This is a genomic window from Streptomyces sp. NPDC059787 (assembly GCF_042732315.1).
In the GTDB taxonomy this organism is placed as follows: Bacteria; Actinomycetota; Actinomycetes; order Streptomycetales; family Streptomycetaceae; genus Streptomyces; species Streptomyces atrovirens.
Genome location: NZ_JBHWHX010000019.1, coordinates 1 through 47169 on the forward strand (window position 1 = coordinate 1; position 47169 = coordinate 47169).

The 47169-nt window shown below is 72.9% G+C and carries 42 protein-coding genes and 1 pseudogene; 18 read left to right on the plus strand and 25 right to left on the minus strand.

Annotated elements, in window-relative coordinates:
- Window positions 1-79: 79 nt before the first annotated feature.
- A complete protein-coding gene (locus ACFV5H_RS19420; protein WP_385045315.1) occupies window positions 80-1081 on the minus strand; it encodes an ABC transporter permease in 1002 nt (333 codons plus the stop codon).
- A 107-nt stretch (window positions 1082-1188) separates the two neighbouring features.
- Here ACFV5H_RS19420 and ACFV5H_RS19425 point away from each other — a divergent pair, with 107 nt between their 5' ends.
- Window positions 1189-1818 carry a TetR/AcrR family transcriptional regulator gene (locus ACFV5H_RS19425; protein ID WP_385196201.1) on the plus strand — a complete coding sequence of 210 codons (630 nt, stop codon included), beginning with the start codon at window positions 1189-1191 and terminating at the stop codon, window positions 1816-1818.
- A 257-nt stretch (window positions 1819-2075) separates the two neighbouring features.
- Window positions 2076-3677 (plus strand): alpha/beta hydrolase, encoded by a 1602-nt coding sequence (locus tag ACFV5H_RS19430; protein ID WP_385196204.1) that lies wholly within the window; start codon window positions 2076-2078, stop codon window positions 3675-3677.
- Window positions 3678-3747: 70 nt separating this feature from the next.
- Here ACFV5H_RS19430 and ACFV5H_RS19435 read toward each other — a convergent pair whose 3' ends face one another.
- Window positions 3748-4473, minus strand: coding sequence for a lysophospholipid acyltransferase family protein (locus ACFV5H_RS19435; RefSeq protein WP_385045307.1), 726 nt, complete (start codon window positions 4471-4473; stop codon window positions 3748-3750).
- A gap of 165 nt (window positions 4474-4638) precedes the next feature.
- On the opposite strand from ACFV5H_RS19435, the gene ACFV5H_RS19440 reads away from it, so the two are divergent.
- Window positions 4639-5094, plus strand: a complete 456-nt coding sequence (locus ACFV5H_RS19440; protein WP_385196206.1) for an RpiB/LacA/LacB family sugar-phosphate isomerase — start codon at window positions 4639-4641, stop codon at window positions 5092-5094.
- A gap of 17 nt (window positions 5095-5111) precedes the next feature.
- Here the strand turns inward: ACFV5H_RS19440 and ACFV5H_RS19445 are convergent.
- From ACFV5H_RS19445 to ACFV5H_RS19465, 5 genes and pseudogenes are all read right to left on the minus strand, one after another.
- Window positions 5112-5892, minus strand: a pseudogene (locus tag ACFV5H_RS19445) (PP2C family protein-serine/threonine phosphatase); the annotation flags it as partial.
- 11 nt (window positions 5893-5903) lie between these two features.
- Window positions 5904-8369, minus strand: coding sequence for a SpoIIE family protein phosphatase (locus tag ACFV5H_RS19450; protein WP_385045301.1), 2466 nt, complete (start codon window positions 8367-8369; stop codon window positions 5904-5906).
- 125 nt (window positions 8370-8494) lie between these two features.
- On the minus strand, window positions 8495-9721 hold the full coding sequence (gene rocD, locus ACFV5H_RS19455) for an ornithine--oxo-acid transaminase (RefSeq protein ID WP_385045298.1): 1227 nt from the start codon (window positions 9719-9721) through the stop codon (window positions 8495-8497).
- Window positions 9718-10530 carry a dimethylargininase gene (gene ddaH, locus ACFV5H_RS19460; RefSeq protein ID WP_385045295.1) on the minus strand — a complete coding sequence of 271 codons (813 nt, stop codon included), beginning with the start codon at window positions 10528-10530 and terminating at the stop codon, window positions 9718-9720. Before ddaH ends, rocD begins: the two co-directional genes overlap by 4 nt.
- 124 nt (window positions 10531-10654) lie before the next feature.
- Window positions 10655-11158: an Lrp/AsnC family transcriptional regulator gene (locus ACFV5H_RS19465; RefSeq protein WP_344561877.1), complete on the minus strand. Its 504-nt coding sequence runs from the start codon at window positions 11156-11158 to the stop codon at window positions 10655-10657.
- A gap of 77 nt (window positions 11159-11235) precedes the next feature.
- Between ACFV5H_RS19465 and ACFV5H_RS19470 the strand changes: the two genes are divergently transcribed.
- Genes ACFV5H_RS19470 through ACFV5H_RS19485 form a run of 4 tightly spaced genes read left to right on the plus strand, consistent with a single transcriptional unit; the run spans window position 11236 to window position 15314 of the window.
- Window positions 11236-12009 (plus strand): LytR/AlgR family response regulator transcription factor, encoded by a 774-nt coding sequence (locus tag ACFV5H_RS19470; RefSeq protein WP_385045292.1) that lies wholly within the window; start codon window positions 11236-11238, stop codon window positions 12007-12009.
- Between the two features lie 11 nt (window positions 12010-12020).
- Window positions 12021-12380, plus strand: a complete 360-nt coding sequence (locus ACFV5H_RS19475) for a hypothetical protein (RefSeq protein ID WP_055592721.1) — start codon at window positions 12021-12023, stop codon at window positions 12378-12380.
- 19 nt (window positions 12381-12399) lie between these two features.
- Window positions 12400-14112, plus strand: coding sequence for a cation acetate symporter (locus tag ACFV5H_RS19480; RefSeq protein ID WP_385196210.1), 1713 nt, complete (start codon window positions 12400-12402; stop codon window positions 14110-14112).
- The gene (locus ACFV5H_RS19485; protein ID WP_385045286.1) at window positions 14109-15314 is read left to right on the plus strand and encodes a sensor histidine kinase; all 1206 of its coding nucleotides are present in this window, start codon (window positions 14109-14111) and stop codon (window positions 15312-15314) included. The genes ACFV5H_RS19480 and ACFV5H_RS19485 overlap by 4 nt, the downstream gene beginning before the upstream one ends.
- A gap of 21 nt (window positions 15315-15335) precedes the next feature.
- Here the strand turns inward: ACFV5H_RS19485 and ACFV5H_RS19490 are convergent, their stop codons facing one another.
- The 7 genes from ACFV5H_RS19490 to ACFV5H_RS19520 form a co-directional block, all read right to left on the minus strand.
- A complete protein-coding gene (locus ACFV5H_RS19490) occupies window positions 15336-15512 on the minus strand; it encodes a membrane protein (RefSeq protein WP_030865508.1) in 177 nt (58 codons plus the stop codon).
- Between the two features lie 13 nt (window positions 15513-15525).
- The gene (locus ACFV5H_RS19495; protein ID WP_385045283.1) at window positions 15526-17331 is read right to left on the minus strand and encodes a protein kinase; all 1806 of its coding nucleotides are present in this window, start codon (window positions 17329-17331) and stop codon (window positions 15526-15528) included.
- 4 nt (window positions 17332-17335) lie between these two features.
- Entirely contained in the window at window positions 17336-18658 is a 1323-nt protein-coding gene (locus ACFV5H_RS19500; RefSeq protein ID WP_385196213.1) for a DUF6777 domain-containing protein, read from the minus strand.
- Window positions 18659-18859: 201 nt separating this feature from the next.
- Window positions 18860-19810 carry a cytochrome c oxidase assembly protein gene (locus ACFV5H_RS19505; protein WP_385045277.1) on the minus strand — a complete coding sequence of 317 codons (951 nt, stop codon included), beginning with the start codon at window positions 19808-19810 and terminating at the stop codon, window positions 18860-18862.
- Between the two features lie 215 nt (window positions 19811-20025).
- Complete coding sequence (locus tag ACFV5H_RS19510; RefSeq protein WP_385045274.1) at window positions 20026-21051, minus strand: 6-phosphofructokinase; 1026 nt, start codon at window positions 21049-21051, stop codon at window positions 20026-20028.
- A gap of 199 nt (window positions 21052-21250) precedes the next feature.
- Entirely contained in the window at window positions 21251-21979 is a 729-nt protein-coding gene (locus tag ACFV5H_RS19515) for a type 1 glutamine amidotransferase (RefSeq protein WP_385045271.1), read from the minus strand.
- A 25-nt stretch (window positions 21980-22004) separates the two neighbouring features.
- Window positions 22005-23243: a MurT ligase domain-containing protein gene (locus ACFV5H_RS19520; RefSeq protein WP_073934697.1), complete on the minus strand. Its 1239-nt coding sequence runs from the start codon at window positions 23241-23243 to the stop codon at window positions 22005-22007.
- A 146-nt stretch (window positions 23244-23389) separates the two neighbouring features.
- On the opposite strand from ACFV5H_RS19520, the gene def reads away from it, so the two are divergent.
- Window positions 23390-23935 carry a peptide deformylase gene (gene def, locus ACFV5H_RS19525; protein WP_383341184.1) on the plus strand — a complete coding sequence of 182 codons (546 nt, stop codon included), beginning with the start codon at window positions 23390-23392 and terminating at the stop codon, window positions 23933-23935.
- 89 nt (window positions 23936-24024) lie between these two features.
- Here the strand turns inward: def and ACFV5H_RS19530 are convergent, their stop codons facing one another.
- Window positions 24025-24666, minus strand: a complete 642-nt coding sequence (locus ACFV5H_RS19530; protein ID WP_073934699.1) for a TetR family transcriptional regulator — start codon at window positions 24664-24666, stop codon at window positions 24025-24027.
- A 170-nt stretch (window positions 24667-24836) separates the two neighbouring features.
- On the opposite strand from ACFV5H_RS19530, the gene ACFV5H_RS19535 reads away from it, so the two are divergent.
- Window positions 24837-26063: an acyl-CoA dehydrogenase family protein gene (locus ACFV5H_RS19535; protein ID WP_385045266.1), complete on the plus strand. Its 1227-nt coding sequence runs from the start codon at window positions 24837-24839 to the stop codon at window positions 26061-26063.
- Between the two features lie 103 nt (window positions 26064-26166).
- Entirely contained in the window at window positions 26167-26814 is a 648-nt protein-coding gene (locus ACFV5H_RS19540) for a transcriptional regulator (RefSeq protein WP_385045263.1), read from the plus strand.
- A 96-nt stretch (window positions 26815-26910) separates the two neighbouring features.
- Here ACFV5H_RS19540 and ACFV5H_RS19545 read toward each other — a convergent pair whose 3' ends face one another.
- The 5 genes from ACFV5H_RS19545 to ACFV5H_RS19565 form a co-directional block, all read right to left on the minus strand.
- Window positions 26911-27144, minus strand: a complete 234-nt coding sequence (locus ACFV5H_RS19545; RefSeq protein WP_385045261.1) for a DUF6213 family protein — start codon at window positions 27142-27144, stop codon at window positions 26911-26913.
- 25 nt (window positions 27145-27169) lie between these two features.
- Window positions 27170-28555 carry an NADP-dependent succinic semialdehyde dehydrogenase gene (locus tag ACFV5H_RS19550; RefSeq protein WP_385045258.1) on the minus strand — a complete coding sequence of 462 codons (1386 nt, stop codon included), beginning with the start codon at window positions 28553-28555 and terminating at the stop codon, window positions 27170-27172.
- A 76-nt stretch (window positions 28556-28631) separates the two neighbouring features.
- Window positions 28632-29096, minus strand: coding sequence for an NUDIX domain-containing protein (locus tag ACFV5H_RS19555; RefSeq protein WP_385045256.1), 465 nt, complete (start codon window positions 29094-29096; stop codon window positions 28632-28634).
- Window positions 29093-30631, minus strand: a complete 1539-nt coding sequence (locus ACFV5H_RS19560) for an ATP-dependent DNA ligase (RefSeq protein ID WP_385045253.1) — start codon at window positions 30629-30631, stop codon at window positions 29093-29095. Before ACFV5H_RS19560 ends, ACFV5H_RS19555 begins: the two co-directional genes overlap by 4 nt.
- Before the next feature lie 51 nt (window positions 30632-30682).
- A complete protein-coding gene (locus ACFV5H_RS19565) occupies window positions 30683-31630 on the minus strand; it encodes an NAD(P)/FAD-dependent oxidoreductase (protein ID WP_385045250.1) in 948 nt (315 codons plus the stop codon).
- Between the two features lie 77 nt (window positions 31631-31707).
- Here ACFV5H_RS19565 and ACFV5H_RS19570 point away from each other — a divergent pair, with 77 nt between their 5' ends.
- The 6 genes from ACFV5H_RS19570 to ACFV5H_RS19595 all read left to right on the plus strand — a co-directional run bounded on the left by ACFV5H_RS19570 (window position 31708) and on the right by ACFV5H_RS19595 (window position 36977).
- Entirely contained in the window at window positions 31708-32283 is a 576-nt protein-coding gene (locus ACFV5H_RS19570) for a helix-turn-helix domain-containing protein (protein ID WP_385045247.1), read from the plus strand.
- A 125-nt stretch (window positions 32284-32408) separates the two neighbouring features.
- A complete protein-coding gene (locus ACFV5H_RS19575; protein WP_385045245.1) occupies window positions 32409-33386 on the plus strand; it encodes an NADPH:quinone oxidoreductase family protein in 978 nt (325 codons plus the stop codon).
- Window positions 33383-34564, plus strand: coding sequence for an acyl-CoA dehydrogenase family protein (locus tag ACFV5H_RS19580; protein ID WP_385045242.1), 1182 nt, complete (start codon window positions 33383-33385; stop codon window positions 34562-34564). Before ACFV5H_RS19575 ends, ACFV5H_RS19580 begins: the two co-directional genes overlap by 4 nt.
- Window positions 34561-35637 carry an acyl-CoA dehydrogenase family protein gene (locus ACFV5H_RS19585; protein ID WP_385045239.1) on the plus strand — a complete coding sequence of 359 codons (1077 nt, stop codon included), beginning with the start codon at window positions 34561-34563 and terminating at the stop codon, window positions 35635-35637. Before ACFV5H_RS19580 ends, ACFV5H_RS19585 begins: the two co-directional genes overlap by 4 nt.
- A gap of 179 nt (window positions 35638-35816) precedes the next feature.
- Entirely contained in the window at window positions 35817-36680 is an 864-nt protein-coding gene (locus ACFV5H_RS19590; protein ID WP_385196215.1) for a phosphatidylinositol-specific phospholipase C/glycerophosphodiester phosphodiesterase family protein, read from the plus strand.
- A gap of 102 nt (window positions 36681-36782) precedes the next feature.
- Window positions 36783-36977 (plus strand): hypothetical protein, encoded by a 195-nt coding sequence (locus tag ACFV5H_RS19595; protein ID WP_073934709.1) that lies wholly within the window; start codon window positions 36783-36785, stop codon window positions 36975-36977.
- A 21-nt stretch (window positions 36978-36998) separates the two neighbouring features.
- On the opposite strand, the gene ACFV5H_RS19600 is transcribed toward ACFV5H_RS19595, so the two are convergent.
- The 3 genes from ACFV5H_RS19600 to xylB form a co-directional block, all read right to left on the minus strand.
- A complete protein-coding gene (locus tag ACFV5H_RS19600) occupies window positions 36999-37394 on the minus strand; it encodes a luciferase family protein (RefSeq protein WP_385045234.1) in 396 nt (131 codons plus the stop codon).
- A 285-nt stretch (window positions 37395-37679) separates the two neighbouring features.
- On the minus strand, window positions 37680-38888 hold the full coding sequence (locus ACFV5H_RS19605) for an ROK family protein (RefSeq protein WP_385045231.1): 1209 nt from the start codon (window positions 38886-38888) through the stop codon (window positions 37680-37682).
- A 236-nt stretch (window positions 38889-39124) separates the two neighbouring features.
- The gene (gene xylB, locus ACFV5H_RS19610) at window positions 39125-40570 is read right to left on the minus strand and encodes a xylulokinase (RefSeq protein WP_385196219.1); all 1446 of its coding nucleotides are present in this window, start codon (window positions 40568-40570) and stop codon (window positions 39125-39127) included.
- A 127-nt stretch (window positions 40571-40697) separates the two neighbouring features.
- Here xylB and xylA point away from each other — a divergent pair, with 127 nt between their 5' ends.
- Window positions 40698-41864 (plus strand): xylose isomerase, encoded by a 1167-nt coding sequence (xylA, locus tag ACFV5H_RS19615; protein WP_073934713.1) that lies wholly within the window; start codon window positions 40698-40700, stop codon window positions 41862-41864.
- Window positions 41865-42283: 419 nt separating this feature from the next.
- Window positions 42284-42661, plus strand: coding sequence for a hypothetical protein (locus tag ACFV5H_RS19620; protein ID WP_385196222.1), 378 nt, complete (start codon window positions 42284-42286; stop codon window positions 42659-42661).
- Window positions 42662-42807: 146 nt separating this feature from the next.
- Here ACFV5H_RS19620 and ACFV5H_RS19625 read toward each other — a convergent pair whose 3' ends face one another.
- On the minus strand, window positions 42808-44079 hold the full coding sequence (locus tag ACFV5H_RS19625) for an SWF or SNF family helicase (RefSeq protein ID WP_385196225.1): 1272 nt from the start codon (window positions 44077-44079) through the stop codon (window positions 42808-42810).
- Window positions 44076-46763, minus strand: coding sequence for a DEAD/DEAH box helicase (locus ACFV5H_RS19630; RefSeq protein WP_385196312.1), 2688 nt, complete (start codon window positions 46761-46763; stop codon window positions 44076-44078). The genes ACFV5H_RS19625 and ACFV5H_RS19630 overlap by 4 nt, the downstream gene beginning before the upstream one ends.
- Between the last annotated feature and the right edge of the window lie 406 nt (window positions 46764-47169).

Sequence of the window (47169 nt, forward strand, 5' to 3'; positions counted from 1 at the left end):
CGTGGTCCCCCCCCGGGGTTGGGGGGGGGGTGCACGGTCCTGCCGCGAGGGCCGAGACCGGCCGTCGAGCGGCCCGCGGTCAGCCGACGGGGACCGGTTCGCGCTCGGACGCTGACCGCGCGCTCCTCGTACGCTCCTTCAGCGCGCCGCCGACCAGTACGGCGCCCAGGCCCAGCGCGGCCCACCAGGTCAGCGTCAGGGCGGGCCCGGCCGCCCCCGCGCCGTCGAAGAAGGACACCGAGCGCAGCAGCGACACGCCCGCCCCCGGCGGCAGCCACCGGCCGATCGCCCCGGCCGGCTCGGGCAGCATCTCCGGCGCCGAGGCCGCCCCCGAGAAGGGGTTGCCGAGCAGCATGATCACCAAGCCGCCGAGCGCGATGCCCGCCTGTCCGAGCAGCGCCGCGAGTCCGGCGACCGTCGCCCCCATGGCCAGCGCGGCCAGCGCGAACGTGCCGGCCACCGTCCACCAGTTCCCCGGAACGGCGTCCAGCCAGCTGTGCGCCAGCGCCGCGGCCACCACGCCGACCAGGGTGGCGGATCCGGCCAGCGCGACCACCGCGCGGGCACCGCGCAGCCCCAGCAGCGTCACCGCGGCCCCGGCGCCGATCCCGGCCAGGGCCAGCGGCAGCACGCTCGTGTTCAGGACCGCGCCGCGCGGATCCCCCTCGGCGGCGGGCACCACGTCCACGGTGGTGACCCGGCTGCCGGAGGCGGCGGCCTGCTGGGTCACCGCCTGCTGCAGCAGCTGGGCCACGACCGGGCTCGCGGCGGACGCGGTGAGCAGTTTCGGTCCCTGCCCGGTGACGACGACGGCGCCGTACACCTCGCGGTCCTCGACCGCTTCCCGGGCGGCGGCCTCGTCGGCGTAGTGGTGGAGGTCGAAGGCGCCCTCCTGGCGCTCCAGCCGCTGTTCCACCGGTGCGGTCGCGGCGGTGGGGCCGGCCACGCCGAGCGGCAGGTCGCGGGGTGCCGTACGGGCCGCGGGCCAGGCGAAGGCCCAGAGCGCCAGCGCCACCAGGATGGGGACCAGCAGCGTCACGGCGACGACGCGACGGTGCGGCGACAGTGTCGAGAGGGACATGAGGGCTCCGGAGATCAAAAAGAAGGATCGTTCGTTTTAGGTTCACCGCCACCGTCCCGCTCCGTCCGTTCCTTGTCAAGAAGGAATGTTCGTTTTAGATTGCGGACATGGCCCGCGTATCCCAGGAACACCTCGACGCCCGCCGCCGCCAGATCCTCGACGGCGCCGCGTCCTGCTTCGCCCGCAACGGCTTCCACGCCACCTCGATGCAGGACGTGCTCAAGGAGGCGGACCTCTCCGCGGGCGCCGTCTACCGGTACTTCCGGGGGAAGGACGAGCTGATCGCCGCGATCGTGACCGATGTGCTCGACACGGTGCGCGGCATCCTCGAACAGGCCGCCCGGGAGAGCCCGCCGCCCACCCCGGACGTGCTCGTCCCGCGGTCCCTGGCCCGGATGAGGGAGCGGCGGCCGGCCACCCTGGACGACGGTGAGTGGATGTTCCCGCGGCTGATGATCCAGGTGTGGACGGAGACCACGCGCAGTCCTGAGCTGGCGGCTGTGCTGGGTGAGGGGTACGACAACGTCCGCAGGGCCTGGGGGAGGGTCGTCGAGAGCTACCAGGACGCCGGTCTGATGTCCGCCGACGCGGACACGGATGCCGTGGCGCGGGCGATGATCGCGCTCGTGCAGGGGTTTGCCACTCAGATGGCGCTTTTCGGTGGGATCTCCGAGCGGATGCTGGGGGAGGGGTTGCGGGCGCTGATGGCCATGGGGTCCGCCCGCGCGGACACCTGACGGGCGGTGGTCGCCCCCACCGCCCGTTTCCGTTCCCCCGAGGCTGCGCCCCCGGACCCCCTTCGGCCCGAACGGCCCCGTCCTCGAACGCCGGACAGGCCGGAAACGCCTGGTCTGCCGAAAGGTGTGTCCGATTGACGGGGTGTCGGCATCCGGTTATCGGATTGGCAAAGAACCGCCTCGAACCCTGTTCTCAGCCACCTCACAGCGGAGAGGATCCCCCCTGCCCATCGCAACGACGTACGGGGAGGCTCCACTTGAGGGACAGAGGACCGAAGAGGCGGGCGGCGGCGCTCGGTTCGGCCGGAGTGTTCGTCACGGCGACGCTCATAGCCGGCGCCGTCGCGGCGCCCACGGCGAGCGCGACGGCGGACACCCACCACGGCAAGGACCGCGAGGCCAGGGGCGTGGCGATCGCCGCCGCCCGGGCCGCGGAGACCGGCATCGACTGGCAGGACTGCCCCGCCGACTGGAACCTGGCCAAGCCGATCCAGTGCGGCTGGGTCTCGGTGCCGGTGGACTACGCCAAGCCGTACGGCAAGCAGATCAAGCTCGCCGTCGACCGCATCGGCAACACCGGCACCAAGGGAGAACGCCAGGGCGCGCTCCTGTACAACCCGGGCGGTCCCGGCGGTTCCGGTCTGCGCTTCCCGGCCCGGGTCACCGCCAAGAACCCGGTCTGGGCCAACACGGCCAAGGCGTACGACTTCGTGGGCTTCGACCCGCGCGGCGTCGGCAAGTCCGCGCCCATCTCCTGCGTCGACCCGCAGGAGTTCGTCAAGGCGCCCAAGGCGGACCCGGTGCCCCGTTCCGAGGCCGACAAGCGGGCCCAGCGCAAGCTCGCCCGCGAGTACGCCGAGGGCTGTCAGGAGCGCAGCGGCGAGATGCTGCCGCACATGACCACGCCGAACACCGCGCGCGACCTCGACGTCATCCGCGCCGCCCTCGGCGAGCGGAAGCTCAACTTCCTCGGCGTCTCCTACGGCACCTACCTCGGCGCCGTCTACGCCACCCTCTTCCCGGGCCACGTCCGCCGCATGGTCGTCGACAGCGTCGTCAACCCCTCCCGCGAGAAGATCTGGTACCAGGCCAACCTGGACCAGGACGTCGCCTTCGAGGGCCGCTGGAAGGACTGGCAGGACTGGGTCGCGAAGAACGACGCGACCTACCACCTCGGAGACACCCGCGCCGAGGTCCAGGAGCAGTGGCTCGAACTGCGCGCCACCGCCGAGAAGAACCCCCTCGGCGGCGTCGTCGGCCCGGCCGAGCTGATCTCCTTCTTCCAGAGCGCCCCGTACTACGACTCCGCGTGGGCGCCCACGGCGGCCGTCTTCAGCCAGTACGTCGCCGGCGACACCCAGGCGCTCGTCGACGCGGCCTCCCCCGACCTCTCCGACACGGCGGGCAACGCGGCCTCGGAGAACGGCAACGCCGTCTACACGGCCGTGGAGTGCACCGACGCCAAGTGGCCCACCAGTTGGCACAAGTGGGACCGCGACAACACCCGGCTGCACCGGGACCACCCCTTCATGACCTGGGCCAACGCCTGGATGAACCTGCCCTGCGCCACCTGGCCGGTCAAGCAGCGGACGCCCGTGGACGTCAAGTCCGGCAAGGGGCTGCCGCCGGTGCTGATCGTCCAGTCCGAGCGCGACGCGGCCACCCCGTACGAGGGCGCCGTCGAACTGCACCAGCGGCTCAAGGGCTCCCGCCTCATCACCGAGCGGGACGCCGGATCCCACGGCGTCACCGGCCTGGTCAACTCCTGCGTCAACGACCGGGTGGACACCTACCTGCTCACCGGCGAGCTGGACCGCTCCGACGTGACCTGCGCACCGCACGTCACACCGAAGCCGTAACACCCACGCCGTACGGCACGAGGGGCGGCCGGAACTCTCCGGCCGCCCCTCACCCGTATGTACGGAAGGCTCAGCTCAGCGGCATGCGCGGGAAGCGGCGCCTGTCCTCCGCCCCGCGCTCGGCGTCCTCCGCCTTGGCGACGGCCGCGTACTGGTCGACGTACTCCTGCTCGGACAGGGTGAGGATGGCGTACATGAGTTCGTCGGTGGCGGCGCGCAGGACCGCCTTCTCGTTCTCCATCCCCGCGTAGCGCGAGAAGTCCAGCGGCTTGCCGAAACGGATCACCACCGGGTGGATTCGGGGGATCTTCCTGCCGGGCGGCTGGGCCTCGAACGTGCCGATCATCGCGCAGGGGATCACCGGGACGCCCGCCTTGAGGGCCATCACCGCGACGCCGACCTTGCCCTTGTAGAGGCGGCCGTCGTGCGAGCGCGTGCCCTCCGGGTAGATGCCGAGCAGTTCCCCCTTCCTCAGCACCCCGAGGCCCTCCCGGATGGCGGCCTGCCCGGCCTCCTTGCCGGAGCGGTCGACGGGGATCTGCCCCGCGCTGTGGAAGAAGAACGCCGTCAGCCGGCCCTTGAGGCCGGGGCCGGTGAAGTACTCGGCCTTGGCGAGGAAGGTGATGCGCCGCTTGAGCACGGCCGGCATCAGGAAGTGGTCCGAGAACGACAGGTGGTTCCCCGCGACGATGGCGGCACCGGACGACGGCACATGCTCCAGGCCCTCTATTCGCGGCCGGAAGACCAGACGCAGCAGCGGACCCAACAGCACGTACTTGAGCAGGTAGTAGAACAAGGACACGCTCCTCGACTCCGGCGGACGGGCGGTGCCGCCGCATCCCGGCAGGCCATCCGGCACGTCGTGGAGTGCCAGTCTAGGCGTGGGCGGTACGGCCCGGCACCAGGTTCGACGCGACCGGAAGACACCCTGCCGGACGGCCTGCCGAGTAGGCTCGGAGGCATGCGGATCTCCGTCTCCTCCGACATGGACGAACCCGTGGCCCGCGCCCTCCTCGCCGAACTCCGCGAGCGCGGCCACGAGGTACGCGCGCACGGCGCCCTGAACCCCGGGGACGACCCGCAGTGGGCCGTCTGCTCCGAGGCGGCGGCCCGTGAGGTCGCCGTCGGCACCGCCGACCAGGCGGTGGTGTGCTGCTGGACCGGCACCGGCGCCTCGATCGCAGCGAACAAGGTGCCCGGTGTCAGGGCCGCCCTGTGCACGGACGCCTACACGGCGGACGGCGCGCGCCGCTGGAACGACGCCAACGTGCTGGCGATCGGCCTGCGGCTGACGTCCGGGCCGCTGCTGACGGAGATCCTCGACGCCTGGTTCGCCGGCGCGCCCAGCGACGACCCGGAGGACCGGCGCAACGTGGAACACACCGCACGCCTCGACCGGGAGCGCACCGGCGCCTGACCCGCCCACAGCCGTACTACGACGACCAGCGCCGTGTCGTCGGTGGCGCCGCCCGGCGGCAGCAGCTCCAGCAGCACGATGTCCGCGAGCGTCTCGGGATCCTGCGTCCGGTGCCGGCGCAGGGCCTCGGCGAGCCGCGGCAGCCCCATGCCGATGTCCTCCCGGCGTCGTTCGATCAGCCCGTCGGTGTCGAGCACCAGGGCCGCCCCCGGTGCGAACCCGGTCGCCGCCTCCGGCCGGGGCGTCGGGTCCGGCCGGGCGTCGAGCGGCGGGTCGGCGGCCCGGTCGAGGAGCTCCACGCGTCCGTCACGATGGAGCAGCACGGACGGCGGATGGCCGGCGCTGCCGCAGGTGATGGTGTGCCGGTCGAAGTCGATGAAGGCCGTCACCGCGGTCGCGGGCTCCGCGCCGTCCACCACATGGGCGGAGCGGCCCACCACGTCCAGCGCCTGCGCGGGCCCGTCCGCCACCCGGGAGACGGCGGTCGGCGCGCTGCGCAGCCGGCCCGTCACCCCGGCCGCCGTCACCCGTGTCGTCCCGGACCCGGATCAGCCCGGTGACGTCCTCACCCCGCCGCAGCGAGGCGCTCGGTTGCCGCGCGCCCATGGCCTCCGGGTCGTTCGGGTTCTCCGGGAACACGTCGAACAGGAAGCGGCCCACCACGGCCTCGCGGGGACGCCCGGTCCCGCCGGCGAACGCCTCGTCGACGTCCGCGTACACCAGGTCCGGGGGCAGCAGCGCCACCATGCCGGGCAGGGCCCGGCAGACCGCCGCGTGGTCGGTCGACGCCTCCGCCACGGGCCCTCGCCTCATTCCAGCGGCGCGGTCAGTGACTGCTCCGCCCAGATGATCTTCCCGTCGGGAACGAACCGGGTGCCCCACCGCTGGGCGAGCTGCGAGACCAGCAGCAGCCCGCGCCCGCCCTCGTCCATCGCGCGGGGATGCCGCAGATGGGGTGCGGTGGCGCCGCCGTCGAACACCTCGCACACCAGCGCCCGCTCGTGGATCAGCCGCAGCCGCACGGGACCGCCGGCGTGCCGTATGGCGTTGGTGACCAGTTCGCTGACGACCAGCTCCGTGGTGAAGACCAGGTCGTCCAGGCCCCAGCGGGCCAGCTGCCGGGTGCTGGTCCTGCGGGCCTCGGCCACGACCGCCGGGTCCGCCGGCAGGTCCCAGACCGCGATCCGTCCGGGGTCGAGACGTTTGGTACGGGCCATCAGCAGGGCCACGTCGTCGTACGGCCGGGCCGGGACCAGCATGTCGACCACCGCGCGGCAGCTCGGCTCGAGCGCGGTCGCGGCGCCCCGCAGCGCCTGCCGCAGCCGTTCGCGGTCCGTCCCGTCGGGCGAGGGCCTCCCGTCGGGCGAGGGCTTCCCACCGGCCAGCAGACCGTCCGTGTGCAGGGCGAGCGTGCTGCCCTCGGCCAGGTCCAGCTCCACCGCCTCGAACGGCGGGCCGCCCACACCGAGCGCCGGTCCCTGCGGGAGGTCGACGAAGGTGACCGTGCCGTCGGGTGCCACCACGGCGGGCGCGGGATGGCCGGCGGCCGCCATCGTGCACTGCCCGGTCACCGGGTCGTAGACGACGTACAGGCAGCCGGACCCGACGGACCGGCCGGGGAATTCCCCGGACTCCCCGTCGCCCTCGTCCTGCGCCAGCCGGGACGCCAGGTCGTCCAGATGGGCGAGCACCTCCTCGGGCGGCAGGTCGATCGCGGCCAGCGTCCGTACGGCGGTGCGCAGCCGACCCATGGCCGCGGCGGCGTCGATGCCGTGCCCCGGCACCTCGCCGACGACCAGGGCGACCCGGGCGCCGGACAGCGGGATCAGGTCGTACCAGTCGCCGCCCAGCCCGGTCAGCTCGTCCGCCGGGCGGTAGCAGGCGGACACCTCCACGGCGTCCTGCTCGGGCAGCCGGCGGGGCAGCAGACTGCGCTGCAGGACCAGCGCGGCGTCCCGCTCGCGGGTGTAGCGCCGGGCGTTGTCCACGGAGACGGCGGCGCGGGAGACGAGGTCCTCGGCCAGATGGAGGTCGTCCTCGGTGAAAGGATCGTGCCGGCGGCGGAAGAACCCGGTGATGCCCAGGGTGACGCCCCGGGCCCGGACCGGGACGAGCATCGCACTCCGCAGGCCGAGTTCCAGGAAGGTGGACTCCCGGCCGCCCGGTGGCGTGGCCCACGCCAGGGCGAGCGGGTCGAGCCGCTCCTGAAGCCAGGCCCGGCCCGTGGTCAGACAGCGCACCGGCGGAGAATCCGCCAGGTACCACAGGACCGTCCCGGTCTCCACGAACGCCCGTGGCAGGTCCTCGTACAGCGACCGCTGGCCCGCCCGGCACAGCGACACCCGGTCGGAGCCGGTGGGCGGGCCCGGCTGGACCTCGGCGCCGCGCAGCACCGGCTCCAGCAGGTCCACGGCGACGTAGTCCGCGAGTTCCGGCACGGTCACGTCCGCCAGTTCCTGCGCGGTGCGCAGGACGTCCAGGGAGCGGCCGATCTGCTTGCCGGCCCGGTCGAGCAGGGCGAGACGCCGACGGGCGCGGTGCCGCTCGGTGACGTCCACGACGGTGTAGTACACGCCCATCGGGCGGCCCCGGTCGTCGTCGAGCCGGGTGAACGACAGCACGTGCGCGGTCTCGCGCAGCGGCGCCGAGCGGGCACGGCCGACAAGCTCGTAGTCGATCACCCGTTCACCGGTGTCCAGCACGTGCCGCATCCGCTCCTCGACGGCCTCGGCGTCCATACCCGGCTGGATGTCCGCGAACCGCAGTCCCAGGCGCCGCCCGGCCGGCCCGCCGCCGAACTGTTCGAGGGCGGCGTTGGACCACACGAAGCGCAGCTCCGTGTCCACGATCGCGATGCCGACCGACGTGCCGGCGACCATCTGCTCCAGCACGTCGCGGCTCATGTCCCAGCCGGGCGAGCCGGCCAGCTCCGACAGCAGGACCAGCAGCGACGAACGGCCCCGCGGCCCCACGGTCGGCGTGACCCGCACCATCACCGCGACCGGCCGCCCGTCCCGGTGCCGGGCCGTCATCAACCCCGCCCAGCCGCCGTCCGAGCGGCACCGCTCGACCAGGTCCGGCACCCGCTCGGCGTCCTCGGGGACCAGCAGCTCGGCGAACTTGCGGCCCACGGCCTCGGAGGCGTGGTACCCCAGCAGCCGCTCGGCACCGCCGGTCCAGCTCGACACCATGCCGTGCGGATCGAGCAACAGGGGAACGGCGTCGGCCACATCGAACCCCTGCCGGGCAACGTCCTGCTCCTTGTGTCCGCCCACGGCCGACCTCTCTGTCGCTGAGAGTGGTCTACCCCCTCTTGTCCCCATCTTCACCCTTCGGGCGGGATGAGGGCTTCCTGGGATACGCCGTCCCCCGCCGGGGCCCGGCGGGGGACGGCGAGGGCTCAGACCTGCCGGGCCAGGACCTTCTCCACGGTGTGCAGGGCGCTCTGCAGCTCCTCCGCCGTGACGGTCAGCGGCGGGGCCAGGCGGATGGTGGAGCCATGGGTGTCCTTGACCAGGATGCCCTCCCGCATCAGGCGTTCGCTGACCTCGCGGCCGGTGCCGAGCGCCGGGTCGACGTCCACGCCGGCCCACAGGCCGCGGGAGCGGAACCCGACCACGCCCTTGCCGACGAGCGACTCCAGGCCCTCGCGCAGGATGCCGCCCAGTTCCGCCGCCCGGCGCTGGAACTCGCCCGTCTCCAGCAGCTCCACCACGGCCGTACCAACCGCCGCGGCCAGCGGATTGCCGCCGAAGGTCGACCCGTGCTCACCCGGATGGAGCACCTGGAGCACCTCCCGCCGGGCCACCACCGCCGACACCGGGACGATGCCGCCGCCCAGTGCCTTGCCGAGCAGCACGACGTCCGGGACGACCGACTCGTGCTCCACGGCGAGCGTGCGGCCGGTGCGGCCGAGACCCGACTGGATCTCGTCCGCGACGAACAGGCACCCCGCGCGGCGCGTCAGCTCCCGCACTCCGGCGAGATAGCCGTCGTCCGGGACGATCACACCCGCCTCGCCCTGGACCGGCTCGATCAGCACCGCCGCCGTCGTCTCGTCGACCGCCGCCTCCAGCGCCGCGAGGTCGTTGTACGGCACCACGCGGAAGCCCGGGGTGAACGGCCCGAACCCGCTCCGCGCGACCTCGTCCGTGGAGAAGCTCACGATCGTCGTCGTACGGCCGTGGAAGTTGTCCGCCGCCACCACGATCGTCGCCCGGTCCGCCGGGACGCCCTTCACGTCGTAGGCCCACTTGCGGGCCACCTTGATCCCGCTCTCCACCGCCTCCGCGCCGGTGTTCATGGGCAGCACCATGTCGAGGCCGGTCAGCGCGGCCAGCCGCTCCGCGAACTCCGCGAGCCGGTCGTTGTGGAACGCGCGCGAGGTCAGCGTGAGCCGGTCGAGCTGGCGGTGCGCCGCCTCGACCAGCGCCGGATGCCGGTGGCCGAAGTTGAGCGCCGAGTAGCCGGCCAGCATGTCGAGGTACCGCCGGCCCTCCACGTCCTCCACCCACGCGCCCTCCGCGCGGGCGACGACCACGGGCAGCGGATGGTAGTTGTGCGCGAGGACCGGCTCCTCCGCGCCGATCAGCTCGGCGGACGTACGCGCGGGGACGACAGCAGTCATGAGCGGATCTCCTGTGTGCAGCACTTGATGCCCCCGCCCGCCTTGTGGAACTCGGACAGGTCGACGGGAACGGGAACGTAGCCGCGGTCGGCGAGCCGGGCGGCGAGGGCCGTGGCCCCCGGGGAGACGAACACATGGCGCCCGTCGGAGACGGAGTTCAGCCCGAACGCCATCGCGTCCTCACGGGTCGCGAGCACCGCGTCCGGATACAGCCGGGCGAGCACCTCACGGCTGCCCGGCGAGAACGCCTCCGGGTAGTACGCGACGTTCTCCTCGTCCAGCACGAACAGCGCCGTGTCCAGGTGGTAGAAGTACGGATCCACCAGCGTCAGGCCGATCACCGGCACCCCGAAGAACTCCTGCACCTCGCGGTGAGCCCCGGGAGTGGTGCGGAAGCCGGTGCCGGCGAGGATCCAGCGCCCGGCGGGCACCAGGTCGCCCTCGCCCTCGCACACCGACCCGGGGTGCTGGACGTCGTATCCCTCGGCCTTGAACCAGGCCTCGTACGGTACGGACTCCGGGCGCCGCTCGGGCGCCAGGAACAGGGAGCCGAAGACGCGGCCCCCGACGACGACCGCCGCGTTCGCGGCGAACACCATGTCGGGCAGGGCGGGCTCGGGCTTCACGCTCTCCACGGTATGACCGTGGTCACGGTAGGTGTCGACCAGCGTCCGCCACTGGCGCCCGGCCAGGGCGACGTCGACGGGACGGTCGGGATGCATCCAGGGGTTGATCGCGTACCGGACGGCGAAGTGTCTGGGTTCGCAGACGAGGTAGCGCCGCCGGGACGCCACACGGAAGTCGGGCACAGAGGGGTTCCTCCGCTTCCACGCGGTCTCGACAGGGGGTGAGACCACGGTAGGAAGCGAACGGTACGGGCGACAAGGAACAAGAGCTGCGTGTTCACGCAGGAACACTGCGCTGTTCCACCGTTCAGCGCACGTCTGATGCGCCGTCCGGGGCCGGCTGACTCACTCCTGCCTCAGGACTGTCCGGCAGCAGATGGGACAGCACCATCACACTGATCGTCTTCCGGATGAACGGCTCCTGGCGGATCCGCTCCAGCACCTCCTCGAAGTGCTCCACGTCCCGCGCCCGCACGTGCAGCAGCGCGTCCGCGCCGCCGGTCACCGTCATCGCCGCGGCGATCTCCGGATGGTTGCGCACCACCTCCGCCAGCCGCCGGGGCGGCGCCGCCCCCTCGCAGTACACCTCGACGTACGCCTCGGTGCGCCAGCCCAGCGCCGACGGCCGCACCGTCGCCGTGAAGCCGGTGATCACCCCGGTCTCGCGCAGCCGGTCCACCCGGCGCTTGACCGCCGTCGACGACAGCCCGACGGCCGCGCCGATCTCGGCGAAGGACGTCCTGGCGTTCGCCATCAGCGCGGTGACGATCTTCCGGTCGAGTTCGTCGAAGGAAGCGGGCCTGCTGTTCATGCGGGCACTGTATCCAGCGCGAACGCCCACGTCCGGGGCATGTCCAGACGTGGAAATCACCCCTACACTCCACCTTCATGCTGCGCGCCCTCGCCGTCGACGACGAACGCCCCTCACTGGAGGAACTGCTCTACCTGCTGAACACCGACCCCCGCATCGGCAGCGCCGAGGGCGCCGGCGACGCCACCGAGGCCCTGCGCCGCATCAACCGCGCCCTGGAGTCGGGACCCGACGGGCCCGAGGCCATCGACGTCGTCTTCCTCGACATCCAGATGCCCGGCCTCGACGGCCTCGACCTGGCCCGGCTGCTCACCGGGTTCGCCCGGCCGCCGTTCATCGTGTTCGTCACCGCCCACGAGGACTTCGCCGTCCAGGCCTTCGACCTCAAGGCCGCCGACTACGTCCTCAAACCCGTGCGCAAGGAACGGCTGGCCGAGGCGGTCCGCCGCGTCGTCGAACTGCGCGCCGCCGCACAGCGCGGCACCGCCGCCCCGCGCATCCCCGTGCACGAACCCGACCCCGACCACATACCCGTCGAACTCGGCGGCGTGACCCGCTTCGTCGCCGTCGACGACATCACCCACGTCGAGGCCCAGGGCGACTACGCCCGCCTGCACACCGACCGGGGCAGCCACCTCGTACGGATCCCGCTCTCCACCCTGGAGGAGCGCTGGCGCTCCCGCGGCTTCGTCCGCATCCACCGCCGCCATCTGGTCGCCCTGCGCCACATCGGCGAGCTCCGGCTCGACACGGGCACCGTGAGCGTCCTGATCGGCTCCGAGGAGCTCCAGGTCAGCCGGCGGCACGCCCGTGAACTGCGGGACCTGCTGATGCGCCGGACCACGAGCTAGGGGGAGGACACATGCCCCAGGACCCGACCGAACGCCGCGTGGTCGTCACCGGCCCGCCCCGCCGCGCCCGCCGCTCCTTCGGCTACTACCGCCCGCGCACCGAGATCGACGAGCAGACCACCCTCGGCCACACCTACGTCCGCTCCCTGATGCGCATCCAGCTGCGCACCGGTCTCACCGTGTTCGCCGTCCTCGTCCTGCTCATCGGCCCGCTCCCGCTGGTCTTCGCCGCCGCCCCGGACGCCCGCCGCCTGGAGTGGGCGGTGCTCGGCTTCGGGCTGTACCCCCCGCTGGTCCTGCTCGCCCGCTGGTACGTGCGCCGCGCCGAACGCAACGAACGCGACTTCGTGCGGCTCGTCGAGGACCGCTGAGACCGGGACGCACACCGCCGTGAACTCCGCCTACGCCGTTCCCGCCGTCGCCCTCGTCGTCCTCGCGACCGTCCTCGTCGGCGCCTTCGGTCTGCGCGTCTCCCGCACCACCTCCGACTTCTACGTCGCCTCCCGCACCGTCGGCCCCCGCCTCAACGCCGCCGCCATCAGCGGCGAGTACCTGTCCGCCGCCTCCTTCCTCGGCATCGCGGGACTCGTCCTCGTCCAGGGCCCGGACATGCTCTGGTACCCGGTCGGCTACACCGCCGGCTATCTGGTGCTGCTGCTGTTCGTCGCCGCCCCGCTGCGCCGCTCGGGCGCCTACACCCTGCCCGACTTCGCCGAGGCCCGGCTCGCCTCCCAGACGGTACGGCGGCTCGCGGGCGCCTTCGTCGTCGGCGTCGGCTGGCTGTACCTGCTGCCGCAGCTCCAGGGCGCGGGGCTCACCCTGACCGTCCTCACCGGGGCGCCCGACTGGCTCGGCGGGGTGATCGTCGCAGCCGTGGTCACCGTCATCGTCGGCGCGGGCGGCATGCGCAGCATCACCTTCGTCCAGGCCTTCCAGTACTGGCTGAAACTCACCGCGCTGCTCGTCCCCGCCCTCTTCCTGATCGCCGCCTGGCAGAGCGACGGCGCCCCCAGCCACGCCTTCGACGAACCGGCCGCCTTCCGCGAACAGCGGGTGGTGCGCATCGACGACACGCTCGTGCTCCGGCTCACCGAGCCGCTCACCGTCACCGTGGACGGCACCGTCGACGGCCGCGAACTCGACGGCACCGAGACCGGCCTCTCCGCCGGCCCCCACCGCATCGACGGCGGCACCCGGCTCACCTTCGCCGAGGGCACCGAGGTCCCCGCCGCCGGACGCGGCGCCGACGACGCCCTGTCGCCCTCCCGCGCCGAGTCCCGCGAGGAACGCCCGCTGTACGCCACGTACGGGCTGATCCTCGCCACCTTCTTCGGCACCATGGGACTGCCCCACGTGGTGGTCCGCTTCTACACCAGCCCGCACGGCGTCGCCGCCCGCCGCACCACCGTCGCGGTCCTCGGCCTGGTAGGCGCCTTCTACCTCCTCCCGCCGGTCTACGGCGCCCTCGGCCGGCTCTACGCGCCCGAGCTCACCCTCACCGGCGACGCGGACGCCGCCGTCCTGCTCCTGCCCGGCCGCATGATCGGCGGAACGGGCGGCGACCTCCTCGGCGCGCTGGTCGCCGGGGGCGCCTTCGCCGCGTTCCTGTCGACGGCCTCCGGGCTCACCATGGCCGTCGCCGGCGTGCTCACCCAGGACGTGCTCCCCACCCGCGGCGTACGGCACTTCCGGCTCGGCACCGTGCTCGCCATGGCCGTACCGCTCGGGGCGAGCCTCCTGGTCGGCGGGCTGCCGGTGGCCGACGCCGTGGGGCTCGCCTTCGCCGTGTCGGCCTCGTCGTTCTGCCCGCTGCTCGTCCTCGGCATCTGGTGGCGCCGGCTGACCCCGCCCGGCGCGGCGGCCGGGATGCTGGTGGGCGGCGGCTCCGCGTTCCTCGCCGTCGCCGCGACCATGGCCGGCTACCCGGGCACGGGGCCCTGGCACGCCCTGCTCGCCTGGCCCGCGCTGTGGTCGGTGCCGCTGGGCTTCCTCACCATGATCCTGGTGTCCCTGGCCACCCCCGGCCGGGTGCCGCCCGGCACGGCGGCGGTCCTGGCCCGCTTCCACCTGCCGGAGGAACTCCGCACGGAGGTGTCCGCATGAGCGGTTTCCTCGCCGGTCTGCTCGTCGCCGTCCTGCCCCTGCTGGCCGCCGGGTTCTGGATCGGCCGGCGCACCGCCCGCCCCGCCGGCCTCGCCGGACTCGGCACCCCCGTCGAGCACGCCACCTTCGAGACCCTGCACACCGCCTCCCTGGCCACGCCCCCGCTGCGGGCCGGCCTGACGGAGGAGACCGCCGGCAGGTCCGCCCGCAAACTGCGCTCCCTGCTCGGCACGGACGCCCTCTGCCTCACCGACCGCGACCAGGTCCTCGTCTGGGACGGCGCCGGCGCCCACCACCGCGCCGAGATCATGGAACGCCTCACCGGCCCCCTCGACACCGGCCGCGGCGAGGCCTTCCCGCTCACCTGCGACACTCCCGACTGCTCGGTGCGCTGGGCGGTCGTCGCCCCGCTCACCGTCGACGACCGGGTGCACGGCGCGCTCGTCGCCTGCGCGCCCCGCGAGTCCGCGGTCCTGGTCCGGGCCGCCGGGGAGGTCGCCCGCTGGGTCTCCGTCCAGCTCGAACTCGCCGACCTCGACCAGTCCCGCACCCGCCTCATCGAGGCCGAGATCAGGGCCCTGCGCGCCCAGATCTCCCCGCACTTCATCTTCAACTCGCTCGCCGTGATCGCCTCGTTCGTGCGCACCGACCCCGAACGCGCCCGCGAACTGCTCCTGGAGTTCGCCGACTTCACCCGCTACTCGTTCCGCCGGCACGGCGACTTCACCACCCTCGCCGACGAACTCCACGCCATCGACCACTACTTGGCGCTGGTGCGGGCACGCTTCGGCGACCGCCTCTCCGTCACCCTGCAGATCGCCCCCGAGGTGCTGCCGGTCGCGCTGCCCTTCCTCTGCCTCCAGCCTCTGGTGGAGAACGCCGTCAAGCACGGACTGGAGGGCAAGGCCGACACGTGCCGCATCCAGATCACCGCGCAGGACACCGGCGCCGAGGCCCTCGTCGTCATCGAGGACGACGGCGCCGGGATGGACCCCGGCCTGCTCCGCCGAATCCTCGCCCGCGAGGTCAGCCCCACCGGCGGCATCGGACTGTCCAACGTCGACGACCGGCTCCGCCAGGTCTACGGCGACGCCCACGGCCTCGTCATCGAGACGGCCGTGGGCGCTGGCATGAAGATCACCGTCCGGTTGCCGAAGTACCAGCCGGGGGTGCACCTGACGGGGCGGCTCACCCCCAGGTGAGGCCGGCCGGCCCGGCGCCCCTCAGGTGCTGCGGGTGGCCACCATTCCCAAGGTGATCAGCCCCAGGACGACCCAGCCGAACCACAGCCAGCCGTTGCTGCCGAGCGCCACCGTGTACGCCGTCACGGCGACCAGACCGCCGACGGTGAGCACTCCCATGGTCTTCGTCGACGTGGAACCGTTCGTGGAACCGGGCATCGCAACACCCTCCTCATGGTTCGGCTCCCTCCATGGTGCCCCCGTTCTGCCTCCTTACGGTGCACACGACGACATGTGTGCCTGATTTCCAGGGCCCCTCACTGGTCCACGACCCCGCTTCGTGGAGCGACGGGTCGAAGCCGTAGTCACGCGGCGGCACCGCACGCGCACACGCCGTGTCCGACCCGGTGCGCGCCTCGGCCAGGGTGACGTCCTTGCCCAGCCGGGTGAACCCCAGCACCTGCTCGTCGTACGCCCCGTCGCACGACGCCAGCCGCGCCTCCCGGCGGGACCGTACGTCCAGGCAGTCCCGCCGCTGCATCGTCGCCGTGTCGGCGAACGCCGTCCCGGGGCGGCGACGGTCCCCGAGCGGCCCGTACACCGGCCCGTGCGCCCCCAGCACCAGACAGGCGGTACGCCCCCCGGCCGCCTCGAACCCGTCCGCCGTCGGTACGACGGCCAGGCCGCGTACGTCGGCCAGCCGGCCGCGCAGCTCCCGCGTCCGCTCCTCGCAGCGGGCCGGGCCCCGCTCCCGCGCCTCCCCGTCCGAGGCGGCCTCGACGAACGCCACGACCTGCCCGTCGGGCGCCTGGTCGGCGCAGGTCGGGTCGAGGGCCAGCCGGGGCGTGCCGGTGAACGGGGAGCCACCGGGCCAGTCGGCCAGCACACAGTCGCCCTCCTCCAGCGGCTCGGCCAGCCCGACCGCCTCCCCGTACGGCACCGCCGTCCCGCCGCCGCTCTCCCGGTCGGCCAGCGCGTACCAGGCACCGCCCAGGGCCAGCACCAGGCCCAGCCCGCCGGCGAGGACCGCGCGCAGCGCGTGCGGGCGGGGGCGACGGCGGGCACCGGTGGCGGCGGGGCCCCGTGCGCCCGCCTCGGGCGCCGGGTGCGCGGAGGCGGCCCAGGGCGGCTGGGAGCCGAGGTCCGTCCGCGTCCGCGCGTAGGCCTCCGTCTGGGGCGTCACGATCCGCGCCAGCTCGGCCTCCACCTCCCGCGCCGTCGCCCGCAGGTCCGGGTCCTTGGCGAGCAGCCCCCGCAGCACCGGCTCCAGCGCGCCCGCCCGTACCGGTGGACGCGGGTCCTCCATGACCACGGCGGTGACCGAGGCCAGCGGGGACTCCCGCGCGAAGGGGCCGCGCCCCTCCACCGCGTGATAGAGCGTGCAGCCCAGCGAGAACAGGTCGGCCGCGGGGGTGGGCGGACCGCCGGTGGCCCGCTCCGGTGCCAGATAGCCCGCCGTGCCGACCAGCGCGGACGCCATCGTGTACCGCGTCTCCCCGGTGTCCGGCCGCACCGAGATGCCGTAGTCGGTGAGCAGCACCCGCCCGTACGGCGATCCCGTGCGGTCCGGGGCCAGCAGGATGTTCGCCGGCTTCACGTCCCGGTGCATCACGCCCCGCTCGTGTCCGGCGGTCAGCGCGTCCAGCACGGCCAGCCCGATCCGGGCGCACTCGGCGGGGGCGGGCGGACCGCTCCGGGCGAGCAGTTCCCGCAGATCGACGGCGCCCGCCACGTACTCCATGACGATCCACGGCAGCCCCTCGTGCTCCAGCACGTCGTGCACGGTCACCACATGGGGGTGACCGCGCAGACCGGCCGCATGGCGGGCCTCGGCGCGTGCCCGGGCGACCCGGGCCTCCCGCTCCTGGCCGGGCTCGGCAGGGTCGCCGAACACGATCTCCTTCAGCGCGACCTCGCACGCGAGTCTTTGGTCGTGGGCGAGCCAGACGTGCCCCATGCCGCCGCTGCCCAGCCGGTGCAGCAGCAGATAGCGGCCGGCGATGACCCGGCCCACTCCCGACGTCGGTGATGAGGACATCCGGTCACTCCCGGGTTCGGCGGGGGCGCTCGGCGGGGGCGCTCGTGGTGGGTGCTTCGGGGGTGGCGGGCACGCTCGTGGCCGGGGCGCTGCTCGCGGGTTCGCCGGTGGGTGGTGGGGGAGTGGCGCGGGGAGGTGCGGAGGCGGTCCCGGAGGGTTCCGGAGGCGCGGAGCGCGTGGAAGGCGGTGGGCCGGACGCGGTGCTCGGCGGGGGCGGCGGTGTCGAGTCGGCCGGTGGGGACGTGGCTTCCGGTGTCCCGCTCGGCGACGCAGGCCGCTCGGACTTCGACGGACCGGAGGACGGCGAGGACGGTGTGGACGGCGTGAATGGGGAGGACGGCGAGGATGGGGAGGACGGCGAGGACGGCGTGGACGGCGAGGATGGGGAGGACGGCGAGGACGGCGTGGACGGTGATGCGGGACTCGTCGTCGGTCGCGACGACTCCGGGCCCGGGGGAGTGGTGCCGCCACCGGACGGACCCGTGTCCGCCACCACGCTCAGCGTGACGTGCGCCCCGAACCGCAGCTCGGCCCCGGCGGCCGGATCGGACGCCGTGACCCGCGCGCCGTCCGGCGGCGGTTCCTTCCCGCCGTACGAGACCGCCAGCCCCCGTCCGGCCAGTCGCCGGCTCGCCTCACCGAACGTGGTCCCGACGAGTGACGGCACCGCCTGCCGCTTCCTCGTGTCGAAGGCGGTGTCCTCCTCGCCCGTCGTCCCCACGGGCCGCTCGATGCCCCGGTCGGGATCCTCCACATCGACGAGGGCGATCCGCTCCAGTTCGTGGGAGGCGGGCCGTACGACCACGACCTCGGAACGGTCGTACCCCTTCCACTTCTCGTTCCCGTCGTCGAACGAGACGGAAATCCTGTTCCTGTCCCCCTCGAAGGGCCGCAGCGGATTTCCGCACGAGCACTTCACCGCCGGCATCCCCTGCTCGTCGACCAGAATCGCGATTCCCGCCTGAAGCAGCGCGTTGAAGGGAACAGCCTTTCCCTTCTTGTAGTCGTGGTTCCTCACCAGAGTGTCGTGACGCAGGAGAACAGGGGTGAGCCCGTCGAGATACTCCGGTATCTCATCCTTACGGAGATCCAGCGCCCGGGCCCACGCCCGCGCCTTGCGGTCGTTGCGCGGCTCGGCGAGATACCGCTTCAACTGCTCGACGTCGCAGATCGCCGCCTCGCCGGTGCCCCCGTACAGGCCAGGCGTGTCCCCCTGCTGCAGACCGCCGTGAGCGGGCCGCGACCGCACGTCGGCGTCCCGTCCGAGTCCGCTGCTCTCGTCGAAGAACGGCGCGAGGGAAGCGGCCCCCGCGGCCACCGCCTTCACATCGAACAAAGGTGTGCCGGAATCGCACCCAATGGCGACAAGAAGTAATAACGACAGGACGGCGATCTTCCGGATCGCCGCTTTTCCCGCCCTGTGCGTGAACGCGCGAAGTGCCATCACCGCTCCCCCTTGCGGTTCCCCCGACGCATTCATGCTACCGGTGGAAAATCCCCGTTCAAGGGGATCGGGGAAACGGTGAATTCAGTTTCCGCGTGCGTTCAGTGAGGCCAGGTAGGCGTTGTACGCCTCGAGTTCCTTGTCCCCGTCCCGGTCGGCGGCACGGTCCTGGCGCTTCGCCTGCCGCTGGTCCGAGGCGTACCACTGGAACAGCAGCGCGAGCAGCACCAGTACGGAGGGGACCTCGCTGAAGGCCCAGGCGATGCCGCCGGCCGCGTTCTGGTCGGACAGGGCATCGATGGCGAGCGAGCCGGGCGGGTTCTCGAAGGTGGTGACCATCGGCGTCGACGCCATCATCAGCGCGATGCCGAAGAACGCGTGGAACGGCATGCCCGCGAACAGTTCCAGCATCCGCATCAGATACCCCGGCCGGTGCGGCCCCGGGTCCACGCCCATGATCGGCCAGAAGAAGACCAGGCCGACGGCGAGGAAGTGCACCATCATCGCGATGTGCCCCACCCCGGAGCCCATCAGGAAGTCGAACAGCGGGGTGAAGTACAGCGCGTACAGGCTCGCGATGAACATCGGGATGGTGAACACCGGGTGGGTGACGACCCGCATGTAGCGGCTGTGCAGCAGCATCAGCAGCAGCTCGCGCGGCCCCTTGCGGCCCCGCCCGGCCGGCGGCAGCGCGCGCAGGGCGAGGGTGATCGGGGCGCCGAGCAGGATCAGGATCGGCGACACCATGCTGATCACCATGTGCTGCACCATGTGCACGCTGAACATGACCATGCCGTAGTCGTTCAGCTTGGTGCACATCATGAGCCCGATGCTCAGCACACCGGCGACGAACGCGACGGTCCGCCCCACCGGCCACTTGTCACCACGCCGTACGAGCCGGACCACAGCCCAGCCGTACAGGGCCAGCCCCAGCAGGCAGGCGATGAGGAAGAAGGGGTCCGCCGACCAGCCGAGCCCTCGCCCCAGCGTGAACGGCGGCAGATCCATGGTCATACCGTGCCCGCCGTGATCCATCCACCGGCTCCTGTTTCGTGGGGGTTGTACGCAGTCTGTCCGCACTCAGAGTACGGCCGACCCCGGCCACACCTGTGGCCGGGGTCAGGGAAACACCCTCCAGGGGCGCGGGGCTGTATCGATATGCGGCTCCGCCGCGTGGGCGCGATCAACCGCGAACGGCCCGCAGACCGCCGCGAACCTCGACAGACCGAGCTCTTACCGGCGCCGCAAACTCACAGCACGCACTCCGCCTCCGCGTACCGCGATTCCGGCACGGTCTTCAGCGTCTCCACCGCCTCGGCGAGAGAAACCATCACGATGTCGGTCCCGCGCAGCGCGGTCATCCGCCCGAACTCCCCCCGATGCACCGCCTCCACCGCATGCCACCCGAACCGTGTCGCCAGCACCCGGTCGTACGCCGTAGGCGTCCCCCCGCGCTGCACATGCCCGAGGATCACCGGCCGCGCCTCCTTGCCGAGCCGCGACTCCAGCTCCAGGGAGAGCTGCCGCGCGATGCCGGCGAACCGCTCGTGGCCGTAGACGTCCTTGCCGCCCTCGTCGAAGTCCATGGTCCCGGCCTTCGGCTTGGCCCCCTCCGCGGCGACGACGATCGCGAACCGCTTGCCGGCCGAGAACCGGGCGCCGACCTTCGCGGTCAGCTCGTCGATGTCGAAGGGCCGTTCGGGTACGACGACGGCGTGCGCGCCGGCCGCCATACCGGAGTGCAGCGCGATCCAGCCCGTGTGCCGGCCCATGACCTCGACGATCAGCACCCGCTGGTGCGACTCGGCGGTGGTCTTCAGCCGGTCCAGGGCCTCGGTCGCCACGCCGACGGCCGTGTCGAAGCCGAAGGTGACGTCGGTGACGGCGATGTCGTTGTCGATGGTCTTCGGCACGCCCACTATCGGCAGGCCGTTGTCCGACAGCAGCCGGGCCGCCTTCAGCGTGCCCTCACCGCCGATCGGGATGATCGCGTCGAGGCCGAGCTCCCGGACGTGCCCCTTGGCCCGCTCCACGCCGTCCCGCAGGTGCTCGGGGCGGACCCGGGAGGAGCCGAGGATGGTGCCGCCGCGGGCGAGGATGCCGCTCACGGCGTCGAGGTCGAGCTTGAGGTAGTCGCATTCCAGGAGGCCCTTCCAGCCGTCCCGGAAGCCGATGACCTCGTCGCCGTGGTCGACGACGGCACGGTGCACGACGGACCGGATGACGGCGTTCAGGCCGGGGCAGTCGCCGCCGGACGTGAGGACACCAATGCGCATAGCCCGAAACAACCTTCTCGAAGTGGGCCGGGACCGGACCGCGTTGTCCGGCTCGATCTCCGCCACCCTAGCCGTTCCGGGGGGCGGGGCCGCACCTGGCGTCCGCCTGCTGGACGACCCCGCTCACCTGTGCGGACCAGCCGTCAGACGGGCCGGTCACGCCGGAGTGTCAGGGGGTTGTCCGCAGGCGGACGGAGACTCACGCGGGCTGCTGCGCCGCCGCGATGCGCTCGTTCCGCAGCGCCTCGTACCAGCGGTCGTCGGTCGGCGGCAGCGCGTTCACGTCGAGCGCCAGCTTCAGCAGCAGGTCCGCGATCTGCGGGTTGCGGGCCAGCACCGGACCGTGCATGTACGTACCGAAGACGGTCTCGTTGAACGCGCCCTCCGTGCCGTCCCCGGTGCCGTTGCCGTTGCCGAAGCGCACCTGGGCGAGCGGGCGGGCCGAGGGGCCCAGGTGGGTGACGCCCTGGTGGTTCTCGAACCCGGTCAGCGGGGGCAGGCCCAGCTGCGGGTTGACGTCCCCCAGCACGTCGCCCACGCACCGGGCGCCCTCGCCGCGCACCGAGACCACGTCGAGCAGGCCGAGACCGGGCTCGCGCTGGCCGAGGTCGTTGATGAACTCGTGGCCGAGGATCTGGTAGCCGGCGCAGACCGAGAAGACGATCGCGCCGTTGCCCACCGCCCGCTGCAGACCGCCGTCCCGGCGCAGCCGCTCGGCGGCCAGCCGCTGCGGACGGTCCTCGCCGCCGCCGATCAGGTAGATGTCGCCGGAGGTCGGGATCGGCTGGTCGCTGCGCACGTCGAGCCGCGCCACGTCCAGGCCGCGCTGCCGCGCCCGGCGCTCCACGACGAGGACGTTGCCCTGGTCGCCGTAGGTGCTGAGCAGGTCCGGGTAGATCCACACGACCCGCAGCTGGTTGTCGCTCACTTCAAGTCCCCTGGGGTGTCGTTGGTCAGTTGCCGACGCGGCGGCGCAGATCCTGGAACGCGGTGTAGTTGGCGATGACCTCGATCCGGCCCGGCGGGCACAGCTGCACCGCCTGGTCGAGGTTCTCGCAGACCTGGAACTGCTGGTTCGCGACCTCCAGGCGCACCGCGAGGTCCAGCTTCCGGTCGCCGATGACACAGATCGGGTGGCCGGTCAGCCGGGTGTAGTCGACGTCCCACAGCCAGGAGGTGTCGGTGCCGTCGGCACCGCGCGCGTTCACCGAGAGGATCACCGGGGTCGGCGGCGGGTCGATCAGCGAGAACGTCTCCAGCCAGCCCGCGGGGTTCTTGGCGAGCAGCAACCGCAGATCACGGCCCTCGAACTGGACCACGTCGTAGCGGCCGGCCACGGCCTGCACCTGGTACATGCGCTCCAGGGCGACCTGCGGCGGCACCCCGAAGACGGCGGCGACGGCCGCGGAGCTCGCGGCGTTGGCCTTGTTGGCGCGGCCCGGAAGCTGGAGGTGGATCGGCCAGGCGGAGCCGTGCGGGTCGAGCACGTGGTCGCCGGAGAGCGCCCAGCTCGGCGTCGGCCGGCGGAAGCCGCACTCGCTGCAGAACCAGTCGTCGCCCGGACGCTGCATCACACCGCCGCAGGACGGGCAGGACCAGGCGTCGTCCTTCCACATCTGGCCGGCGGCGACCCAGATCACGTTGGGGGAGGAGGACGCGGCCCACACCACCAGCGGGTCGTCGGCGTTGGCGACGATCACGGCCTTGGAGCCGGCCAGGCCCTCGCGCCAGTTCTCCGCGAGCATCCGCGTCTCGGCGGCGCGGTCGAGCTGGTCGCGGGAGAGGTTGAGCAGTGCGATGCACTTGGGGTCGGTGTCCCGGGCGACGCCCGCGAGGTACTTCTCGTCGACCTCGATGACGCCGAACCTGGCCTCCGAGCCGCCGGCCAGCGCCGAGGTGATGCCGGCCGGCATGTTGGCGCCGAGCGCGTTGGAGACGACCGGGCCGGCGGCCTTGAGGGCCTCGGCGATGAGCCGGGTGGTGGTGGTCTTGCCGTTGGTCGCCGAGACCAGGGTCACGTCCAGGTGCTGTGCGAGCCGGGCGAGGAGATCGGGGTCGAGCTTGAGTGCCACCCGGCCGCCGATCACCGAACCGCTGCCGCGCCCGGCGGCGCGGGATGCCGCCGCGACCGCCTTGCCCGCGGTCACGGCCAGCTTGGCCCGCGGCGTGAGCGGGTCCGAGTTGCCTGCCATCAGTTCTCGATCCTCCTTGCGTACGCGCCGCGTCTGTGCCTGACGGCCACGTGGTGAGACCTCAGCCTATCGAGATCCGTTCGCACTCCAGAACAGCGGCACCATCGTGAGACGGGCGTTGCTGGGAGGACCGTACTCTGACGGTCATGCGACAAGGCTCCATCCCCGGCGTCCACGGACGTGTACGGCCCCTCACCCTGCTTGGCGACCCGGTGCTGCACGCGCCCTGCCGGGAGGTCACCGGCTTCGGTCCGGAACTCGCACGCCTGGTGGACGACTTGTTCGCCACGATGTACGCGGCGCAGGGTGTGGGCCTGGCCGCCAACCAGATCGGCGAGCCGCTGCGGGTGTTCGTCTACGACTGCCCGGACGACGAGGACGTCCGCCACCTGGGCCATGTGGTGAACCCGCGGCTGGTGGAGACGGACGGGGTGGTGGTGCGCGGCCCCGAGGGCTGTCTGTCCCTGCCCGGTCTGGAGGCGGGGACGGAGCGGTACGACCACGCGGTCGTCGAGGGCTTCACGGTGACCGGCGAACCGGTCACCGTCCACGGCACGGGTTTCTTCGCCCGGTGTCTGCAGCACGAGTGCGACCACCTGGAGGGCCGGATCTACGCCGACCGCCTGACGGGCCGGCGCCACCGGAAACTGATGCGGCAGGTGGCCCGGGCTTCCTGGCGCCGAGCGGACTGAACCCCCCGGGGAGGCGGGGCCGCGTCGAGGTGCGGCTCCGCCGTGTGGGCGCGGCCGGCCGCACACGGTCCGCACGCGACCTGTGAAGATCAGAACCCCGGACCTCCCACCTTGTCCCCCGCCGCCGCGAGACGCCCCCACAGCAGATCGGCCAGACTCCGTACCAACTCCGCCCGAGAGCAGGGCCGTTCGCCCAGCCACCAGTCGCCGGCCGCGTGCATCATGCCGACGATGCCGTGTCCCCACACCCGGGCCAGCCGCTGGCCGTCCGGCCCGAGGTCCAGCCGTTCCCCGATGACCTGGGCCAGCTCCTCGCCCATCCGGCGCAGCAGCGGCGCCGAGTGCTTGCCGACGTCGAAGCCCTGGTCGCTCTGCGACTCCTCGGCCGGGTGCATCAGGAACCGGTACACCTGGGGCCGTGCCTCGATCGCCGAGAGGTAGGTGTCCAGGGTGGCCTCGACCCGTTCGCGCCGGTCCGCCGGGGCGTCCAGGGCGGCCCGCAGCGAGTCCAGCAGCGCGTCGGTGTGCCGTTTGGCCAGGGCGGCGTAGAGTCCTCCCTTGTCACCGAAGTGCCGGTAGAGGATCGGCTTGGTGATGCCGGCCTCGGCGGCGATCGCGTTCATGGAGGCTCCCGGGCCGTCGCGCAGCACCACCCGGTCGGCGGCCTCCAGCAGCTCGCGCCGGCGTCGGTCGGCGGACCGCTGCTGATCGGTCCGCTGTGTGGTGTTCATGAGCTCTCCCCACCCGTGCTGATTCGGTGACGCCTGCGCAAACTAACACTGAAGGCGATCCGGTCATCGAACGGGATGCCGACCGGTCCGGGGGAGTTGACTTTTCCTACCCGCCGGTAACAGACTCGGGGTTACCGCAAGTAACACGCATGTGCGCCGCTGGAGGGGACATGGCCGAGTTCACCATGGAGCTCAACGACGAACAGAAGGAGGTCCGGGACTGGCTGCACGGCTTCGCCGCCGATGTGATCCGCCCCGCGGCCGCCGAATGGGACGAGCGTGAGGAGACTCCCTGGCCGGTCATCCAGGAGGCCGCCAAGGTCGGCATCTACTCCCTGGACTTCTACGCCCAGCAGTACTTCGACGCGACCGGCCTCGGCATCCCGATGGCCATGGAGGAGCTCTTCTGGGGCGACGCCGGCATCGCCCTGTCGATCGTCGGCACCGGCCTGGCCGCCGTCGGCGTCCTCGCCAACGGCACCGAGGAGCAGATCGGCACCTGGATCCCCCAGATGTACGGCGACGCCAACGACGTCAAGGTAGCCGCGTTCTGCTCCTCCGAGCCCGACGCCGGCTCCGACGTGGCCTCGATGCGCACCCGCGCGGTGTACGACGAGGCCAAGGACGAGTGGGTGATCAACGGCACCAAGACCTGGGCGACCAACGGCGGCATCGCCAACGTCCACGTCGTGGTCGCGGTCGTCGACCCGGACCTCGGCTCCAAGGGCCACGCCTCCTTCATCGTCCCGCCCGGCACCCCCGGCTGCTCCCAGGGCCAGAAGTTCAAGAAGCACGGCATCCGCGCCTCGCACACCGCCGAGGTCATCCTGGACAACGTGCGCGTCCCCGGCTCCTGCCTGCTCGGCGGCAAGGAGAAGCTGGACGAGCGCCTCGCCCGCGCCCGCGAGAAGGCGAAGCAGGGCGGCGAGCGCGTGAAGAACGCCGCGATGGCCACCTTCGAGGCGTCCCGCCCCGCCGTCGGCGCCATGGCGGTGGGCACCGCCCGCGCGGCGTACGAGGTCGCCCTCGACTACGCGACCACGCGCGAGCAGTTCGGCCGCCCGATCATCGACAACCAGGGCGTCGCCTTCCAGCTCGCCGACATGCGCACCCAGATCGACGCCGCCCGCCTGCTGGTGTGGCGCGCCTCCTGGATGGCGATCAACGGCAAGCCGTTCACGGCCGCCGAGGGCTCGATGTCCAAGCTGTTCGCGAGCGAGACGGCCAAGAAGGTCACCGCCCAGGCCATACAGATCCTCGGCGGCAACGGCTACACCCGCGAGTACCCGGTGGAGCGCATGCACCGCGACGCCGCGATCTACACCATCTTCGAGGGCACGAGCGAGATCCAGCGCCTGGTGATCGCCCGCACCCTGTCGGGCATGCCCATCCGCTGAGACCGGCCGCACGGACGACCCGGCGGTGCGGACGGCACCGCCGGGTTACCCCTGCCCCGCTCCCGGGAAAGGCTCGTGCGTGACCGACGCGACGGAGGACGCGATGACACGCACCGCCCGGGAACTGCTGGAGACGACCACCGGGGAACTCGCCCCCGACCCGGGGTCCAACCCCCTGGTCCCCCTGATCGCCCGCGGCGAGGCCGACCGGGCCGTCCTGGCCACGCTCGCCCTGGAACAACGCCGGGTGATCCCGGCGGACCGCCGCGCCTTCCTGCACCTGGCGGAACGGGCCGACCCGGAGTCGGCCGTGTACTTCACCGCCCTGGCCGAGGGCGAGACCCTGGCGGCGGAACACCTGAAGACGTTCACGGCCGCGTGCGGTGTGGACGAGGCGCAGGCGGACGCTTACGAACCCCTGCCGGGCTGCCAGTCCTACCCCGCGTACGTCGCCTGGCTGGCCCTCAACGCGAACCCGTCCGACGCCGTCCTGGCCCTGACCGCCAACTTCTCCGCCTGGGGCGGCTACTGCGCCACGATCGCGAAGGCCCTACGCACCCACTACGGCTTCACGGACGAGGCCTGCGCCTTCTTCGACTTCTTCGCAGAGCCGTCCCCCGAGCTGGACCGCATGGCCACCGAGGCGGTCCGGACAGCTCTGGAAGAGGGCCGCCTGAACGAGAACCGCGCCCGCCGGTACGCCCGCCTGCTCCAGTCGTACGAGGCGATGTTCTGGACAGCGCTGGGATAGCCGACCCAGGGGCGCGGGGCTGTTTCGACGTGCGGCTCCGCCGCGTGGGCGCGATCGACCACGGACGACCCGCACCCGGCAACGAGACACTGCGCCCTACGGCGTACCGCTGCTGTGGGCGATGCACGCGACGTCGATCCGATCGGCGAGCTTCGCAAGCTCAATGGTCAGCGCGGCCACCGTGTCCTCGTCGAGCCCGTCCTCCCCCGCCTCGACAAGCCGAACCCACCGCCCACCCACCGTACGCAGCAGCTTGCTGACATCGGCAGCGGAAACCTGCAGGGTCCCGCGGTCGTCGACGATCAGAGGCAGAGTCACTTCGCGGTTCACAGTCGGGATCGTAGCCGCGCGGACATCACGCACCCTGCCAAACCGTGGTGATGTTGCAGAACTCGCGGATTCCGTGCCCGGACAGCTCACGCCCGTACCCCGACCGCTTGAGCCCGCCGAACGGGAACGCCGGATGGGACGCCGTCATCCCGTTCACATACACACTGCCGGCCTCCAGATCCCGTACGAACCGGTCGACCTCGGCCTCGTCGCGGGTCCAGACGTTGGAACTCAGCCCGAAGTCGGTGTCGTTGGCGATCAGGACCGCCTCGTCGACGTCCGCCGCGCGGTACAGCGTGGCGACCGGGCCGAAGGCCTCCTCGCGGTGGATGCGCATCTCCCGGCCGATGCCGGCCAGGACGGTCGGCGGGTAGTACCAGCCGGGCCCGTCGGGGCGCTCGCCGCCGCACAGCACGGTGGCGCCCGCGCGTACGGCGTCGCCGACCAGTTCCTCCAGGTCGCTGCGGCCCTTCTCGCTGGAGAGCGGGCCGACGTCGGTCTCCTCGTCCATCGGGTCGCCGACCTTCAGCGCCTTCATGCCCGCGACGAAGCGTTCGACGAAGGCGTCGTAGACGTCCGTGTGCACGATGAACCGCTTGGCGGCGATGCAGGACTGCCCCGTGTTCTGCGTCCGCGCGGTGACCGCGGTCTCGGCGGCCCGGTCCAGGTCGGCGGAGGGCATGACCACGAACGGGTCGCTGCCGCCCAGCTCCAGCACCGTCTTCTTGATCATCTCCCCGGCGGTGGAGGCGACCGCGCGGCCCGCGGGCTCGCTGCCGGTGAGGGTGGCCGCCTTCACCCGCTCGTCCCGCAGGATGTCGTCGACCGCGGCGGAGCCGATGAGCAGGGTCTGGAAGCAGCCCTCGGTGAAGCCCGCACGGTGGAACAGGTCCTCCAGGTACAGGGCGGTCTGCGGCACGTTCGAGGCATGCTTGAGCAGGCCCACGTTGCCCGCCATCAGCGCGGGCGCGGCGAACCGCACCACCTGCCACAGCGGGAAGTTCCACGGCATCACGGCGAGCACCGGGCCGAGCGGCCGGTAGCGCACCAGGACCCGGGAGGCGCCGGAGTCCTTCACGTCGGAGGCGTCGGGTTCCTCGTCGGCGAGGAGTTCCGCCGCGTGGTCGGCGTACCAGTGCATCGCCTTGGCGCACTTGGCCGCCTCCGCGCGGGCCTGTTTGACCGGCTTGCCCATCTCCGTGGTGATCACCCGGCCGATGGTCTCCTGGTCCTCGTCGAGGATCTCGGCGGCCCGGTGCATCAGACGGGCACGCTCCTCGAAGCTCGTCGTCCGGTACGTCCGGAACGTGGCCTCCGCGAGCTGGATCCGGTGCCCGATCTCCTCCTCGTCCATGGGGTGGTACGTCTTGACCGTCTCGCCGTTCGCCGGGTTCACCGTGGCGATGTGCATCGCTGACCTCCCTGGGGCGGGCTGTGCTTCTCGACCTTCCCGCGCGGTGGTGGGCGGCGCAACGCGGGAGGTCTCCTCAGGGCGAGTGCTCCGCCAGGCGGTCGAGAAACGCGGTCTGCGCGCCGACGATCACCTCACGGGCCCGGTCCGGGGGGAACCACGCCACCCGGTCCAGCTCCGGGAACTCCCGGATCCGTCCCGACCTCGGCGGCCACTCCATCGCGAACGTGCCGGGGACGACCGCCGCCGGATCGAGGTCCGCCTCCACCGCCCAGGCCGTGACGGTCTTCCCCCCGGACTGCCGGACCTCCCCGAGCGGCAGCGCCTCCCCCTCCGGCGGCGGCAGCCCCAGCTCCTCCCGGAACTCGCGGCGCGCCGCCTCCCAGGCCGGCTCGCCGGGGTCGTACTCGCCCTTGGGGACCGTCCACGCCCCGCTGTCCCGCCGGGCGAAGAACGGGCCACCCATATGACCGAGCAACACCTCAAGGCCCTGACCGGTGTGTCGGAACAACAGCAGCCCGGCGCTCCGGGCGCCCCTCACGGCCGTACCCCGGGGTGCGCGGCGAGCAGGGTCTCGACCGTGTCCGCCTCCTCGGGACGCTTGTCCTCGCGGTAGCGGATCACGCGGGCGAAGCGGAGCGTGACGCCGGCCGGGTAGCGGGTGGAGCGCTGGAGGCCGTCGTAGGCGATCTCCACGACGAGTTCGGGGCGCACCGTCACGACGTATCCGCTCTCCTCGACCGCCAGCTCCCGCAGCCGTTCGGTCTGCCAGGCCAGCATCGCGTCGGTCAGGCCCTTGAAGGTCTTGCCGAGCATGGCGAAGCCGCCGTCGGCGGTGCGGGCGCCCAGGTGCAGATTGGAGAGCTTCCCGGTGCGGCGGCCGTGGCCCCACTCGGCGGCCAGCACCACCAGGTCGAGCGTGTGGACGGGCTTGACCTTCAGCCAGGACGCGCCGCGCCGGCCCGCGCTGTAGGGGCCGTCCAGGCCCTTGACCACGACACCCTCGTGGCCGCGTTCCAGCGTCTCGGCGAGGAACCCCTCCGCCGCGCTCAGGTCCCCGGGCCCCGACACGAGGGTGCGCCGCACCCGCATGGGTTCCGGGACCAGCCGGGCCAGTTCCGCGTGGCGCTCGGTGAACGGCAGGTCCAGCAGATCACGGCCGTCGACGGAGAGCGCGTCGAAGAAGACGGGGGAGACGGGAACCTCCCGGGCGGCCGTGGCCACGTCCACCCGGGAGCCGACCCGTCCGGCGGTCTCCTGGAACGAGCGGGGGCGGCCGTCCTCGTCGAAGGAGACGACCTCCCCGTCCAGGACGAACCGCTCGCCCCGCAACTCCCGGGCCGCCGCCGTCACTTCCGGCAGCCGGTCGGTGATGTCGTCGAGGGTGCGGGTGTGCACGCGCACGGTGTCCCCGTCGCGGTGGACCTGGACGCGGATGCCGTCGAGCTTCTCCTCCACCGCGCAGGCACCCAGCTTCTCCACCGCCTCCGCGACCGAGGAGGCGCTGTGCGCCAGCATCGGCAGCACCGGCCGGCCCACGGTCAGCCGGAACCGCTCCAGCGCCCCGGGGCCGTCCGCCAGCAGCGCCCCGGCCACCGACTGGAGCGAGCCGGCCAGCATCACCGCCCGCCGCACATCGGCCGGCGGCGCCCCCGTCGCCCGCGCCAGCCCCTCCACCGCGACCGCGTCCAGGGCGCCCTGCCGGACCTCCCCGGTGAGCAGTCCGGACAGGAACCGCTGCTCGTCCTCGGTGGACGCGCCCAGCAGCTCGCCGACCAGCCGGGCCCGCTCGGCCCGCGATCCCGCACCGGACACCTCGCCCAGCCTGGTGAGCAGCGCGTCGACCTCGCGCACCGTCAGCGACGGCTCGGCGGCGGGGGCGACCGGACGGCTCAGCACCTTCCAGCCGACCCCGATGCGGCCCTGCGGCAGCCGGCCGGCCAGATACGGAATGACGACCGGCACGTCGTCCGCCTCCGCCTCCCGGAACAGCTCGGCGAGCAGGGCGATCTTCCGGGACCGCGCCGAGGCGGCGGCGACCTCCTGGGACACACGGGCCAGCCGGGACAGCAGCATGCAGTCATAGTGCTCCGGAGACGGGCGCTCCACACCCCCGCCGTCCGGCGCCTACCCGTTCACCGCGGCGTCCAGGTCGGTCATCAGCAGGTCCCCGACGATCGCGGCCGCCGCGCGGTAGCCGCCGCTCGCCGCGTGCACCACCTGCTCGGAGAAGCCGATCGCGTTGCCCGCCGCCCAGACGCCGGGCACCGTGGTCAGGCCGGTCGAGTCGATCACCGGGTACGTGCCGAACGGGGTCTCGTTCATCTCGGCGCCCAGTTCCTCCAGCAAAGACGTCTGCGGCACCGGGCGCGGTCCGACGAAGAGCACGGAGCGGGCACGGGTGGTGCCGTCGGCCAGCCGCACCCCGGTGAGCCGGTCGTCCTCGACCACCAGCTCCGCGACCGCGCCGGGCACCACCTCGACCCCGGCGGCGGCCAGCCGGCGCAGGTCCAGGTCGGACAGTTCCTCCTCGGCGACCTCGTGCAGGAAGAAGGTGACGTCCTTCGACCACTGGGACACCATCAGCGCCTGGTGCACGCTCGTCGCGCTCGACGCGAGCACGCCGAACGGCTCGTCGCGCACCTCCCAGCCGTGGCAGAACGGGCAGTGCAACACGTCCCGCCCGAACCGCTCGGCGACCCCGGGGACCGTCGGCATCTCGTCCTTCAGCCCGGTGGCGACGACCAGCCGCCGGGCCCGTACGGCCGGTCCCGCGTCGAGTGCGACGGTGAAGTCCTCCCCGTCCTTGGTGACGTCCGTGACCCGGTCCCGGACGAGTTCCACGCCGTAGCGCGCGATCTCCTCCCGGCCCAGCGCCAGGAACTCGGCCGGTGCCATCCCGTCCCGGGACAGATAGCCCTGCATGTGCGACGAGGGTGCGTTGCGCGGCTCGCCCGCGTCGACGACCAGCGTGCGGTGCCGGGCCCGGCCGAGCACCAGCGCGGCGGAGAGCCCCGCCGCCCCGCCTCCGACGACGACCACGTCGTACGCCTCGTTCCCGAATGTCTCGTTCATCGTGACCACCTCCACCACGACAGTCGCCCGGACACTGCCGCATTGACAAACGACTTTGCCGAACCTGCAATACCGGTATGACTACGGACGACGTTCTCGCGGAAGTGGGCCCCCGGCTGCGGAGGATCAGGAAGGAGCGGGAGGTGACCCTCGCGGCGCTGTCCGAGGCGACCGGCATCTCCGTGAGCACCCTTTCCCGGCTGGAGTCCGGCCTGCGCAAACCCAGTCTGGAACTGCTGCTGCCGATCGCGCAGGCCCACCAGGTGCCGCTGGACGAACTGGTCGGCGCGCCACCGGTCGGCGATCCGCGCATCCGGGCCTCCGAGCCGATCCGGCGCTACGGCCGTACCTTCTGGCCGCTCACCCGGCAGCCCGGCGGGCTCCAGGCGTACAAGGTGCTCGAACCGAAGCGGAAGCTCGAGCCCGAACCGCGTACCCACGAGGGCTACGAGTGGCTGTACGTGATGTCGGGGAAGCTGCGGCTGGTGCTCGGCGAACACGACGTCGTGCTGGTGGCGGGGGAGGCGGCCGAGTTCGACACGCGGGTGCCGCACTGGTTCGGGTCGACGGGGGAGGGGCCCGTGGAGTTCCTCAGCCTGTTCGGTGCGCAGGGGGAGCGGATGCATGTGCGGGCGCGGCCCAAGCGGGGATGACGGACGGGACCGTTCCCTTTCCGGTGTCCCTTCCCGATGTCTCTTCCCAGTGGGCAAGCGACCGCTTAGTATGCGATGGACCCGGTCAGGCGAACACGACGTTCACGCTCCCGTGGAGGCCCCGCATGCAGGCATGGCAAGTGCACGAGCTCGGCGAGCCGGGCGAGGTGATGCGCCTCGCGGAAGTGGCGCGGCCGGCGCCCGGTGACGGGCAGGTCCTGCTGAAGGTGCGTGCCGCCAACATCAACTTCCCGGACGCGCTGATGTGCCGGGGCCAGTACCAGGTCAGGCCGCCGCTGCCGTTCACTCCGGGCGTGGAGATCTGCGGCGAGACCGAGGACGGGCGCCGCGTGATCGCCAACCCCGCGCTGCCCTGCGGCGGCTTCGCCGAGTACGCCGTCGCGGACGCCGCCGCGCTGCTGCCCGCGCCGGACGCGCTGGACGACGCCGAGGCCGCCGCCCTGCACATCGGCTACCAGACCGGCTGGTTCGGCCTGCACCGACGGGCCCGTCTGGAGGCCGGCGAGACCCTGCTCGTCCACGCCGCCGCGGGAGGCGTCGGCAGCGCGGCCGTGCAGCTCGGCAAGGCGGCGGGCGCCACCGTCATCGGCGTGGTCGGCGGTGCGGCGAAGGCCTCCGTCGCCCGCGAGCTGGGCTGCGACGTGGTGATCGACCGGCACGAGCAGGACGTCGTCGCCGCCGTGAAGGAGGCCACCGGCGGCCGGGGCGCCGACGTGATCTACGACCCCGTGGGCGGCCAGGCCTACGCGCAGTCCGCCAAGGCCGTCGCCTTCGAGGGCCGGATCGTCGTCGTCGGCTTCGCGAGCGGGTCCATCCCCAGCCCCGCCCTGAACCACGCCCTCGTCAAGAACTACGCGATCCTCGGCCTGCACTGGGGCCTGTACAACACCAAGAACCCCGAGCTGGTCCAGCACTGCCACGAGCAGCTCACCGGACTCGCCGCGCGGGGCGCGATCAAGCCGCTGGTGAGCGAGCGCGTGCCGCTCGCCGGTGCCGCCGACGCCGTGCAGCGGGTCGCCGACGGTGTCACCACCGGGCGCGTCGCCGTGCTGCCCTCGCTGGAGAACGGAGCCGCCGCATGACCGACGCCGCCGCACTGCGCCGCCGCACCCAGGAGTTCCTGTCCGCGTACCCGCCGGCCGGCACCGGCCGCCTCGACTTCCTGCGCGCCCGCTTCGACGCCGGACTCGCCTGGGTGCACTTCCCCGAAGGGCTCGGCGGACTCGGTCTCCCGCGCTCGCTCCAGGCCGTCGTGGACGCCGAACTGGAGGCCGCCGGAGCGCCCGACAACGACCCGCGCCGCATCGGCATCGGCCTGGGCATGGCCGCGCCGACGATCCTCCAGTACGGCACGGAGGAACAGAAACGGCGCTTCCTGAAGCCCCTGTGGACCGGCGAGGAGGTCTGGTGCCAGCTCTTCAGCGAGCCCGGCGCCGGATCCGACCTGGCCGCCCTCGGCACCCGTGCCGTCCGGGAGGGCGAGGACTGGGTGGTCAACGGGCAGAAGGTGTGGACGTCCAGCGCCCACCTCGCCCGCTGGGCCATCCTCATCGCCCGCACCGACCCGGACGTGCCCAAGCACCGGGGCATCACCTACTTCGTGTGCGACATGACCGACCCCGGTGTCGAGGTGCGGCCGCTGCGCCAGATCACCGGTGAGGCCGAGTTCAACGAGGTCTTCCTCACCGACGTCCGCATCCCCGACGCCCACCGCCTCGGCGAGGTCGGCGACGGCTGGCGGGTCGCGCAGACCACCCTGAACAACGAACGCGTCGCCATCGGCGGCATGCGGCTGCCCCGCGAGGGCGGCATGATCGGCCCGGTCGCGAAGACCTGGCGCGAACGGCCGGAACTGCGCACCCACGACCTGCACCAGCGGCTGCTGAAGCTCTGGGTCGAGGCGGAGGTCGCCCGGCTCACCGGCGAACGCCTGCGCCAGCAGCTCGTCGCCGGACAGCCCGGCCCCGAGGGCGCCGGCATGAAACTGGCCTTCGCCCGCCTCAACCAGGAGATCAGCGGCCTGGAGGTGGAACTGAGGGGTGAGGAGGGCCTGCTGTACGACGACTGGACCATGCGCCGCCCCGAACTGGTCGACTTCACCGGCCGCGACGCCGGCTACCGCTACCTCCGCTCCAAGGGCAACAGCATCGAGGGCGGGACCAGCGAGGTCCTGCTGAACATCGTCGCCGAGCGCGTCCTGGGCCTGCCCGCCGAGCCGCGCACCGACAAGGACGTCGCATGGAAGGACCTGGCCCGATGAGCGATCTTCTGTACTCGGAGGAGGAAGAGGCGCTGCGCGCCGCCGTCCGGGACCTGCTCACCGACCACTGCGACGCGGCGGGCGTGATCGCCCGTACCGAGTCGGACGCCCCGCACGACCTGTCCCTGTGGAAGGCACTCGCCGACGGCATGGGCCTCGCCGGTCTGCTGGTCCCCGAGGACCGGGGCGGCCAGGGCGCCACCCACCGCGAAGCCGCCGTCGTACTGGAGGAGTTGGGACGCGCGGTCGCCCCCGTGCCGTATCTGACCAGCGCCGTGGTGGCCACCGAGGCGCTGCTGGTGTGCGAGGACGCCGGCGACCTGCTCGCCGAGCTGGCGTCCGGGCGCCGTATCGGCGCCCTCGCCGTCGGCCTGCACACCGCTCCCGGCGCCGCGTTCACCACCGCACGGCTGGAGAGCGGCGCACTGCGCGGGGAGCTGACCGGCATCGCGGACGCCGCCGTCGCCGACGTACTGCTCGTACCGGCGGACGACGGCGGGCTGTACGCGGTGGAGGCCGGCGCGGTCACCGTCACCCCGCAGGTCTCCCTGGACCTGACCCGTCCCGTGGCCCGGGTGACCCTGGACGGCGCGCCCGGACGCAGGCTGGGCGACGCGGGGACCGCCGTGCCCCGCGCCCTGCGGGCCGGTGCCGGACTGCTCGCCTCGGAGCAACTCGGCTCCGCCGACTGGTCGCTGACGGAGACCGTCCGCTACCTGAAGGACCGCAAGCAGTTCAACCGCCCCGTCGGCGGCTTCCAGGCGCTCAAGCACCGGCTCGCCCAGCTGTGGCTGGAGGTCGTCAGCCTCCGCGCCGCCGCACGCAATGCCGCCGACGCGCTCGCGACCGGTGAGGACGCCGGTGTGGCGGTCACCGTCGCCCAGGCCTACGCCGCGTCCGTCGCGGTCCGGGCCGCGGAGGAGGCCCTGCAACTGCACGGCGGCATCGGCATGACCTGGGAACACCCGGTGCACCTTCACCTCAAGCGCGCCAAGGCCGACTCGATCGCCTACGGCACGGCGGGTGCCCACCGCGAGGCGCTGGCGGAACTGGTCGATCTGAGAGCACCCTGACCGGTCGAACGACGGAAGGAGCCCGTCCCTTCGGGGGCGGGCTTCTTCCGTGCGCCCCGCTCCGGTGAGATGAACGGCCGACGGCGGATCGGCCAACTCCCCGCACCACCCTGCTCTTCGGCCACCCGTGGACCTCATACTCTCCCTGGTCCCGTACGGCCCTTCCAGGGAGGCAGAGCATGGCCCTCACCACCCGTCGCAGAGCCCTCACCACCCTCGGCGCCGCCCTCGCCGGTACCGTCGCCCTTCCTGCGACGCAGGCACTGGCCGGCGAACAGAAGCACCGGCCGCGCCCGTTGTGGCAGGCCCACGCCCACAACGACTACGAGCACCCCCGTCCCCTCCTCGACGCCCTCGACCACCGCTTCGGCAGCGTCGAGGCCGACATCTACCTGGTCGGCGACCAACTCCTCGTCGCCCACGACCCCGAGGACCTCGACCCGTCCCGCACTCTCGAATCCCTCTACCTCGACCCGCTCGCCGCCCGGGTCCGCGCCCACCACGGCTCGGTCCACCGCGGGCACCGCAAGTCGCTCCAGCTGCTGATCGACATCAAGACCGAGGGCACGTCCACCTACCTCGAACTCGACCGCCATCTGCGCCGCCACCGGCACCTGTTCACCACCTACGCCCACGGCAGGGTGCTGCCCGGACCGGTCACCGCCGTCATCTCCGGCGACCGCGCGGCCCGCGCGCCCATGGAGGCCCAACGGGTGCGCCACGCCTTCTACGACGGCCGGCTCACCGACCTCGGCAGCACCGCACCGGCCTCCTTCGTCCCGCTGATCAGCGACAACTGGACGCTCAACTTCACCTGGCGGGGCGTCGGCGCCTTCCCCGACACCGAGCGCCGGAAACTCCGCGACATCGTGGGCACCGCCCACGCGCGCGGGCAGCGGGTGCGGTTCTGGGCCACCCCCGACCTGCCGGGCCCCGCCCGCGACGCGCTCTGGGGCGAACTGGTGGCGGCGGACGTCGACCACCTCAACACCGACGACCTCGCGGGGCTCGAATCCTTCCTCGACGCCTGCCGGAGGGTGTGACACCACACGTTCGGAGGACAGGTCAGCCGCCCGGACGAACCTTCTGTTACGCCACACTTGCGGCCGAACGCCGCGAAACGGATGTGGCGGAGGAGGTTGACGATGGCCATTTCCATCTCTGTGGTGCTGCTGCTCTCGGTCCTTGCGGTGATCTTCCTGCGCAACGGCGGGCTGAAGATCTCCCACGCGCTGGTCTGTCTGCTGCTCGGTTTCTACCTGGCCAGCACGAGCATCGCGCCCACGATCCACAGCGGCCTCACGGCGACCGCCGACATCGTCGGCGGTCTGCGGCCGTGAGGTCACCGCGCGGAGCGTGGTTCAGCGGTCGGACACCGCGTCGCGCGGGAGCACGGTGACACGGTGGAAGTTGCACCCCGCCGGTGCCGGTGGCGCGGACGGGGGCCTGTTCTGGTGCGCCTTGAGGGCGACGCTCACCAGGCTGAGCAGCAGGTCCACGTCCGTGGCGCAGTCCAGATGCACCGTCACCCAGTCGGAACTCGGGACCACTTGTATCGCGCTCGACCCGCCCAGGTCGTAGTGGAAGCGCTGGATGGCGCGACGGGTGAGATGGAGGTCCACGTCCCGCGCGGAGTGGAAGTGGACGATCTCGTCACGGGCGGTGCGGAGGGCCTGCCCCGTACCGCAACCGGCCGGACAGGCCGTGAGATCGGGCCAGGTGAGCAGTCGCTCCATGGCTCGCTGCGCCGGTGTCATGCCCTCATCGTTGCCTGCTCAACGTCCGGACACCAGGAGTTGGGCGATTCGTAATCGAGCGGTGAGGTGACGAGACCGCCGGAACCCCGGTGAGAACCTGGCACGCGATCATGTCATGGCAGCCGATGAGCCCGTGACCTGGTACGGCGTTCCCGTCCTCGTGTGCGACCGGGACGGCCGGAAGGCGATCGCCGGCGGCAGCGACGCCCTGCGCGACTTCGTGCGGACCCGAGGAGAGGCTCACGCGCGTGGTCCGCGTGGCCCGCGTGGTCCGGGGCACGCGGGTCAGGCCCGTTCGGCCACCGCCGCCGGGTCGTCCAGGACTCCCCGCACCACCGAGTGCGCCGCGCCCAGCAGCGGGCCCTCGGGGCCCAGCGGGGACACGGAGACGGGGCAGGCCGGCCCCGCGGTACGGCGGGCCAGCTCGGAGCGGAGCGACGGCAGCAGCCAGGGCGCGAGCCCGGACAGGGCTCCGCCCAGCACCACGCTCTCGGGGTCCAGCAGATTGACAGCCCCGGTCAGGGCGATCCCGAGCGCCGTTCCCGCGTCCTCCAGGGCGCGTCGTACGTTCGTGTCGCCCTGCTCGGCGCGGCCCGCGAGGAGACCGACGCGGTCCTCGCCCGGCTCCAGCCCGGCCGCGCGCAGCACCGCCTCCTCACCGGCGTACTGCTCCAGACAGCCCCGTCCGCCGCAGGCACACTCCGGTCCGTCCGGCTGTACCGGTACATGGCCCAGCTCGCCCGCGAAGCCGCGGTTTCCGTGCAGCAGCCGCCCGTCCACGACGACCGCGGCACCGATACCGATCTCGGCGGACACATGGAGGAAGTCGCGCGGGGTGTTCTCGCCGAGCCACAGTTCGGCCAGGGCGCCGAAGTTGGCCTCGTTGGCCACGGTGAGCGGCAGGCCCGCCGGGAGCAGGTCGCCGAGGTCCGTGTCGAGCCAGCCGAGGTTCGGGGCGCGTACGACGGTCCGGGCGTCGCGCGCCACCAGACCCGGTACGGCCACGGCGAGCCCCGCCGGCCACAGGCCCTCGCCCTCCGCCTCGGCGACGACCCGCTCCGTCAGCTCGGTGAGTTCCCCGAGCACCGGCCCGGGGGAGCGGTCCCGGTTCGGGACGTGCCGCACCGCCCGCGACCGGACCCGTCCGCGCAGGTCGACCGCGCAGACCGCGAGATGGTCGACGCCGACCTCGGCGCCGATCCCCGCGGGGCCGCGCCCGCTGACGGCGAGCGCCGAGCCGGGACGGCCCACACGTCCGGGCCGCTCGGGGCCCAGCTCCTCCAGCAGGCCCGAGCGGATGAGCTCGTCGACCAGCGTGGACACCGCCGCGCGGGTCAGGCCGATGCGGGAGGCGACGGCGGCCCGGGACAGCGGGCCCTCGGCGCTGACGGTGTGCATCACCCGCGAGAGGTTGCGGCGGCGCATGCCCTGCTGGGTGTCGGGCAGCGCGCGCCCCGGACCGGCCGGGCGGGCCTTGTACAGCGGTGCGCTCATTCCTCCGTCGTTCCTCGGTCTCTGCGGTCGTCGCCGACCTGGCGGTCGACACCGGTCGGTCCGTGTCGGCGGGCCGGTGCCTGCCGGCTCGTGCCCGCGGGTTCGTGCCGGTCGGTCCGTGCCCGCCGGTCGGTGCCGGCAGGTGGGTGCCTGCCGGTCCGGGCCGGCGGGTCGGCGTCCGGCGGGCCGTACCCGCAGGCGGGTGCCTGCCCGTCGGTGCCGGGCCGGCGGTGTCGTCAGTCGGTGTCCGTGCCGCGGCCCAGCAGCGGGGCCGCGTCGGAGAGTACCCCGGCCAGCCTGGCCAGCGTCTCCTCGTCCCGCTCCACGGCCTCCAGCACCGGGCCCGCCGCCGTGTCCCAGCGCCGGGCGACCGCGGCCGGGTCCTCCCCGGTGAGCAGCCCGGCCGCCTGCGCCGCCGCACCGAGCGCGACCAGCTCCTTCGCCTGCGGCACCTGCACGGCCCGCCCCGACAGCCGCCGTACGGTCTGCTGCCAGGCCGTGCCCCGGGCGCCGCCGCCGATCAGCAGCAGGGGCGCCGACGGGTCGGCGTCCTCGTCGAGGACGAGGTCCAGTGCGGCCAGCAGGGAGTACACGGCACCGTCGTACGCGGCCTGGAGCAGCTGCCCGCCGGTGGTGTCGTGGCGCAGCCCGTGCAGCAGACCGGAGGAGTCGGGGAGGTTCGGGGTGCGCTCGCCGTCCAGGAAGGGCAGCAGCGTGACGCCGCGCCCGGGTTCGACGGCCTCGCGGTCCAGGTTCAGCAGCGCCGCGACCCGGTCCACGGCCAGCGTGCAGTTGAGCGTGCAGGCCAGCGGCAGCCAGTCGCCGCGCGCGTCGGCGAACCCCGCCACCGTGCCGGTCGGATCGGCCGGCCTGCGCTGCGTCACCGCGTACACGGTGCCCGAGGTGCCGAGGCTCATCACCGGCGTGCCCGGACGCACCCCGAGGCCCAGCGCGGCGGCGGCGTTGTCACCGGTGCCGCACGCCACCAGGGTCCCCTTGGAGAACGGCAGGTCGTGGCCGTCGCGCACGGTCCCGGCGACCTCACCGGGACGCACCACGCGGGGCAGCAGCGCCGGGTCGAGCCCCACGTGCGCGAGGATCTCCTCGTCGTACGCCTCCGTCCCCGAAGCCCACCAGCCGGTGCCGGAGGCGTCGCCGCGGTCGGTCGTGCCCTGCCCGGTGAGCCGCTCGGTGAGGTAGTCGTGGGGGAGCCGGACCGCCTTGGTGGCGCGCACCGCGTCCGGCTCGTGCTCCGCCAGCCAGGCCCACTTGGTGACCGTGAAGGAGGCGGCCGGCACGCTTCCGGTGCGCTCGGCCCAGAACTTCGCGCCGCCCAGCTCCTCGACCAGCCGGCGGCCCTGCGGCGCGGAACGCACGTCGTTCCACAGCAGCGCCGGGCGGACCGGCTTCCCGTGCCCGTCCAGGGTGACCAGGCCGTGCTGCTGCCCGCCGATCGACACCGCGGCGGCCTCGTGCGCCGCCTCGCCGCACTGGCGCAGCGCCTCGGACAGGGCGTCCCACCACTGGCGCGGATCGCTCTCCCGGCCCGCACCCGAGGTCACCGTGTGCGGTGCCTGGCCGCTCGCGACGACCCGGCCGGTGGCCACGTCGACGACCAGCGCCTTGGTGGACTGGGTGGATGTGTCCACGCCGACGACGAGCGGACCCTCGGCTGCTGACATCGGTCTCTCCCTCTTCTGCGACCCACTTCCGCGACTCGGCGGGGTGTGTCTCTTCCCAGAAATGTTCCTGCATACTAATTTGTAAAGCGCCATGACGAAATGGTCTCAGCGAGCAAGGAGCCGCGGCATGAACTACCAGCCCACCCCCGAGGACAAGTTCACCTTCGGACTGTGGACCGTCGGCTGGCAGGGACGGGACCCCTTCGGTGACGCCACGCGGCGTGCCCTCGACCCGGTCGAGTCGGTGCGGCGCCTGGCCGAGCTGGGCGCCCACGGCGTCACGTTCCACGACGACGACCTCATCCCCTTCGGCTCGAGCGACAGCGAGCGGGAGGAGCACATCAAGCGGTTCCGGCAGGCGCTGGACGACACCGGCATGAAGGTGCCGATGGCCACCACCAACCTGTTCACCCACCCGGTGTTCAAGGACGGCGGCTTCACCGCCAACGACCGCGACGTGCGCCGCTACGCGCTCCGCAAGACCATCCGCAACATCGACCTCGCGGCCGAGCTCGGCGCCGAGACCTATGTGGCCTGGGGCGGCCGTGAGGGCGCCGAGTCCGGTGGCGCCAAGGACGTGCGGGACGCCCTCGACCGCATGAAGGAGGCCTTCGACCTGCTCGGCGAGTACGTCACCTCCCAGGGCTACGACATCCGCTTCGCCATCGAGCCCAAGCCGAACGAGCCGCGCGGCGACATCCTGCTGCCCACCATCGGCCACGCCCTGGCGTTCATCGAGCGCCTGGAGCGCCCGGAGCTGTACGGCGTCAACCCGGAGGTCGGCCACGAGCAGATGGCCGGGCTGAACTTCCCGCACGGCATCGCGCAGGCGCTGTGGGCCGGCAAGCTCTTCCACATCGACCTCAACGGCCAGTCCGGCATCAAGTACGACCAGGACCTCCGCTTCGGCGCGGGCGACCTGCGGGCCGCGTTCTGGCTGGTCGACCTGCTGGAGTCGGCCGGGTACGAGGGCCCGCGGCACTTCGACTTCAAGCCGCCGCGGACCGAGGACTTCGACGGCGTGTGGGCCTCGGCGGCCGGCTGCATGCGCAACTACCTGATCCTCAAGGAGCGCGCGGCCGCGTTCCGCGCGGACCCGGAGGTGCAGGAGGCGCTGCGCGCGGCCCGGCTGGACCAGCTGGCCCAGCCCACGGCGGCCGACGGCCTCCAGGCCCTGCTCGACGACCGGTCCGCCTTCGAGGACTTCGACGTCGACGAGGCCGCCGCGCGGGGCATGGCCTTCGAGCGCCTCGACCAGCTGGCGATGGACCACCTGCTGGGCGCCCGGGGCTGAACCCCGACCGCGAGGGCGTGCCCGCCCCGCCCCTGCCACGGGACGGGCACGCCCTCGCGCACGCATCCGGGACGACCGCGCCCCCGTGTGGTTCGCACCCGGTTGTGGCCGACGCGCCGACCGCGCGCGGAATCATGCGCGCGGTGGCACGTATCCGGGCCGACCTTCCGGCGGCGACGTCCCGCGCGATGGCGCGGCCCCAGCCGGCCCGGTACGCATCCCGCAGGCGCGCCCTCGCGCGGTACGACCGTGTGGCGCACGCGAGTGGTACGGGTCGGGCCCGCCGCGAGGACGTTACTGTTCCGGGCGCGCGTTCCACGTGGGGTACGCCGTCGGCATGGCGCCCGTGCCCTGAGTCCGTATCAACTTCCGCGCGGTGTCCTCGCGCGGACCCCGTGTGCGCGGCGACCATGGTGTGTATGGCCATGCCACCCGTACCGCCCCGGCCGCCGGACGGCGGCAGTTTCGGACCACCCGCGAACGACGGCGCGCCGCCGCCCCGCCCTCCCGGCGGGCGCAGGCTCGTGCTCCTTCTGCTCGCCGTTGTCGTCGCCATCACGGCCGTGTCCCTCGTCGTACTGATGGCCACGGGTGACGACGACTCGCCGGACAAGGAGCCCACCGAGAGCAGCACGGGCACCGGCGGCCCGCCCGATCCGTCGCTGGGCATCCCCTCCGAGCTGCCCAGCGGTCTCCAGAGCCGCCTCCCCTCCGGTTTTCCCACGGAGCTGCCGTCCGAGCTCCCGAGCGGCCTGGAGTCGCTCCTGCCGTCCCTGGGCGACGTGGAACTGCCCTGACGGCACCGCACGGGACACGGTCACTCCCCGGAGAGGCCGCCACCGGATCCCTGCGGGAACTCCTGCCGGGCCCGGCGACCCTGTTCCTTGCGGTACGGCCGCCGGGGCCGGCCGTGGTTCCGGCGTGGCGACGATCTCGCCGGTGGCTAACTTTCGGGTGTGCGTTCCGCCGTGGCCAGGGCCGTCGCCGGGTCCTGGGAGGAATCCCCTGCCGGGACCCACCGGCCGCGTTCCTTGCGGTACGGCCACCAGCGGCCCTCACGGCCCAGGCGCAGCTGGACGGGTGCGCCGGCCACCGTCCACCGGTTGGCCCGGGCCCGGAGCACCGGCCGTTCGTCCTCGTCCCACGCCGAGTCGAGGGCGGCACGCGCGCGTGCCAGCCGTTCGCCGTCCACGGTCCACTCCTCGTCGAGCACGGCGAGGGCCGCCGTACCGCCGCGCTGCCAGGCCCGTACCGCCACGGCCAGCCCTTCCCGGCCGCGCCCCGACCCCTCGGCGAGCCGCTCCGTCACCGTGCGGTCCGGCTCCCCGGCGGCCAGCCGCACAGCGTCCCGCGCGACGGCCGGCTCCGGTTCCACGGGCTGCCGTTCGTGCCCGTCCTGGAGTGCCCGGGCCAGCAGCCGGTGGGCCTGTACGGCGGTCCGGGCGGCCAGGAACTCCAGCGCGGGCGGATCGATCCCGGCCGCGGGCTCCGCCTCCGTGTCCAGTGACGGCGGAACCCCCGGCTCCGCGGGGAGGGCGGGGGCGGCCGGCAGCGACGGCAGGATGTCACCGGCCGCGTACGCCTCGGCCGCGTCCACGCCTTCCGGTCCCTGGGCGGGCCGCCCGGCGGACGCGTCGCCCCGGGCCTGGAGCGCGTCCAGCAGGGCGCGTTCGCCCCGCCCCCGCATCAGCAGCAGGACGAACGGGTCCTGGTCCAGCAGCCGGGCCACCTGATAGCACAGCGCCGCCGTGTGACCGCAGTGGTCCCAGGCGCCGCAGTCGCACTCCGGCTCCAGATCGCCCAGACCCGGCAGCAGTTCGACCCCGGCCAGCTCCGCGTCCTCGACCAGGTGCGTCGGCATCTCGCGGTCGAGCAGCGCCGCCACATGCCCGGCCCGCTCCACGGTCATGGCCAGGAACCGGTCCCACTGCTCCCCGGACAGCTCCTGCAGCAGCACGTCCGCGCGGTGGGCCGTACGGTCCCGGTCCTGTACGACCGCCGTGATGCGCCCCGGCCGTACGGACACCGCGCCGACCGCGCCCGCGCGTGCCAGCCCGCGGCCCGCCTTGAGCTGCCCGGAGTCCAGCGCCGTACCCTCCAGAGCCGTCAGCCAGGCCAGGCCCCACCAGCTCTGCGCGAAACCGCGCCCCCGCGCGGGCGGCAGCGCGGCGAAGGTGCGCTCAGTGCCGGCCTCGTCACCGTCGTACCGGGTCATCGCGGTCCCCCTCGCAGTTCGACCAGCTCCGCCAGCTCGGCGTCGGTCAGTTCGGTGAGCGCCGCCTCACCGGAGCCGAGCACCGCGTCGGCCAGCTCACGCTTGCGCTCCAGCAGCCCGGCGATGCGGTCCTCGATGGTCCCCTCGGCGATGATGCGGTGCACCTGCACCGGCCGGGTCTGGCCGATGCGGTACGCGCGGTCCGTCGCCTGCGCCTCGACGGCGGGGTTCCACCAGCGGTCGTAGTGCACGACGTGCTCCGCGCGGGTGAGGTTCAGCCCGGTGCCCGCCGCCTTCAGCGACAGCAGGAAGACCGGGACCTCGCCGTCCTGGAAGCGGCGCACCATCGCCTCACGCCCGGCGACCGGCGTGCCGCCGTGCAGGAACTGCGTCGGCACGCCCCGCGCGGCCAGATGCCGTTCCAGCAGCCGCGCCATCCGCACGTACTGCGTGAACACCAGGACGCCGGCCCGCTCGGTGAGGACCGTGTCGAGGAGTTCGTCCAGCAGCTCCAGCTTCCCGGACCTGCCGGCGACCACCGGCCGCTCCTCCTTGAGGAACTGCGCCGGATGGTTGCAGATCTGCTTCAGGCCGGTCAGCAGCTTCACGATCAGCCCGCGCCGCGCCATGCTGCCGGCGCCCTCGATCTCGGCCATCGCCTCGCGCACCACGGCCTCGTACAGCGCCGTCTGCTCCTGGGTGAGCGACACCGCGTGATCGGTCTCCGTCTTGGGCGGCAGCTCGGGCGCGATCCCGGGGTCCGACTTGCGGCGGCGCAGCAGGAACGGCCGTACCAGACGGGCCAGCCGTTCCGCCGCGGCCGGGTCCTGGCCGCCCTCGACGGCGTCCGCGTACCGCCGTCGGAAGGTGCCGAGCCGGCCCAGCAGGCCGGGAGTCGTCCAGTCGAGGATCGCCCACAGTTCCGACAGGTTGTTCTCCACCGGTGTGCCGGTGAGCGCCACGCGTGCGCGTGCGCCGATGGAACGCAGCTGACGGGCCGTCGAGGAGTACGGGTTCTTCACGTGCTGGGCCTCGTCGGTGACGACCATGCCCCAGGGGACCCCGGCGAGCCGGGAGGCGTCCAGCCGCATGGTGCCGTACGTGGTGAGCACGAACTCTCCGTCGGCCGGGTCGTCCAGCGTCCGCCGCGTGCCGTGGAAGCGGCGCACCGGGGTGCCGGGCGCGAAACGCTCGATCTCCCGCTGCCAGTTGCCCATCAGGGAGGTCGGGCAGACCACGAGAGTGGGGCCCGCGGACTCCGGATCGGTCTGGCGGTGCAGATGCAGGGCGATCAGGGTGATGGTCTTGCCGAGCCCCATGTCGTCGGCGAGACAGCAGCCCAGGCCCAGGGAGGTCGTCCGGGCCAGCCAGTCCAGGCCGCGCCGCTGGTAGTCCCGCAGCGTGGCGGCGAGCGCGGCGGGCTGCTCGACGGGCTCCTGCGCCTCGGGGTCCGCGAGGCGGTCCCGCAGGGCCGCCAGCCACCCGGTGGGCCGGACCTCGATCCGGCCGCCGTCGACCTCCACGGAGCCCGTCAGGGCCGCGCCGAGCGCGTCGACCGGCGTGATCTTGCGGTCCTGGCGCGCACGGGCCCGGGCCAGTTCCCGCGGGTCGATCAGGACCCACTGGTCGCGCAGCCGTACGAGGGGGCGGTTCGCCTCGGCCAGCCGGTCCAGTTCCTCGCGCGTGAGCCGTCGGTCGCCCAGGGCGAACCACCAGTCGAAGGCGAGCAGCGCGTCGGCGGACAGGAACGACGGCCCGTCCGCGAACCCGGCCCTTCCGGGCCCCGGCTCGTCGTCGGCGGGACCGACCTCCGCGCGGGTGGTGAGTTCGCGGACCAGTTCCCTGGGCCAGTGCACGTCGACGCCCGCACCGGCGAGCACCCGGCCGCCGTCGCCGAGGAGTTCGGCGATCTCCTCCTCCGCGAGGTCCACCGCGTCCGGCACGGTCGCCGACAACAAGGGGGTGAGCGGCGCCCAGGCCCGCGCCGCGCGGCGGAGCGCGAGCAGGGCGTCCATCCGCGCGCGGGAGTCGAAGGCCGCGTCGAAGGCCCCGGCCCACACCTCGCCGGCGTCCGCGACGAGCGCGGGGTCGCTCACGCCGTGCATCTGGAGGACGGCCCGGAACGACACGTCCGCGGTGTCGGCCGCGTCCGTGAGCCCGCGCGCCTCGATCCGCAGCGACAGCCGTACGCCGGCGTCGTGGCCGGCGGCGATGTCGGCGGCCCAGGTCCGCAGTGCGGGCAGTCGTTGCGGCTCCGGTACCGCGAAGGCGGCGGTGCCGGTCGCGAGGCGGGCGGCGGGGGAGCGGGGGAGGGTGTCGGCGACCGCGTCGAGGAAGGCGCGCAGCAGCCGTTCGGGGTCGGGCAGCCGCGGCGGCCCGGTGCCGTCCAGCGGCGTCGCGTGCGCCTCCGGCGGCATCGCGGCGGCGAGCCGGCGGATCGCCTCGACGTCCTCCGCGTCCAGCGGACCGACGCGCCAGGCGTCGTGGTCGGCGGGGGAGAGGCCGGGCAGCAGCAGCCCGCGCGCCACCAGGTGCAGGGCGTGCACGGCGGCGGCGCCCCAGAACCGGGTGGCCCGGTGCCCCGCACCACCGGCCCGCGCACGCGTGAGCAACGGGAGCGCGTCACGTACCGGCAGTACGGTGGCGGGCACACGCACCGCCTCGATCCCGTCGTCGCCGGGCATCACGACGGTCAGGTCCTCGGCCGACGCCGTGTCCGTGTCCACGGCCGGGGGAGGCGAGCCGTCGGGCCGCCAGAACGCGACCCGGCCGGTGCGGGCGGGGTCGTCCGGTACGAATACGGCCGGACAGCCGGCCAGTTCGGAGTGTGCGGAGGAGGGCGCCGGGGGAGTCGTCTGCGCAGCTATGACAGGATTCCTCAAACTTGACTAGTGAAGCCGGAGTCGCCGAGGGTACAGCACGGGCGGCGCCGACCGGGTATGCCTGTGCTGTGAGACGGGTCACCGTGAAGGCGTGTCGTGGGGGGCCCCCCCCCCCGGCCCCCGACCGCCAAGCGAAAAACCAACTGGCAGTATCGAAAAGACAACAAAAGCAACCCCGGAATAAAGGAGTGTTTATATCTCATGTAGG

What these genes read in the sequence shown, in the direction of transcription:
- ACFV5H_RS19535 (WP_385045266.1), top strand. Translation starts at nt 24,837, where the DNA reads ATGGCCGAGTTCACCATGGAGCTCAACGACGAACAGAAGGAGGTCCGG.
- ACFV5H_RS19605 (WP_385045231.1), bottom strand. Translation starts at nt 38,888, where the DNA reads ATGAGCGCACCGCTGTACAAGGCCCGCCCGGCCGGTCCGGGGCGCGCG.
- ACFV5H_RS19420 (WP_385045315.1), bottom strand. Translation starts at nt 1,081, where the DNA reads ATGTCCCTCTCGACACTGTCGCCGCACCGTCGCGTCGTCGCCGTGACG.
- xylA (WP_073934713.1), top strand. Translation starts at nt 40,698, where the DNA reads ATGAACTACCAGCCCACCCCCGAGGACAAGTTCACCTTCGGACTGTGG.
- ACFV5H_RS19475 (WP_055592721.1), top strand. Translation starts at nt 12,021, where the DNA reads ATGCCCCAGGACCCGACCGAACGCCGCGTGGTCGTCACCGGCCCGCCC.
- ACFV5H_RS19630 (WP_385196312.1), bottom strand. Translation starts at nt 46,763, where the DNA reads ATGCCCGGCGACGACGGGATCGAGGCGGTGCGTGTGCCCGCCACCGTA.
- rocD (WP_385045298.1), bottom strand. Translation starts at nt 9,721, where the DNA reads ATGACTGCTGTCGTCCCCGCGCGTACGTCCGCCGAGCTGATCGGCGCG.
- ACFV5H_RS19560 (WP_385045253.1), bottom strand. Translation starts at nt 30,631, where the DNA reads ATGCTGCTGTCCCGGCTGGCCCGTGTGTCCCAGGAGGTCGCCGCCGCC.
- ACFV5H_RS19440 (WP_385196206.1), top strand. Translation starts at nt 4,639, where the DNA reads ATGCGGATCTCCGTCTCCTCCGACATGGACGAACCCGTGGCCCGCGCC.
- ACFV5H_RS19465 (WP_344561877.1), bottom strand. Translation starts at nt 11,158, where the DNA reads ATGAACAGCAGGCCCGCTTCCTTCGACGAACTCGACCGGAAGATCGTC.
- ACFV5H_RS19550 (WP_385045258.1), bottom strand. Translation starts at nt 28,555, where the DNA reads ATGCACATCGCCACGGTGAACCCGGCGAACGGCGAGACGGTCAAGACG.
- ACFV5H_RS19520 (WP_073934697.1), bottom strand. Translation starts at nt 23,243, where the DNA reads ATGGCAGGCAACTCGGACCCGCTCACGCCGCGGGCCAAGCTGGCCGTG.
- ACFV5H_RS19570 (WP_385045247.1), top strand. Translation starts at nt 31,708, where the DNA reads ATGACTACGGACGACGTTCTCGCGGAAGTGGGCCCCCGGCTGCGGAGG.
- ACFV5H_RS19575 (WP_385045245.1), top strand. Translation starts at nt 32,409, where the DNA reads ATGCAGGCATGGCAAGTGCACGAGCTCGGCGAGCCGGGCGAGGTGATG.
- xylB (WP_385196219.1), bottom strand. Translation starts at nt 40,570, where the DNA reads ATGTCAGCAGCCGAGGGTCCGCTCGTCGTCGGCGTGGACACATCCACC.
- ACFV5H_RS19595 (WP_073934709.1), top strand. Translation starts at nt 36,783, where the DNA reads ATGGCCATTTCCATCTCTGTGGTGCTGCTGCTCTCGGTCCTTGCGGTG.
- ACFV5H_RS19620 (WP_385196222.1), top strand. Translation starts at nt 42,284, where the DNA reads ATGGCCATGCCACCCGTACCGCCCCGGCCGCCGGACGGCGGCAGTTTC.
- ACFV5H_RS19425 (WP_385196201.1), top strand. Translation starts at nt 1,189, where the DNA reads ATGGCCCGCGTATCCCAGGAACACCTCGACGCCCGCCGCCGCCAGATC.
- ACFV5H_RS19625 (WP_385196225.1), bottom strand. Translation starts at nt 44,079, where the DNA reads ATGACCCGGTACGACGGTGACGAGGCCGGCACTGAGCGCACCTTCGCC.
- ACFV5H_RS19495 (WP_385045283.1), bottom strand. Translation starts at nt 17,331, where the DNA reads ATGTCCTCATCACCGACGTCGGGAGTGGGCCGGGTCATCGCCGGCCGC.
- ACFV5H_RS19470 (WP_385045292.1), top strand. Translation starts at nt 11,236, where the DNA reads ATGCTGCGCGCCCTCGCCGTCGACGACGAACGCCCCTCACTGGAGGAA.
- ACFV5H_RS19505 (WP_385045277.1), bottom strand. Translation starts at nt 19,810, where the DNA reads ATGGATCACGGCGGGCACGGTATGACCATGGATCTGCCGCCGTTCACG.
- ACFV5H_RS19565 (WP_385045250.1), bottom strand. Translation starts at nt 31,630, where the DNA reads ATGAACGAGACATTCGGGAACGAGGCGTACGACGTGGTCGTCGTCGGA.
- ACFV5H_RS19485 (WP_385045286.1), top strand. Translation starts at nt 14,109, where the DNA reads ATGAGCGGTTTCCTCGCCGGTCTGCTCGTCGCCGTCCTGCCCCTGCTG.
- ACFV5H_RS19590 (WP_385196215.1), top strand. Translation starts at nt 35,817, where the DNA reads ATGGCCCTCACCACCCGTCGCAGAGCCCTCACCACCCTCGGCGCCGCC.
- ACFV5H_RS19510 (WP_385045274.1), bottom strand. Translation starts at nt 21,051, where the DNA reads ATGCGCATTGGTGTCCTCACGTCCGGCGGCGACTGCCCCGGCCTGAAC.
- def (WP_383341184.1), top strand. Translation starts at nt 23,390, where the DNA reads ATGCGACAAGGCTCCATCCCCGGCGTCCACGGACGTGTACGGCCCCTC.
- ACFV5H_RS19540 (WP_385045263.1), top strand. Translation starts at nt 26,167, where the DNA reads ATGACACGCACCGCCCGGGAACTGCTGGAGACGACCACCGGGGAACTC.
- ACFV5H_RS19530 (WP_073934699.1), bottom strand. Translation starts at nt 24,666, where the DNA reads ATGAACACCACACAGCGGACCGATCAGCAGCGGTCCGCCGACCGACGC.
- ACFV5H_RS19585 (WP_385045239.1), top strand. Translation starts at nt 34,561, where the DNA reads ATGAGCGATCTTCTGTACTCGGAGGAGGAAGAGGCGCTGCGCGCCGCC.
- ACFV5H_RS19580 (WP_385045242.1), top strand. Translation starts at nt 33,383, where the DNA reads ATGACCGACGCCGCCGCACTGCGCCGCCGCACCCAGGAGTTCCTGTCC.
- ACFV5H_RS19490 (WP_030865508.1), bottom strand. Translation starts at nt 15,512, where the DNA reads ATGCCCGGTTCCACGAACGGTTCCACGTCGACGAAGACCATGGGAGTG.
- ACFV5H_RS19600 (WP_385045234.1), bottom strand. Translation starts at nt 37,394, where the DNA reads ATGACACCGGCGCAGCGAGCCATGGAGCGACTGCTCACCTGGCCCGAT.